Annotated in this window: 49 protein-coding genes and 1 tRNA gene (1 of these 50 running past the window's edge); 17 read left to right on the forward strand and 33 right to left on the reverse strand. The window is 35.3% G+C overall.

The window, feature by feature from the left end:
• Window position 1: 1 nt before the first annotated feature.
• Together IC221_RS14170 and yihA are read right to left on the reverse strand one after the other, a co-directional pair.
• Window positions 2–75, reverse strand: a tRNA-Asn gene (locus IC221_RS14170).
• 155 nt (window positions 76–230) lie between these two features.
• The gene (gene yihA / locus IC221_RS14175) at window positions 231–833 is read right to left on the reverse strand and encodes a ribosome biogenesis GTP-binding protein YihA/YsxC (protein ID WP_188169595.1); all 603 of its coding nucleotides are present in this window, start codon (window positions 831–833) and stop codon (window positions 231–233) included.
• A gap of 210 nt (window positions 834–1,043) precedes the next feature.
• Between yihA and IC221_RS14180 the strand changes: the two genes are divergently transcribed.
• Together IC221_RS14180 and IC221_RS14185 are read left to right on the forward strand one after the other, a co-directional pair.
• Window positions 1,044–2,408 (forward strand): saccharopine dehydrogenase family protein, encoded by a 1,365-nt coding sequence (locus tag IC221_RS14180; protein ID WP_188169596.1) that lies wholly within the window; start codon window positions 1,044–1,046, stop codon window positions 2,406–2,408.
• Window positions 2,409–2,555: 147 nt separating this feature from the next.
• Window positions 2,556–3,194: a MarC family protein gene (locus IC221_RS14185; RefSeq protein ID WP_188169597.1), complete on the forward strand. Its 639-nt coding sequence runs from the start codon at window positions 2,556–2,558 to the stop codon at window positions 3,192–3,194.
• 51 nt (window positions 3,195–3,245) lie between these two features.
• On the opposite strand, the gene IC221_RS14190 is transcribed toward IC221_RS14185, so the two are convergent.
• From IC221_RS14190 to IC221_RS14210, 5 genes are all read right to left on the reverse strand, one after another.
• Entirely contained in the window at window positions 3,246–5,603 is a 2,358-nt protein-coding gene (locus IC221_RS14190; protein ID WP_188169598.1) for an outer membrane beta-barrel protein, read from the reverse strand.
• A 74-nt stretch (window positions 5,604–5,677) separates the two neighbouring features.
• Complete coding sequence (locus IC221_RS14195) at window positions 5,678–7,906, reverse strand: peptidase domain-containing ABC transporter (RefSeq protein ID WP_188169599.1); 2,229 nt, start codon at window positions 7,904–7,906, stop codon at window positions 5,678–5,680.
• A 141-nt stretch (window positions 7,907–8,047) separates the two neighbouring features.
• Window positions 8,048–8,248 carry a hypothetical protein gene (locus tag IC221_RS14200; RefSeq protein WP_188169600.1) on the reverse strand — a complete coding sequence of 67 codons (201 nt, stop codon included), beginning with the start codon at window positions 8,246–8,248 and terminating at the stop codon, window positions 8,048–8,050.
• A gap of 103 nt (window positions 8,249–8,351) precedes the next feature.
• On the reverse strand, window positions 8,352–9,683 hold the full coding sequence (locus tag IC221_RS14205; RefSeq protein ID WP_188169601.1) for a radical SAM protein: 1,332 nt from the start codon (window positions 9,681–9,683) through the stop codon (window positions 8,352–8,354).
• A 26-nt stretch (window positions 9,684–9,709) separates the two neighbouring features.
• Window positions 9,710–9,913 (reverse strand): hypothetical protein, encoded by a 204-nt coding sequence (locus tag IC221_RS14210; RefSeq protein WP_188169602.1) that lies wholly within the window; start codon window positions 9,911–9,913, stop codon window positions 9,710–9,712.
• Between the two features lie 72 nt (window positions 9,914–9,985).
• Here IC221_RS14210 and IC221_RS14215 point away from each other — a divergent pair, with 72 nt between their 5' ends.
• From IC221_RS14215 to IC221_RS14225, 3 genes are all read left to right on the forward strand, one after another.
• Window positions 9,986–12,505, forward strand: a complete 2,520-nt coding sequence (locus IC221_RS14215) for a CHAT domain-containing protein (protein WP_188169603.1) — start codon at window positions 9,986–9,988, stop codon at window positions 12,503–12,505.
• A 4-nt stretch (window positions 12,506–12,509) separates the two neighbouring features.
• The gene (locus tag IC221_RS14220; RefSeq protein WP_223241384.1) at window positions 12,510–13,136 is read left to right on the forward strand and encodes an RNA polymerase sigma factor; all 627 of its coding nucleotides are present in this window, start codon (window positions 12,510–12,512) and stop codon (window positions 13,134–13,136) included.
• Between the two features lie 73 nt (window positions 13,137–13,209).
• A complete protein-coding gene (locus IC221_RS14225; protein ID WP_188169605.1) occupies window positions 13,210–13,701 on the forward strand; it encodes a hypothetical protein in 492 nt (163 codons plus the stop codon).
• Between the two features lie 66 nt (window positions 13,702–13,767).
• On the opposite strand, the gene IC221_RS14230 is transcribed toward IC221_RS14225, so the two are convergent.
• Together IC221_RS14230 and IC221_RS14235 are read right to left on the reverse strand one after the other, a co-directional pair.
• The gene (locus IC221_RS14230; RefSeq protein ID WP_188169606.1) at window positions 13,768–14,421 is read right to left on the reverse strand and encodes a DUF1349 domain-containing protein; all 654 of its coding nucleotides are present in this window, start codon (window positions 14,419–14,421) and stop codon (window positions 13,768–13,770) included.
• Window positions 14,422–14,568: 147 nt separating this feature from the next.
• On the reverse strand, window positions 14,569–15,165 hold the full coding sequence (locus IC221_RS14235; protein ID WP_188169607.1) for a hypothetical protein: 597 nt from the start codon (window positions 15,163–15,165) through the stop codon (window positions 14,569–14,571).
• Window positions 15,166–15,401: 236 nt separating this feature from the next.
• On the opposite strand from IC221_RS14235, the gene IC221_RS14240 reads away from it, so the two are divergent.
• The gene (locus tag IC221_RS14240) at window positions 15,402–15,773 is read left to right on the forward strand and encodes a hypothetical protein (RefSeq protein WP_188169608.1); all 372 of its coding nucleotides are present in this window, start codon (window positions 15,402–15,404) and stop codon (window positions 15,771–15,773) included.
• A gap of 434 nt (window positions 15,774–16,207) precedes the next feature.
• Entirely contained in the window at window positions 16,208–18,055 is a 1,848-nt protein-coding gene (locus tag IC221_RS14245) for a PAS domain-containing sensor histidine kinase (protein WP_188169609.1), read from the forward strand.
• Window positions 18,056–18,186: 131 nt separating this feature from the next.
• Here the strand turns inward: IC221_RS14245 and IC221_RS14250 are convergent, their stop codons facing one another.
• The gene (locus IC221_RS14250) at window positions 18,187–18,969 is read right to left on the reverse strand and encodes an outer membrane beta-barrel protein (RefSeq protein ID WP_188169610.1); all 783 of its coding nucleotides are present in this window, start codon (window positions 18,967–18,969) and stop codon (window positions 18,187–18,189) included.
• Between the two features lie 376 nt (window positions 18,970–19,345).
• Between IC221_RS14250 and rpsL the strand changes: the two genes are divergently transcribed.
• The 4 genes from rpsL to rpsJ all read left to right on the forward strand — a co-directional run bounded on the left by rpsL (window position 19,346) and on the right by rpsJ (window position 22,859).
• Window positions 19,346–19,720, forward strand: a complete 375-nt coding sequence (gene rpsL, locus IC221_RS14255) for a 30S ribosomal protein S12 (protein WP_044202330.1) — start codon at window positions 19,346–19,348, stop codon at window positions 19,718–19,720.
• A gap of 101 nt (window positions 19,721–19,821) precedes the next feature.
• A complete protein-coding gene (rpsG, locus tag IC221_RS14260) occupies window positions 19,822–20,304 on the forward strand; it encodes a 30S ribosomal protein S7 (RefSeq protein ID WP_062618625.1) in 483 nt (160 codons plus the stop codon).
• Window positions 20,305–20,310: 6 nt separating this feature from the next.
• Window positions 20,311–22,449: an elongation factor G gene (gene fusA / locus IC221_RS14265; RefSeq protein ID WP_188169611.1), complete on the forward strand. Its 2,139-nt coding sequence runs from the start codon at window positions 20,311–20,313 to the stop codon at window positions 22,447–22,449.
• Window positions 22,450–22,553: 104 nt separating this feature from the next.
• Window positions 22,554–22,859 (forward strand): 30S ribosomal protein S10, encoded by a 306-nt coding sequence (rpsJ, locus tag IC221_RS14270; protein ID WP_044202335.1) that lies wholly within the window; start codon window positions 22,554–22,556, stop codon window positions 22,857–22,859.
• 78 nt (window positions 22,860–22,937) lie between these two features.
• Here rpsJ and IC221_RS14275 read toward each other — a convergent pair whose 3' ends face one another.
• Window positions 22,938–23,897 (reverse strand): DUF4974 domain-containing protein, encoded by a 960-nt coding sequence (locus tag IC221_RS14275; protein ID WP_188169612.1) that lies wholly within the window; start codon window positions 23,895–23,897, stop codon window positions 22,938–22,940.
• Between the two features lie 363 nt (window positions 23,898–24,260).
• Between IC221_RS14275 and IC221_RS14280 the strand changes: the two genes are divergently transcribed.
• Window positions 24,261–24,713, forward strand: coding sequence for a hypothetical protein (locus IC221_RS14280; RefSeq protein ID WP_044202338.1), 453 nt, complete (start codon window positions 24,261–24,263; stop codon window positions 24,711–24,713).
• A gap of 211 nt (window positions 24,714–24,924) precedes the next feature.
• Window positions 24,925–27,114 carry a bifunctional alpha,alpha-trehalose-phosphate synthase (UDP-forming)/trehalose-phosphatase gene (locus IC221_RS14285; protein ID WP_188169613.1) on the forward strand — a complete coding sequence of 730 codons (2,190 nt, stop codon included), beginning with the start codon at window positions 24,925–24,927 and terminating at the stop codon, window positions 27,112–27,114.
• A 550-nt stretch (window positions 27,115–27,664) separates the two neighbouring features.
• Here the strand turns inward: IC221_RS14285 and IC221_RS14290 are convergent.
• Window positions 27,665–28,696: a ferredoxin--NADP reductase gene (locus tag IC221_RS14290; protein ID WP_188169614.1), complete on the reverse strand. Its 1,032-nt coding sequence runs from the start codon at window positions 28,694–28,696 to the stop codon at window positions 27,665–27,667.
• A gap of 311 nt (window positions 28,697–29,007) precedes the next feature.
• On the opposite strand from IC221_RS14290, the gene IC221_RS14295 reads away from it, so the two are divergent.
• Window positions 29,008–29,616 carry a YceI family protein gene (locus IC221_RS14295; protein WP_188169615.1) on the forward strand — a complete coding sequence of 203 codons (609 nt, stop codon included), beginning with the start codon at window positions 29,008–29,010 and terminating at the stop codon, window positions 29,614–29,616.
• Here the strand turns inward: IC221_RS14295 and IC221_RS14300 are convergent.
• Window positions 29,613–30,404 carry a hypothetical protein gene (locus IC221_RS14300; RefSeq protein ID WP_188169616.1) on the reverse strand — a complete coding sequence of 264 codons (792 nt, stop codon included), beginning with the start codon at window positions 30,402–30,404 and terminating at the stop codon, window positions 29,613–29,615. The genes IC221_RS14295 and IC221_RS14300 overlap by 4 nt on opposite strands.
• 62 nt (window positions 30,405–30,466) lie before the next feature.
• Here IC221_RS14300 and IC221_RS14305 point away from each other — a divergent pair, with 62 nt between their 5' ends.
• From IC221_RS14305 to IC221_RS14315, 3 genes are all read left to right on the forward strand, one after another.
• Window positions 30,467–32,308: a ComEC/Rec2 family competence protein gene (locus IC221_RS14305; protein ID WP_188169617.1), complete on the forward strand. Its 1,842-nt coding sequence runs from the start codon at window positions 30,467–30,469 to the stop codon at window positions 32,306–32,308.
• An 83-nt stretch (window positions 32,309–32,391) separates the two neighbouring features.
• Complete coding sequence (glmM, locus tag IC221_RS14310) at window positions 32,392–33,801, forward strand: phosphoglucosamine mutase (protein ID WP_188169618.1); 1,410 nt, start codon at window positions 32,392–32,394, stop codon at window positions 33,799–33,801.
• Between the two features lie 174 nt (window positions 33,802–33,975).
• Window positions 33,976–35,121, forward strand: a complete 1,146-nt coding sequence (locus IC221_RS14315) for a cysteine desulfurase family protein (RefSeq protein ID WP_188169619.1) — start codon at window positions 33,976–33,978, stop codon at window positions 35,119–35,121.
• Window positions 35,122–35,242: 121 nt separating this feature from the next.
• Here the strand turns inward: IC221_RS14315 and IC221_RS14320 are convergent, their stop codons facing one another.
• The 20 genes from IC221_RS14320 to IC221_RS14415 form a co-directional block, all read right to left on the reverse strand.
• On the reverse strand, window positions 35,243–35,782 hold the full coding sequence (locus IC221_RS14320; protein ID WP_223241385.1) for a YceI family protein: 540 nt from the start codon (window positions 35,780–35,782) through the stop codon (window positions 35,243–35,245).
• Window positions 35,783–35,787: 5 nt separating this feature from the next.
• Entirely contained in the window at window positions 35,788–36,468 is a 681-nt protein-coding gene (locus IC221_RS14325) for a hypothetical protein (protein ID WP_188169620.1), read from the reverse strand.
• A gap of 203 nt (window positions 36,469–36,671) precedes the next feature.
• Window positions 36,672–37,943: a phosphopyruvate hydratase gene (eno, locus tag IC221_RS14330; protein ID WP_188169621.1), complete on the reverse strand. Its 1,272-nt coding sequence runs from the start codon at window positions 37,941–37,943 to the stop codon at window positions 36,672–36,674.
• A gap of 292 nt (window positions 37,944–38,235) precedes the next feature.
• Entirely contained in the window at window positions 38,236–41,976 is a 3,741-nt protein-coding gene (gene cobN, locus IC221_RS14335) for a cobaltochelatase subunit CobN (RefSeq protein ID WP_188169622.1), read from the reverse strand.
• Between the two features lie 18 nt (window positions 41,977–41,994).
• Entirely contained in the window at window positions 41,995–42,573 is a 579-nt protein-coding gene (locus IC221_RS14340; protein ID WP_188169623.1) for an MFS transporter, read from the reverse strand.
• Entirely contained in the window at window positions 42,566–43,648 is a 1,083-nt protein-coding gene (gene cobW, locus IC221_RS14345; protein ID WP_188169624.1) for a cobalamin biosynthesis protein CobW, read from the reverse strand. Before cobW ends, IC221_RS14340 begins: the two co-directional genes overlap by 8 nt.
• Window positions 43,645–44,232: a cob(I)yrinic acid a,c-diamide adenosyltransferase gene (locus tag IC221_RS14350; RefSeq protein ID WP_188169625.1), complete on the reverse strand. Its 588-nt coding sequence runs from the start codon at window positions 44,230–44,232 to the stop codon at window positions 43,645–43,647. The genes cobW and IC221_RS14350 overlap by 4 nt, the downstream gene beginning before the upstream one ends.
• A gap of 219 nt (window positions 44,233–44,451) precedes the next feature.
• On the reverse strand, window positions 44,452–45,786 hold the full coding sequence (locus IC221_RS14355; protein WP_188169626.1) for a cobyrinate a,c-diamide synthase: 1,335 nt from the start codon (window positions 45,784–45,786) through the stop codon (window positions 44,452–44,454).
• A gap of 5 nt (window positions 45,787–45,791) precedes the next feature.
• Window positions 45,792–46,307, reverse strand: a complete 516-nt coding sequence (cobU, locus tag IC221_RS14360) for a bifunctional adenosylcobinamide kinase/adenosylcobinamide-phosphate guanylyltransferase (protein ID WP_188169627.1) — start codon at window positions 46,305–46,307, stop codon at window positions 45,792–45,794.
• Between the two features lie 3 nt (window positions 46,308–46,310).
• Window positions 46,311–47,909: a VWA domain-containing protein gene (locus tag IC221_RS14365; protein WP_188169628.1), complete on the reverse strand. Its 1,599-nt coding sequence runs from the start codon at window positions 47,907–47,909 to the stop codon at window positions 46,311–46,313.
• Window positions 47,909–48,622, reverse strand: a complete 714-nt coding sequence (locus IC221_RS14370) for a cytochrome c biogenesis protein CcdA (RefSeq protein ID WP_188169629.1) — start codon at window positions 48,620–48,622, stop codon at window positions 47,909–47,911. Before IC221_RS14370 ends, IC221_RS14365 begins: the two co-directional genes overlap by 1 nt.
• Window positions 48,619–49,710: a cobalt-precorrin-5B (C(1))-methyltransferase CbiD gene (cbiD, locus tag IC221_RS14375; protein ID WP_188169630.1), complete on the reverse strand. Its 1,092-nt coding sequence runs from the start codon at window positions 49,708–49,710 to the stop codon at window positions 48,619–48,621. Before cbiD ends, IC221_RS14370 begins: the two co-directional genes overlap by 4 nt.
• Before the next feature lie 261 nt (window positions 49,711–49,971).
• Window positions 49,972–50,736 (reverse strand): precorrin-6A reductase, encoded by a 765-nt coding sequence (cobK, locus tag IC221_RS14380; RefSeq protein WP_188169631.1) that lies wholly within the window; start codon window positions 50,734–50,736, stop codon window positions 49,972–49,974.
• 2 nt (window positions 50,737–50,738) lie between these two features.
• On the reverse strand, window positions 50,739–52,583 hold the full coding sequence (gene cobM, locus IC221_RS14385; RefSeq protein ID WP_188169632.1) for a precorrin-4 C(11)-methyltransferase: 1,845 nt from the start codon (window positions 52,581–52,583) through the stop codon (window positions 50,739–50,741).
• Window positions 52,580–53,797: a precorrin-6y C5,15-methyltransferase (decarboxylating) subunit CbiE gene (cbiE, locus tag IC221_RS14390; protein ID WP_188169633.1), complete on the reverse strand. Its 1,218-nt coding sequence runs from the start codon at window positions 53,795–53,797 to the stop codon at window positions 52,580–52,582. Before cbiE ends, cobM begins: the two co-directional genes overlap by 4 nt.
• 3 nt (window positions 53,798–53,800) lie before the next feature.
• The gene (gene cobJ, locus IC221_RS14395) at window positions 53,801–55,171 is read right to left on the reverse strand and encodes a precorrin-3B C(17)-methyltransferase (protein WP_188169634.1); all 1,371 of its coding nucleotides are present in this window, start codon (window positions 55,169–55,171) and stop codon (window positions 53,801–53,803) included.
• A complete protein-coding gene (gene cobI / locus IC221_RS14400; RefSeq protein ID WP_188169635.1) occupies window positions 55,168–55,881 on the reverse strand; it encodes a precorrin-2 C(20)-methyltransferase in 714 nt (237 codons plus the stop codon). The genes cobJ and cobI overlap by 4 nt, the downstream gene beginning before the upstream one ends.
• Window positions 55,882–56,817, reverse strand: a complete 936-nt coding sequence (locus IC221_RS14405) for a sirohydrochlorin chelatase (protein WP_188169636.1) — start codon at window positions 56,815–56,817, stop codon at window positions 55,882–55,884.
• Window positions 56,814–57,650 (reverse strand): NAD(P)H-binding protein, encoded by an 837-nt coding sequence (locus IC221_RS14410; RefSeq protein ID WP_188169637.1) that lies wholly within the window; start codon window positions 57,648–57,650, stop codon window positions 56,814–56,816. Before IC221_RS14410 ends, IC221_RS14405 begins: the two co-directional genes overlap by 4 nt.
• On the reverse strand, window positions 57,647–57,671 hold the final stretch of the coding sequence (locus IC221_RS14415; RefSeq protein WP_188169638.1) for a ferredoxin. It continues 764 nt past the right edge of the window; the window shows 25 of its 789 coding nt (coding positions 765–789); its start codon lies off the right edge, out of view — the gene reads right to left on this strand; its stop codon occupies window positions 57,647–57,649. Before IC221_RS14415 ends, IC221_RS14410 begins: the two co-directional genes overlap by 4 nt.

Raw genomic sequence — 57,671 nt, forward strand, 5'->3', positions numbered from 1 at the left:
GCTCTCCTTCTTGGACTCGAACCAAGGACCCTCTGATTAACAGTCAGATGCTCTAACCAACTGAGCTAAAGGAGAAATTATTTCAAATTCTGCTTTATTTGTGGAACGTTTTTCCTTTAAAGCGAGGCAAAAGTAGTAGCATTTTTTGAATTTGCAAAATCATTAAATAAAAAAAATGCTAATTAATTTAAATTACACTGATTTTCAGCCTTAAAAAGATCAATCCTTTTTTAAGATTCCCAATATTCATTGATTTCACCAATATAACTTCTCAAATCATTGACTCCAGTTTTGTCTTCTGAAGAGGTAATAAACATAGGAGGAAACTCTTCCCACTGCTTTTTTAACTCTCTTTTATAAGTGGCCACTGCTTTGCTAATTTTTCCTTGACCCAATTTATCAGCTTTTGTAAAAATAATAGCAAACGGCAATTCCTTCTCTCCCATCCAAGCCATAAAATCCAAATCGTTTTTCAACGGCTCGTGACGAATATCTACCAAAACAAAAGTACACATCAAGTTTTCTCTTGAAGCAAGGTACTTCTTCACCATACGCATAAACTTCTCTCTCTCCGTTTTACTCACTTGTGCGTATCCATACCCTGGAAGGTCACATAAATACCATTCATTATTAATAATAAAATGATTGATCAATTGTGTCTTACCTGGTGTAGATGATGTTTTTGCTAATTTCGTTTTTCCAGTAAATGCATTAATTAATGAAGATTTACCCACATTGGATCTTCCAATAAATGCATATTCAGGAATTTTAGGTTCAGGACATTTTTCAACATCCGTATTACTTGTCACAAATTCAGCTTCTTTGATTTTCATGCTTCTTTTACTTTGTTTTGAAATGCAAAGGTAAGAGTAATGATTTAAGAATTAATAATTCTTATTTGTTCATTATTAATTCTTTAGAATTAAATAAAATGTATTTATTACACTAATTTAAATTTTCCTTTCAACCAAAACTTAAATCCTCTATTTTTACCCTACCATATAAACACTATCAGTGTACTTCGATACACCAAATAAACACTTATGAAAACAATTATCATTTTAGGTGCAGGACGTTCTGCATCCTCATTAATCCATTATTTATGTGGCCACGCAGCTGCCAATGAGTGGCAGGTAAAGGTAGGAGACTACCAAAAAGAGCTAGCAGACGACAAGATCAAAGGTTTCGAAAAAGTAGCTTCTGCTTTTCAATTTGATATCAACAACGAAGAACACCGTGAAACCTATATTTCACAAGCCGATATAGTCGTATCTCTACTCCCTGCTCGTTTCCATATAGAAGCAGCAAAAGTTGCTGTAAAACATGGAGTACCTTTAACTACTGCTTCTTATATCACAGAAGAGATGCAAGCTTTAAGCGATGAAGCCAAAAAGAAAGGTATTATTCTCTTAAATGAAATAGGGTTAGATCCTGGAATCGATCACATGTCTGCCATGAAAATGATTGAGGAGGTAAAAGATAAAGGTCATTCTATCGAAGGATTTGAATCTTTTACAGGAGGTCTTGTTGCTCCTGAGTCTGATAATAACCCTTGGAATTACAAATTCACTTGGAACCCACGTAATGTAGTTTTAGCAGGTCAAGGTGGTGCTGTACGTTTTCTTCATAATGGAAAACATAAATACATTCCTTATAATAAGGTATTCCGTAGAACTGAGCGAATTGAGATTGAAGGCTATGGAAAATTTGAAGGTTACGCCAATAGAGACTCTTTAAAGTATGTTGAAAAATACGGCTTGGAGGGTGTTCCCACCGTTTATAGAGGCACTTTAAGGAGACCGGGGTTCTGTAGAGCATGGAACTGCTTTGTCACATTGGGTGTCACCGATGATAGCTATGAAATGGAAAATACTCAGGATATGACTTATCGTGAGTTCATCAATTCCTTTTTAAGATATAATCCCAATGATTCTGTTGAATTAAAATTGATGCAATACCTAAAGCTTTCCCAAGACGATCTTGAAATGGAAAAATTGGAATGGCTGGATATTTTTAGTGATAAAAAAGTTGGACTTCCTAAGGCTACACCTGCTCAGATTCTTCAGAAAATATTAGAAGAGAAATGGCAGCTTGATCCAGAAGATAAAGACATGATTGTAATGTATCATAAGTTATTTTATAAGAAAGGAAATGAAAATATCTTAAGAACATCACATATGGTTGTAAAAGGAAAAGACCAAACGTACACTGCCATGTCAGATACGGTGGGTATTCCTTTGGCCATTGCCACCAAACTGATCTTACAAGGCAAAATCACCAAAACAGGAACTTGCATCCCTATTCATAAAAACATCTATGAACCAGTGTTAGAAGAACTGGAAAGTATGGGGATTACTTTTACAGAACAAGAAGTGGTCATGAGTCCTCAGGAGATGGCTAGTTTGTAACTTCTAAATCAATATCAACCCAATCATAAAGACTTAATCGTAAACTTTCGGTTAGGTCTTTATTTTTTAAGGAAAGTAAGTTATGTTTCTTCCTTCATTCTCCTTTACTTTGCACCCAACACACATACAACTCCATAGAATACAAAAATGAACGAAGTTTTTACTTATGCCCTTTTGGCATTTACGTCTTTCTTTACGTTGATTAACCCCGTGGGGATTATGCCGGTCTTTATGACCATGACCAATCAACTTTCAAAAGAAGAAAGAAAAAATACGGCATTAAGAGCCTCATTTATTGCATTTTGCTTCCTACTTTTTTTCGCATTGACGGGGCAATCACTTTTCCGCTTTTTTGGAATTTCAATTGACAGCTTAAGAGTTGTTGGAGGTATGATTTTCTTCTTAGTAGGTTTTGACATGCTTCAAGCACGTTTGGGAAGTGTGAAGGTTACTAAAGATGAAATTCATGAATACGCTAGAGACGTTGCAATTACCCCTTTAGCCATTCCAATTATTTGTGGCCCTGGATCCATTGCCAACTCCATTATTTTAATGGACAATGCCGGAGACGACCCCATGAAAATTGGAGGACTAATATTGGCAATTTTCGCCGTATTACTAATTACTTGTTTGAGTTTACTTTCTGCCAGCTCTATCATGAAAGTGATTGGTGACACTGGCAATAAATTGATGCTTCGATTAATGGGCTTGATCGTAATGGTCATGGCCGTAGAATTCTTCTTTGCAGGAATTGGTCCATTGATTGAGCGTTTTATTATGAAATAGATGAAAAAAGTCCTTCACCAAGATTTTTTTTGATGAAGGACTTTTCAATAATTAATTAATTCTTCTTAATGCTTCTTGATTACCCATACTTTTACTTCGGTCAGATATTTTATTATTACCAAATTTATATTTTACCGAAAACCTAAAGTATCTATTATCATAATATCCTGATGCCACCTGCTTGTTTCCATTATTGATGGAAGTAAAATAACGTAGGTTGGAATTAAAAATATCGTTGATAGAAGCAGTTAGTTGTAGTTTTTTATCCATGAGATACTTCTTAACACCAAAGTTTATATAATACCCTGAAGTTGAAGTAATCAAACCATTATGTATAGGGAGTGCTCCGCCTATAGTAACGTCAGCCATAAAAGTCTTTTCTTCATTAATATTGAAAGTATTGATGATAGAATACCACCCATTAGTTCCATTGAACACTTCAGATCCTATATCCTTAAACAACATCGTTTTGCTATAATTTATACCTGCGTTTAGAACCATTTGAAGCCGTTGATATTCTAATTGATAATTGACATTTAGGCTAGTCGTATAATTATTGGAAATATTATCTCTGGTTACAATTTGCTCCTCTGTTTCTGCATCTAGAATATTGATGACATTATACTGATCTTGAGCGTATACAAAATCAATATTGGCTGTTAGTTTATTTCTAAAAGAATAGGTTAAATTATATGAGTCATAATAAACAGGTCGTAAAAATGGGTTACCTTCTGAATAAAAATTAGGGTTTATATACCACCTAAAAGGTTTCAATTCCCAAAAACTAGGTCTTCCGATTCTTTTGTTATAACTCAAACTCATAAAGTTTTCTTTATTAATAGCATAGGATAAGTAGAGCACCGGAAAAAGTTTTAGGTAATCATTATGTATTGTTTCAGTCGCTTTACTTTCTGTTAATGTGTTTTCTAACCTAAAGCCTAACTTAAAATTAACCTTCTCAGTCAATGACTTTGTCGCATCGATATATAAAGCTTGGATATGTTCTGAATAACTATACCTTTGGTCTTGCTCAATATCCAATCTTCTATTTGTTCTTATCTGTTCATCAAAAAAAGTATTCGCTATACTAAAACTCGCTTTAGCACCGTAAGAAATTTTAGCCCATGAAGTAGGATGAACCATATCAACCTTCACATGATAATTGTCAATTTGTTGATCTCCATAACTATTCGTTTCATTCGTCGATAAAGTATCATCATCAGAACCTATAGTATAGCTACCCAAGTATCTATTTTGATATTGATCGTAGTTTAAATAATCGAGATCTACTGATAATTGCTTTTGCGGATCTTTAAATTTGTGTACATAAGAAAAATTGAATGAATGATTCTGACGTACCTCTTCATTATTTCCATTTGAATACATCATATATTTTTCCTGAGGATAGAAAATCTCTCCAACATCTTGCCCGTTTATATCTGGAGTTCTATAACTTCCCAAATACTGTATTTGAACACTATTTCTATCTGAAATTTCATACCCTAATTGCACTCTACCAGAATATGCATTCCGGTCCATTGCAGTAGTAGCTTCATAAGCTCTCTCACTATCAGGAAAATAAATATCAGATGTTTCAATCATTCCTAATAACCCTGCAACTTTTGAAAAGTTAACACTAGCATTAAATTTATTTTTTGAGTAATTAAATGAGTTTGAAAACACTTGTCTACTGTGAATACCTTGTAAATAATACAGTCCTACACTATTACTCCAAGCATTACGTCTTCCTTCTTTATAAATAATATTGATCAACCCTCCTGCTCCACCTGCTTCATACTTAGAAGGAGGTGTTGTAATCACTTCAATACTTTTGATATCATCAGCATTAATAGTTTCTAGAAACTGAATTAACTCCTCTCCCGATAAATTGATAGGTTTTCCATTAATCAAAGCGTTTACCTGACCTTTACCAAAAATCTCAATACTATTAGGCGAAACATTTAAACGTGGCGCTTGCCTTAATGCCTCTACTAAATTACCAGTGCTTGCAGACACTGAATTTTCAACATTAAAAACCAAACGATCTATTTTACTTTCAATAATTGGCTTATTCGCTGAAATTGTGACACCTTCTAATTCTTGGTCTTTCATTTTTAGTAACAAGGCACCCAAATGAATATTTTCTTCTTCTAACGTCAACTGGTCTACATAACTTTCGTAACCAATAAAACTAACATGCAGTAAATACACTCCTCTTGCTAACAATAATTCAAAACTTCCAGTGTTGTCTGTTATTGTTCCATTTACAATACTACTGTCTTGATCATAGATCGTAATATTGACAAATTCCATTTTTCCACCATCCTGGTTATTAACCTCACCAGTAACTGTGATTTGGGAATAGCTTATTAGAGGAAGTAAGGTGAATAAAATTAGATATTTATACATATTTGATTGTAATTTTTAAGTCAAAAAATAAAAAGAGATTTTTCCTTAGAGAATAATTTAATTTTGAAAACAAACTACATCCCTAACTCTAACTGATTTTTAATTAATTCGTAATACTCTGATTTATTAGCTACTAAGGTTGAGTGGTTTCCTTGTTCAATGATTTCTCCTTTTTTTAATACAATGATATTATCTGAGTTTTTAACAGTAGAGAGTCGATGAGCAATAATTACTACTGTCTTTCCTTTAAAAAAGCTTTGCAAATTATCATGTATTTTCTTCTCGTTTTCAGCATCTAAAGCAGAAGTTGCTTCATCTAGGATAATAAATTCAGGATCTTTATAAACTGCTCTTGCTATTAGTAAGCGTTGTTGTTGACCACCCGATAACTGCATACCTGATTCTCCTATCTTTGTATGGTATCCCATTGGCAAAGTCATAATAAAATCATGAATACATGCAATCTGTGTAGACTTCAAGAGAGATTTATCATCAATATTGCTATCAGAGAGTGAAATATTATCTAAAATAGTTCCACTAAATATTTTCCCCCCTTGTAATACAGTACCACACTTTTTTCTCCATTCATTGGGTACAATTTCTAATAAATCCTTGTCATTCAAGATTACATTCCCTTCAGAAGGAGGATAATAAGAAAGTAATAATTTCAATAAAGTGGTTTTTCCACTTCCACTTGCCCCTACTATTGCAGTAATTGAATTCTCTGGAAAACATAAATTTATATCTTTCAATACATAGGGATTAAATTTACCTGGGTATTTAAATGACACTTTTTGAAAGATGACATTTTGTATTTTTTTATCCCCAATACATAATTTTGTATTTTCGGATTCATCAACTTTATTATAAATTTCGCTCACTTTTTCATTGGCAATAGTAGCATCTTGAGCATCTAAAATAAAATAGGTGATATTCTTTAAAGGCGTATTAAGTTGTCCAATAACATAAGAAATACTTAGTAATGTACCGATAGTTAGCTCATCATTAATAATTAAAACAGCACAAATACCTATTGCGATTAGTTCCTTGAGTTTTGTGATAAAATCAGCTCCAATATTTTGATACAGGTTTAGGTATAAGGATTTTAGGGAAATATCATTTATTTTTTGTTGGATTGAGAGTAGTTTTGAAATAAGCTTAGATTCAGCATTATTGATTTTAATCTCAGACATATTCATGATAAATTCATAAATACTATTATTGTTTTCAGATTCTCTAAGAAACTTAGCGTACTGTAAAGTCTTCCTCTTATTAAGAAAAAATACTACCCAAATTATTGATAAAGCCGACAATAAAGCATAGACAGCAAAAACTTCAATATTAAAGTATAACAAGATAACTCCAAAGACAATTACATTTAAAACACTAAAAGTTAAGTCTATACCTTTCCAAGTCAAAAATGTCTGTATTTTTTCCTGATCAGTTAATCTTTGCAATAATTCCGCATTAATTCTCGTATCGTAATACGAAATAGGTAATTTGATGAGTTTATGCAAAAGAAAATTTTTCATTTTTACGCTCAATGAAAAATTCAACTTTGTTAGTAAAATATTACTAAGTAAATCAAAGATATGATACGATATAAATAGTATTAATTGAACAAAAAGTAAAAGGTAAACTATATGAATATCTTTCTGTAAAATACCTTCATCTATTGTTTTCTGAAAAAGAAAAGGGATTGAAAAATTAGATAATAGCCCCAAGAAAATAAAAGTTAAAGCAAAAATGTACTTTACCTTTTTTGACTTTATAAAATCTAAAGAGGTCTGAAGGTATAAATTCTTGCTTAACCTATTTTTTTTTTTTGATGATGGATGAAAATCTTTAAAATTATCTAATGCCTCAAGGTAAATCAACGCTCCTTTTACATCATTCCCTAACCAACCATTTTTTAAGTCATCTTCAGTAATTTTTATTTGACCGTGGCCAGGATCTGCTATATGAAATACTTTTTTACTATTTTTTATTGATACTTTCTCAAGTACAACAAAATGAGATTGGTTCCAATATAATATGACAGGTAAAGGTATTTCATCTAATTCTTGTACACTTAATTTTAATGCATGTCCCTCTAATCCTACTTTTTTTGTAACATCTAATAAATCCTGTATCGAAACTCCCTGTCTTGTAAATTCAAAAAAACTTTTTATTTCATCCAGATCATAACTCTTACCCATATGTCTTAATACCATAGTAAGACATGCTGCTGCACAATCACTGCTTTCTAATTGATGTTGAAAATAGTATTCTTGTTTTCTTAAATAAGAGATAATTGGTTTCATCTAATATTACTTTAAATTATATATAATCCGTTTCCTTCAATTCTATCGGACTACTACTGGAGTTATGAACCTGTACAATAATTCGTTTTAAAAAAACATGGAGAAGTGATTAAACCTTCCATCACTTCTCCAAGATTTCTGTTACTGTGCTGGCAGTTCTTTATCACTTGAACCACAACCTGCTACAGTATTAGTAACATTACAGGTACCTCCATGACAATTGTTACCTCCTAAAGAAGATTTAGTTGTAGTTGTTAATGCCATTGAAAAACCTCCTTTCATTGTATTATTTGAATCTGATAAAGTTTCAAATTTCTTAATGTTGAACTTAGTTTTAGTCATTTTTAAAAAGATTGAATTTAAAAAACGAATACCTTTTAAAGCCATAAATTCTTTATTGGGCTACTTTTGCAAAAATATTTTCTCTTATGGTTGAAATTCATTTCTAGTTTTCAACCATCGGTGTATTATTGATTAAAATTTCACGTATTTTTTCTTCAACAACTTTATTTTTTTCTTGCTCATCTCCATGATAGACACAATACTCTTTTTCCATACTCAAAAATTCTAGAGCATGTTGAGAACAACCTCCATTACAAATAGGAATTAATCGACAACTTAGACATGGCTTATTTTTAAACTTTGAAGCCATCCTCCTCTCTAAAAAATCGTTTTCCCATATTAAATCCCCATGTCCATTTAAAAAGCCTTCTCGATTCTCCTTTTTATAATCTTTGGCTGTACACTTATATATATCGCCATTATAATTAATTACAACACTATTTCTTTTATCAGCATAACATGAATCTAATACATTGTTTGGAGCATAAGAGGTATGAGCCATAAATCCTTTTTCTACTATTTTATCTTTCTCCTCCTTTGCTATTTCAGCAATTCCATCCATTGCATCATCTTGCCAAACTCTATGATAATCAAAGGTTAATTGATTCATAAATGAGTATTCTGAAATATCTTCAAAATCAGTAGCAACCATTGAAATATTAGAGATATTATCTTTAGTATAGTTTAATCTAGCTTTGACTTTGAAATTTTCATATTTCAATAGTGACTTTATATTCTGAACTATTGTGAAATAACTACCCTTTTCTTTCGACACATAACGAACATTATCATGATCATCTCTAAACCCATCAAAACTGATTTGCAAATGACACATGATATTTCTAGACACAAAATAATTTATAAAATTGTCATCAACTAAATAACCATTCGTTGTAAAGGTTATAATGAACTCTTTATCATATTTCTTGCATTCTAATAATAAGTGATCTATAATCGGTACGACATCTCTTTTAAAATAAAGTAGTGGTTCTCCTCCAAAAAGAGCTAATGTAAAGGTCTTTAGTTTTTCATGCTGTATTTTTTTTGTCATGAATAATTTAATGGAGTTCATCATAGAAGTCTGTAACTTAGAATTCTTCACATGAGTTTCGTAACAATACCAACATTTAAAGTTACAATTCATTGTAGGGTTAATCGTAAGAACAAATATTTCGTCGTTTTCATCAACCTCTTTTACCCTTTGTTCTACTTTATTTAGTTCATCAATAGATTCCTCAATCAGAAAATTATTCCCCCTCAAATGATAATAAAAGTCTGGATGATATTCTTCTAGGTTATCAATACCTTCATGAATCGCAGCTTCCAAAAGATCTTTTAAATCTCTTTCAATAAATATGACTTTATTTTCATAGGCGTTATATATAGCATACTGATCCTCGTAAGGAACAACACTATTGAATTGACTGTATTTCATTATTATACTTTGAAAAGGATTAGTTATCAATTAGCTTTTTTCTGATCATCTTCCTCTAACCCTGTATCATTTGAAGTATTTAGAGGTTCTACTATTGGTACATACAACGAATCGTAAAGGTTTTGATCTACATTTATTTGAATTGGCTTAATTGTTTCATCTTTTTGAGAATCACAACCTATAATAAATGTCAACAAACAAAGAATAATGAATGGAAAAAAGTTTTTCATATTTTAGTTTTAGTTAATTTTCAATCATTAGTACTTAAGCAACAAAAAATGTAATCAGCCAATTATCAAAAAATGTCATTTTTTTTATTCATAACCATCATATTATCTATTAACCCACTAAATGACAAAGAGTTAAAAGAAAAAGGAATTCAAGAATTTTCACAAAGAAAGTTTGAAAAATCGATTCTAACTTTTAAACAATTAGAGCAAAGAGCTATTGACCCTAGCTATAGGTCATACGCTCAATTTGCATTAGGTCATATTTACGGGAAAGAACTATTGGATTTTAGGACAGGTATTTTACATCTAAAAAAAGCTCTACCTTATATTCATGATACTGAAACCAAACAAGAATATCATCACCTAAAAATCTATAATTTATTAGGGGACTTTTATTATTCAATAGGTAAAATTGATTCCGCAGAGTTTTATCTAAAAGAAGGTCTTCATTTATATTTTAATAACAAAAAGGAATTAAAATTCCCTAGAATGGTACTAACAAATTTAGATAATATCTTTTACAGAAAACATGAGTATGAGATGTCTAAGAGTATATTATCTTTCCATTCGTACCATGATTCTACCTCACAGTTCAGTAATTACATTTATCTAAATAATTCACTTTCAAACTATGCTATCCAAGGAGATAGTATTGGGTTACGAAAAATTGTAAATCAAATTGAAAACTTAAACATTCAACATTCACATAAACACCTTTTTCACATTGGGAAATACTACTCCAATAAAAATAGGTATGATAAAGCAATTAACTATTACCTCTCATTTTTAGAGAAATATAGAAATTATCTAAAAAATGATAAAGACTATTTTTACAGTCAAGATGAGCTATTATTGACTCACTTTTTCTTAGGAAGAACGTATTTAGAACTTTCTGATTGTTACAAACAGAAGAAAGAACCAAAGCAACAAATTAAATACTTAGAGTTAGCATTAAGTGAATATTGTAATGGTCATTTAATTCAAGACCCTGGAATGAAAACTTTGGGAATTCAAATCTATAATGAGTTGGAAAAATTCCATCAAAAGCAAATTCAAACAGATCAATTCCCTTATCTTGATAATGCAAAGGAAATCATTGAACAACAAATCGTAATACAAAAAGACACCAATGAGATCATTCGTTATGAGCTAATTTTTCAAAATCACTTAAGGGCTAATTTTTCTAAAAAAATAAAAGTCAAAGAAGAATATTACTGGAAAGCCTACCTGCAATTTAAAAAGTTTATAAATCATCAACACAAGGATGAAGATCAATTATTCCATTTCAAAGATTTAGTCCAGGTCCAAGAAGAATGGGTTGAATTCTTCAGCAATCGATATCTTCTTACAAAAAAGGTTCATTACTTAATTCAAACATTAGAAATCATTGAAAACTCTAAAGCGAATATCCTTAAAAAAAGAGATTCTAAGAGAAGCAATCCCAATTTTAGAGACTATTTGAACAGTGATTATTTGGTTACTACACCACATCAAAATAATGAAACTGAATTTCTATTATCAGAAAAGCTATTAAAGAACTATTTTAAAAATAATTATACGGACAAGGCTTTTATATCATATTTCAATACTGATGATATAATTTATATCGTTAGTTACCACGATGAAAAGTTCTACCTTGAAAAAAACATAAAGTCCGAAAGTTGGAAAAACAGTTATAGTACAATCAAAAACAGACTTGATAATAATGATTATTTTATTGATCATTTATTTCATCTTCACCTTAATGAAATAAGTGATTTATTATTGCCTCAGTGGACAAAAACTCCTGAAACAAAACGAATAGTAGTTTCTAACTCTAAAACTATCTCATCTATTCCTTTAGAAATTCTGAAAACAAACCATCAGTACTTAATAGAAAACTTTGCTGTTTCATATACTTATTCATTGCATCATGAATATAAAAGATCACTTGAATGCAAAAATCATAAATTTGACATCATAAATACTTTGGCAGTAGCCCCTTATGCTCATTCAAACCTTATCTTTTCTGAAAAAGAAGTCAAATGGATCAATGCAGACTATTTACTTGACGACGAAGCTACTTTTACAAACTTGACAACTAGCTTAAAAGAAAACCAATATAATGTGCTTCATTTTGCAACTCATTCAACATTTGATAAAAATCCATTAAACTCCTTCATTTCACTATTTCCTAACCCAAAAGATACTTCAAAGTTATATTTCAATGACATCAACAATATAGAACTCATCAACCTTGACCTAGTTGTATTAAGCTCCTGCAAAAGTGCAAACGGTATTTATCTCGAAGGCGAAGGAAACATGAGTTTACAAAGAGCATTTATTCAAGCAAGTGTCCCTTCTGTAATCGCAGGGGTCTGGAATGTAAATGATCAATTTTCCTCCCAAATGATGGCTGAATTCTACAAAAACCTCAAAAAAGGATGGGAAAAGGACATTGCATTACAAAATGCAAAAATTCATATCATGGAGAAAAACTGTTATGTAAAAAATAACCCTTTGATATGGGGGAGCTTAGTTCTTCATGGTAATATAGATAATATAGTAACTCCTACAATAGAAACTAAACTAATTAAATTTTTAATGTATTAGCCATATGAAATCCCCTTTTATAAAATCTAAATTCTCTTCAGAAAAGATAATCAACAATATAAAAAATAGAGAAGATTATGAAAAAACCATTGAATATTTATACTCTAAGTACAATGATAGTATTATGAAATACATCACCCATAGAGGTGGAACGAAAGAAGATGCAGAAGATATATTTCAAGATGCTATTACTAAAGTTATTTGGAGTATTGATAATAACACGTTTTTAGGTAAAGCACATATCTCTACTTATTTATTCTCAATATCAAAAAATATGTGGTTAAAAACACTCGAGAAAAGAGGTAAAAACACCCCTATGAATCTTGATATTTTAACTGTAGACAATGAATTTTTGGGTGAGATTCCTTTTAGTGATGATGATCTCAACACTATTAGAACTTTTGAGAACTTACTTTCAAAGATTGGGGAAAAATGTACTCAATTATTGAAAGCCGTCTACTTTAAAAAACTATCCTATAAAAAGATTTTAGAACAGAATAAAGAAACTTACTCTTCAGAACAAGCTATCAGAAATAAGACAAGTAGATGCATTAGATATCTCAAAGAAGGAATGAATGGAAAAGTGAAGAATAAAGAAAATCTAAAAAAAATAATTACAAAGTGTTTATAAAAACACTTTAACTCTGATTACATTTTTGCCCTAGAAAGTACTAATTAACAAAACATTAAAGACACATTGTGTAATGGACAATCAAATCATAGAAAAACGAATTGACTTAGGTTTTAGAAAAAAAGAAGTAAAAAGTATACTCAACAATTTGCATAAAAAACAAAAAAATCAAAAGTATATACAACTTTCCTCTATTGCCTCAATACTCATCATATTTTCTTTTTGTACTTTGTATACAATCCAATTAACAAATACAAAAATTGTAGATGAGATGGATATCTCATTTGCAACAAGAAGATTGAATCATGAAAAAGTGAATCGGTTAGAATATATATCAATTTCTATTCAAAAGAGTAATTATGCACAAGCTAAAATTTTGCTTCAAGATCTAGAGTCATCTGATTATAAGGATTGGTTTCAACTCGAGATTGCTATTGGGGTGAATGACTTATTGGAAGCACAAAATATTATTACAAAAATTGAAAGTCATCCCAATCATTTATTCAAAGAAAATATTACTATAAAATTGAAACTTGATATTTTCTTATTGTCTCTCAAAGAGTAGTTATTATCCAAACCTTCATACAACAACTCCTTCTCTCATATTTTTGAAAGAAGGAGTTTTTTACTGTTACTCTTTATTTCTCTCCAACCACTCCAATCTTCTCTCATCTGCAAGATGTTTGATCTTAAAGTCATCGAAAGTTGCTTCAAAACCGTCACCATCGGGGCTGGCCGCCATCATCCCTACCATGACTGGCTTATGATCTGGAAGGTAGGCTAGATTACTCAAAGTGTATTTCTCCCCATCTAAAGAGTAGAATATTTCTACTGCATCTTGTCTTCTAACTGCTTTAATCCAAATTGATTTTGGCTTCCCTTCTAATGCAACATAATTCCATGAACTATGTTCGTTAGTGACTACAGCACTGAAGTTATAATCGCCATCTACATACTCGATTCCTGTTTTAATCCAATGTTTTTCATCAATTCGAAGCATTAAACCCATCTGATCAAAACGTGTTTTGTATGCTCCAGTGATTTTTACTGAGACCTCAAACTCGCCACCTCTTAATTCATACATAAAAGGGCCGTCATCAACCGTAAAACCGTAATGAGTTTTTCTCCAATAATCGGTTTGTGGAGTCACATCCATTTTTAGGGTATTTCCGTTAACACTCCACTTTTCAGGAGCATTAAACCACTGCATTTTATTTAAATCCTGTCCCATAGTGAGTTGAATTGTACCTAAAAGAAGGCTTAGGCTTAGTAATAACTTTTTCATTTTAATGGCGTTAATAATTTCTTTCAATTTAGTAAAGAAACGATTTGTATAAATGCAGTTTAAAAACATTAGGACAAAAAAACAGGTGTACATTGTTGCACACCTATTAATTCTTTATAAATCCATATTCTCACGATATGAAATCTTTTAGTTTACCAAAGATTGTAATTCTTGGCTTCTCTCATTTAATTCTTCTTCAGACAATAACTGCCCTTTGAAACGAGGGGCAATCTGGATTTGTGTATGCCATCCACTTCCTACTTTATCAGCATGAATACCATAAGTATAAATTGTAATCTGATTCATGTTATCCACAGTTTCGTCAAGATCCTTCTCAAATAACCACTGCTCATCAGATGCTTTATTTTCCTTCCAACCTTCCGTGGCAGCAATTGTATTCTCAAGGTTTTTCAAATTACTTATCACATCATCAGAATATTGACCTCTAAGTATAATTTCTACTTTTTCTAACTTTCCTTCATCATAAATAGGTCGCATGAAAGCATCTTGGTCAAAAAACTTTACAGCATAGTCACCGTTTGTTTCAGGCTTTCCATTTAGTTCGTTGACAATGTAATTTTCAACTGCTTCATCCTCCATTGACAAATAGAGTCCCTTGAAAATTTTCACATGGCTTTCTGTTTTTACATCAGCCGTTTTCTTTTCACCATCTTCTGGGCTATTCGACGCATAGGAGAATAGAGCCACTAGGGCCAACAAGATTGATAATAGCTGTTTTTTCATTTTCTTATTTTTAAAATTAGGTAAACAATCATTTTGTACATTGTTATATACCTTACGGGAAAATGACATATTCTCCTCTAAATTAAAGTTGATAAATAATATATTTTGAGTAATTTTAAGACACATTAAAGAACAAAATTTAATGACCGGCTTTTTATTCGTGTGTGACTTCTATGCTGACCATTAAAACAATGGCAATGAGCATAGTATATTTTAAAACATAATTTTTTACTGAAATGAAAAAGTATTTATTTATTCTTGTAGCACTACTTGTAACAGTATCATCTTTTGCACAAAATGGTAAACCCAACAAAAAACAACAGAGAGCAAAACAGTTTTCAGAAGCAGTTGCTGAAAAGTTCGTGCTAGATGAAGCCAAAACAAAAGAGGTGTATGAGTTAAAACTAACTCAAATGAATACATCAGGTAAAGTCTCGAAAAAGAAGAAAAACGGTGAAATCACTGTTGAAGAAGCAAAAGCTCAAATGAAAAAAATCAATAAAGAAACAGTGAACGCAATGATGAAGGTTTGCGGAGAAACGGATAAAAAAGCTTTCTCTGCTGAATTAAAGGCGATTAATCAATCACTGAAAAAAGGAGCTCACTAAATAGCATTAGCTTCTGATAAAAACACCTCCTCTACTTTTTATAGTATAGGAGGTGTTTTTTTATGGGCAATGAAATCATTTACAAATACAATTCAAAGTATCAAGTATTTACGAAAGATAAAGTAGTACTTTTAAAACTATTCATTGAATGTATTTCCTCTTTATTTTTAATTGTTCTTGAAACTAATTATTTTGAATATAAAACTAAGGCAAAATATTTTCTATGATTTGTGTTTTTAAAATTAGTTCACCCAAGGCACTATCTAAATTTATTTAGCGTTATACCAAAAAGAAACTGAAGGATTAAAGATAAACTATTTCTGATTGGATACTCATAACTTTAATAATGGACAACACTATTAATTATTAGTATACTCATGTCATTTACAAGGTTTGCTTAATCGAGAGATGTTAACCTATAAACTATTTCAATTGTGGATTCTCAACTTGCTATTCTCAAAAACCTCTCTGAAGCATTAATCATGGTCAATCAAGAAGGTGTAATCGAATTTGCAAACGATGCTATTACTGGAACATTAGGCTATAAACCAGAAAACCTAATCGGAAGACCAATGTCTATATTAATGCCTGAAAGTACTATTCCTGGGCATAAACAGAAGTTCGACTCCTTTTTCCATAAACCAAAAACAAGGAAAATGGGAAATACAGACCCAATCCGTATAAAACATCAAAATGGGAGTATCATCAATGTGGAAATTTCTTTAAGCAGCGTTAAAATTGACGGTGAAAGAAAAGCCATTGCTTTAATTGTTGACTTTAGTCGATTCTTCAAATACAAAAATCCTTTACGAGAAAAGCTTGACCTCTATTATTCTTTGATTGAACACAATACAGATCATCTATTTCAAATTGATCGAGAATTTAAAATTAATTATATCAATCATGTTTCTCCAGGTTTATCAAGAGACAAAGTAATGGGAGCCTATCTTTTGGATTTACTCCCAAATGATTACACCAAAGACATGGTCAAAAACATACTCAATTCTGTCTTTGAGACAGGTATTACACAATCCTATGAGATTGATTTCCCTTCACCGCTTGGAGCTTTACATTATGCCACAACTGTTACTCCAGTCATTAAAAATGGAGAGATCTTTCGTTTAAACTTAATTACTAGAAATGTAACGAACGATTACAACATCAAGAAACAGTTACTCGAAAGGAAAAAATTTATTGAAAAGGTAGACAGAAACTCCTTAAATGGCATCTATATCTATAATTTCGAAACCTCAACCACTGAATATGTCAATGCAAAATATAGCGAGATCTTTGGCTATACAAAGGAAGATATCAACAAAATGACTAAAGACGACTTCATTTCTTTGTTTCACACCAACGATAGGGAGAATATTATACAGCATCTGAAAAATGTCAGACATTCTAAAGAAGGACAGTTTTTCACAATTGAATACCGAATAAAATCTAAGAAAGGCGATTGGGTGTGGTGTGTTTCTCGTGATAGTGGATTTGAATATGATGAAAATGGAAAACCCACCTCCTTCATAGGTGCTTTTATTGATATTACAGAAACTAAAGAAATTGAAATCGAGCTTCTACAAAAGAATAAAGAAATTGAAAACTTTGTTTACCATGCTTGTCATGATATCAGGTCTCCTATCAATAGCATTTCACAATTGATTGATTTATCTCTTGAAGACAGTAAAAACAAAGAAGAACTGGAGTTGATTGACAAATCGATTAAAAGGCTAAAGAACCTTGTAATGTCATTATTGGACTTTGGCAATGAGAGCGTATTCAAAAAAGCAGAACTTGTTTCTCTTGATGACATGATTGACAATGTTATGGATGACCTGAAAATTGATATTGACGCATCTTCAAGCCAAATAATCAGAGAGGAAGTACTCCCCGAAATCAACTGTTACAAACTAGGTATCTATCAAGTATTTCTCAACCTGATTTCCAATGCGATCAAGTTTAGAAATGGAGCTACATCCCCTGTCATTACTATCAAAGCCATTTCTCAAGTTCAACACTGGAAATTTACAGTAACTGATAATGGCATTGGTATTCGTGAAGATAAAAAAGACGCCATATTTGATGCTTTTACTCGTTTGCACTCTGAATATGATGGAAGCGGATTAGGATTAGCAAACTGTAAAAAAGTGATTGACAGACATGGTGGAGATATTTGGGTAGAAAGTAACAAAGAAGAGGGAAGCACATTTATATTCACTATTTCCAAAGACCTTGATCATTCTCAAAAAAATCTTGAAATATCAAGTTCACTGAACGATGAATAGATAAATACTCAGAATAGTAGGGCTTAAGGATGATAAGTTCAAAAAATAAGGTTTGCTCATTTTAATGTGAGCAAACCTTATTTTTTACCGTTTATTTGAAACCTAGCCTCTTATAATATTTTTTTCACGGCCTAACTTTCAGGGAAAGTATGTTTCTTTTCATACTCCGAATAATAAAACTTAGTATTTCTGAATAAGCTGAAGTTCAATGAAACATAAAACACATTTCCTGTCATTTGGTTGTAACTCATTCTTCTTCCTGGCTCATTTGGATCTACAGTTCCATACATTCCACCTTTGTCTTTATCCCAAGATGAACTAAAGTAATTATTAAGATAGTATTTCATTTTCAGGTTTGTACCGTAAGGAAACTGAATACCTAACATTAAACTATGCTGCACATCTACACGGTCTGAAAACCACACCGAAAACTTATCAACCTTTCTCTCAGAAACAAACGTTTTTTCTTTGTATTGGATAGGAAGCTCGAACTCGTATCCACCATATACAAACATTCCATGAAGGTTACCTACTTTGAAACCAACAGGAATACCTAAATTATAAGTACGCACTTTTTTACGAACTGGCCCCGCAAGTTCAGGGTCTCTATATTCAGTGGGCACATCAAAAATCATCCCCACGTTTCTAATTCCTAAACCAGTATAAAGTCCAAAATGAGGACTAAAATCAAAGTTTACTAAAGATTGCCAGTTAAAAACAGGAGCAAAACGAACAACCCCATTATTTAACTCTTGACCATCTATTTTAAGTCCTGTATTACCAGATAAAATAACTTCTAAACCACCTGTAACATATATATCTGTCTTTCTATTTTTTTCATCTTGAGCAAAAATGCTAATGGTGGTAAGCAAGAAGACAGAAGACAGTAGTAAGATTTTACGTAAATCGAGCATAAAAATTCTAAGTAAATATTGTTGACACTAATAGCATGTTGTAAGCATACTCAAAAAATGTGTAAAACTATCCTTTGCACATTGTAGAGTAAAGTTAGGATAAATAATAGTATTACATACAATAAGTGACAACAAAAAAAATGAAAGGTTGCAGATCTATTCTTATTGGTTCATTTTTCTATTAAAACTCTACAAAAGAGATGTTTAGCTTTTATTAACAGCATTATTAATCAATGATAACACTCTCATAACAAATTGTTTATAATAAGATGTGGATTTCACGTAAATAATTGATACCTTTGCCCACTGTAAAATTTTTGCATTCGAGAATTAATAGTATCGAACGTTAGACGCATTTAAATTAAAATTTAAGTAAATGCCTACTATTCAACAACTTGTTAGAAAAGGAAGAAAGAAGATTGTTTTAAAATCTAAATCTCCTGCATTAGATTCATGCCCTCAACGTAGAGGAGTATGTACAAGAGTTTATACTACTACGCCTAAGAAGCCTAACTCGGCGATGCGTAAAGTAGCAAGGGTTCGTTTGACTAACGGTAAGGAAGTCAATGCTTATATCCCAGGTGAAGGACACAACTTGCAAGAGCACTCAATCGTTTTGATTCGTGGTGGTCGTATTAAAGATCTTCCTGGTGTGAGATATCACATCGTTCGTGGAGCACTTGATACTGCAGGTGTTGAAGGACGTGGTCAACGTCGTTCTAAGTACGGTACTAAGAAACCTAAGAAGTAATAGATACCTACTTACTTAAAAAATTAATTAAAGTCCAAGTCCTGAAGTCAAGACAATTTTGTCAGTAAGGGCATCTCTTAAATTATTTATTCTTTAGAGAAATGAGAAAGGCAAAACCTAAAAAGCGCTACGTATTACCAGATCCTAAATTTGGTGATACTATGGTAACAAAATTCGTTAACAACTTAATGGTTGACGGAAAGAAAAGTATTGCATACAGCATTTTCTACAACGCGTTAGAAATCGTTGAGCAAAAACTTTCAAAAGAAGGCGAAACTGTTGACGCATTAGACGTATGGAAGAAAGGTCTTTCTAACGTAATGCCTGCAGTGGAAGTTAAAGCTCGCCGTGTAGGTGGTGCTACTTTCCAAGTGCCAGTAGAAGTACGTCCAGATCGTAAGCAATCTTTAGGCATGAAGTGGATGATCACTATGTCAAGAAAGCGTAACGAGCGTACTATGAAAGAACGTTTAGCTGCCGAAATCATTGCTGCATCTCGTGGAGAGGGCGCTGCAGTGAAGAAAAAAGATGATACTCATCGTATGGCAGAAGCAAATAAAGCATTTTCACACTTTAGATTCTAATAATCCGTGGCTAAGAAGATCCATCTTTCGCACCAAAGGAACATCGGTATCATGGCTCACATTGATGCTGGTAAAACTACGACTACAGAGCGTATCCTTTATTACACAGGTAAATCTCACAAAATCGGTGAGGTACACGACGGAGCTGCTACTATGGACTGGATGGAGCAAGAGCAAGAGCGTGGTATCACTATTACGTCTGCTGCTACAACCACTACATGGAACTACCCTACTGAACAGGGTAAGGCTACTCCTGCTTCAGAAGAGTACAAAGTAAACATCATTGACACTCCTGGTCACGTTGACTTCACAGTAGAAGTAGCGCGTTCATTACGTGTACTTGATGGTGCTGTAGCACTTTTCTGTGCCGTATCTGGTGTAGAACCTCAATCTGAAACTGTATGGCGTCAAGCTGATGACTACAAGGTACCTCGTATCTGTTTCATCAACAAAATGGACCGTGCTGGTGCAGATTTCTTGAAAGCAGTGAAAACAATTGAAGAGAAATTGGGTGCAACTCCAGTTCCTTTACAATTACCAATCGGTGCTGAAGAAGGTTTCAGAGGTGTTGTTGACTTGATTACAAACGAAGCTATCGTTTGGAATGAGGCTGACCAAGGATTTACTTATGAAGTAATCGACATCCCTGCTGACATGGTAGACGACGTTGCTGAGTGGAGAGAAAACCTTATCGAGGCGGTTTCTACTCACAATGAGGAGTTGATGGAGAAATTCTTCGAAGACCCAGATTCAATTACTGCTGATGAAGTTCGTGCTGCAGTTCGTAAGGCTGTTATGAACATGGAATTCTCTCCAGTAATGTGTGGTTCTGCATTCAAAAACAAAGGTGTTCAAGCACTTCTTGACGCTGTTTGTTCTTACTTACCATCTCCACTTGACTTACCTGATACAAAAGGTACTAACCCTGAAACAGGTGAAGAGGAGACTCGTAAGGCAGATGCTTCAGATAAATTCTCAGCGTTAGCATTTAAGATCGCTACTGACCCATTCGTAGGTCGTTTATGTTTCTTAAGAGCTTACTCTGGTACTTTAGAAGCTGGTTCGTATGTATTGAACATGCGTACTGGTAAAAAAGAGCGTATCTCTCGTTTGATGCAAATGCACTCTAACAAGCAAAACCCAATCCCTCAAGTGGAAGCAGGTGATATTTGTGCAGGTGTAGGTTTCAAAGACATCAAAACTGGTGATACTCTTGTTGAGCTTGGTGCTCCAATCGTATTAGAAGAGATGGTATTCCCTGAGCCGGTAATCGGTATTGCTATTGAGCCTAAAACAAAAGGTGACGTAGACAAATTAGGTATGGCTATCGCTAAACTAGTAGAAGAGGATCCAACGCTTACAGTTGAAACTGACCACGAAACTGGTCAAACTATCTTAAGAGGTATGGGTGAGCTTCACTTAGAGATCATCATCGACCGTCTTAAGAGAGAATTCAACGTTGAAATCAACGAAGGTGCTCCTCAAGTTGCTTACCGTGAGGCTATCAAAGGTTCTACTGAACACAGAGAGACTTACAAGAAGCAAACAGGTGGTAAAGGTAAATTCGCCGATATCCAATTCGAACTTGGTCCAGCTGAGCCAGATGAGGATGGTGTTGTTAAGCCAGGTCTTCAGTTTGTTGACGAAATCAAAGGTGGTGTAATTCCAAAAGAATTTATCCCAGCTGTACAAAAAGGTTTCGAAGCAGCTATGGGCAGCGGTTCTTTAGCAGGTTACCCAATCGACGCAATGCGCGTTCGTTTATTCTACGGTTCTTACCATGATGTCGATTCAGATGCTTTATCATTCGAATTAGCAGCTAAATTAGGTTTCAAAGCTGCTTCAAAATCTTGTCAGCCAATCATCCTTGAGCCTATCATGGACGTTTCTGTAGTTACTCCAGACGAATACACTGGTGCGGTAATCGGTGATATCAACAAGCGTCGTGGTCTTCCGAAAGGACAAGAGATCTCAAACGGTGCAGTTGTAATCAAGGCTGATGTACCTTTATCAGAATTGTTCGGTTACGTAACTGACCTTCGTACTATTACTTCAGGTCGTGCATCGGCTTCATTAACTTTCTCTGAGTACAAAGAAGTACCAAGAAACGTTGCTGAAGACGTAATTGCTGAATCTAAGAAGTAATTATAAATTGTCAATAATCATAAACTTCTGAATCTACAACGGTAGATTCAAAGTTTATGAAATATATAATCCGCTAGTGGACGGCTAGCATCATAACAAAAGATATGACACAAAAAATCAGAATCAAGCTTAAGTCATACGATCACAACTTAGTAGACAAGTCTGCTGGTAAAATCGTTGAGGCTGTAAAGAAAACAGACGCTGTAGTTGCAGGTCCTGTACCTCTTCCAACAAAGAAAGAAAAATTCACTGTTCTTCGTTCACCACACGTTAACAAGAAATCACGTGAGCAATTCCAACTTTGTACTTACAAGCGTTTGATCGACATCTTCTCGTCTTCTCCAAAGACTGTTGATGCTTTGATGAAGCTTGACCTACCTTCAGGTGTTGACGTAGAGATCAAAGTCTAAGTTCAATAACTGATAATACAAATAACCCCCATGCACTTTTTGTACATGGGGGTTGTTTTTTTTTTACTGGGCTTTTTTTTATTTTCTATGTTGAAGAAAAATCTTATCCTCAACAAAATAGTAGTCCAATGGTACTTGAGTACACAACTGAGTGAGTGCTTTTTCAATGCTATTCTCTTTAAATTTACCTGTGAATAATAAATCTAAGGAATGTAATTCATGCTCTATAATTACATCAAAGTGTTTCTCCATATCTTCAATTACCATCAATAGTGGTGCTTCATTATAAGAAAAACTTCCTTCGACCCATTGTGTATGAGATATATCTCTTTGCAGTGGCAATGAAAGTTGGGAAGTAAATGATTCTAACATTTCTCCACTTTTTAATGCTAAAGCTTTTTTTGCTGCATTATGTTCTTCTATATAGGAAATTGAAGATTTGCCTAAGTTTGTCAATTGAAAAATGTGCTGATCATCTCTCAGATCAAATTGCCCGCCGTCAGGTGCAATCACTACAACTCTATTTGTTTTTACTTCAAAGTTATGATCTCCATCTCCGTCATCATTTACATTAAACTGAGCATGACCATTAAGATAAATATGCCCATCAAATCCTGTCTTCAAAAATTGCATTGAAGAACCCTTCTTTAACAAAGCAATAGATCCGTCAGGAAAAGTATATTTCAAAACGCCTTCATCAGATGTTACTCGTTCTATATCATTAGAGAAAAACCACAAAGTATAAATCCCTACCAAAACACCTACTACCGCTGCAACTCTTGTGATTACCTTTGAATGAATAAACCTTTCAAAAGTATTCGAACGCTCTACCTTAAACTTATTTTTATGAATATCATTTTGTATGTTTTCCCAAGCTTTATCACGAGGTGTTTTTGATGTTGGAAGAGAAATAGAGTTGGTGTAGTCTGAAATTTTTTCCAATAGCTTACCGTCTTTATCGTTCGACAGTTCCAAAGATGTTTTCTTGCCATCTTTAAAGGCTTCATTGCCTTTGCTTATGAAATCATTTTCTGACATAATTAAAATTAAGAGTAGTTAAAATCATCGTTAACATATATTTACTTATACAAGTATACTCAAAAATACCCTACCAAAAAGCACTAATTTATTAGTTATCAATATAAAATAAGAGTATTGGGTACTTTCAAACAGCAATGCATCATCAACTCAATCAATCTATTATAAACACGACAACACTATAAATAGAGAAATAAAAAAACAGTGTCGTAAATTTTAAAGAGGAGCAGAATGAAAAAGCAATTTTAATACATCCTAGAACTTTTGCCCTAGTACTTATACACTTTAAAATTAATAATTGTAAATTGTAGTGTTGCATTTTTTAATGCTAATAGGTATTAATACCAACAAAATTTTTTATATATGAATGATGTATGGTTTCAACTAATTCATAATTTTCAACAGTATCTCTGGTGGTGGATTGGTGGTCTTTCACTTTTTACCATTTTACTATGGGTTTATATCTATTTTCCATTTGAGAAGAAAAAGCCAATCAACGAAAATGAATTAGATGATCTATTTAAGGAACTCAAGCAATCTAAAGACAGCGTATTAAGTGTACTGGAAAATTATCAAGAGATTTTAGATGCCAAGGATAAAGAGCTTAAGGATTATGACACAAGAATTGAGGAGCGGGAAAATCATCTTTTATTAATTTCTGATTTACCAGAAGAAATTGAGCTTGAAATAAAATTAAAAGAAAGAAAGCATAACCAAAAAATGCTCTTACTAGGATCAAGTATTGGAATTGTTCTTGGAGGAATAGGAGTATGGGTTTTCCTTAATTGGGAAAGTGTGTTTCAGTTTATATTATAAATACCTTACCAAATAAATAATTACCGGAACAAATATTATCGAGGTCTTTTCAGTGTCTATATTCTATATCATAACTAATGGCTATGCTTTATAAATTTGAGTTCAATAGGATTAGAAAAATAACTGATACTACCTCAATTACTTTTGATCTAGTATATCTCTTAATTTTGAGCAGGTATCTCATCACCAAATTATTTAACTAACAAATAACATGTCTAAAAAAACAATTATTGTCTCTAATAGACTTCCGGTTACTGTAAGTAAAAATACAGAAGACGGAACGCTTAGCTTTCACCCAAGTTCAGGAGGATTAGCAACAGGTTTAAGCACTACTTATAAGCAAGGGGGTAATTTATGGATTGGTTGGCCAGGTACGTATGGTCATGATGACAAAGAAAAAATACACATTGAAAAAGAGCTTAAAGAAGACAATATGGCTCCCGTGTATTTAACAAAGGAAGATGTCAATAAATTTTATGAAGGTTATAGTAATAAAACCTTGTGGCCTCTTTTTCATTATTTCACTGAATATGCCACTTATGATAAAGATCTGTGGGATTCATATATTCATGTAAATGAACTTTTCTTAAAAGCGATTCTTGAACATGCTGAACCTGAAGATACAATTTGGGTGCATGATTACCAGCTATTGTTATTACCTGGAATGCTGAGAGAGGCACTACCAGATGCGACAATTGGTTTCTTCAATCATATTCCTTTCCCTTCTTATGAGATTTTCCGTTTACTCCCTTGGAGAGAGGAAACTTTAGAAGGTGTATTAGGAGCTGATTTGATTGGTTTCCATACCTATGACGATATGCGACACTTTTTAAGTTCAGTAAACCGTCTATTAGGTTATGACAGTTCATTAGGTCTTGTCAAAGTAAAAAACAGATTAGTTGCTGTCGACGCATTCCCAATGGGAATTGATTATGATAAGTTTGAACAAGCTGCTAATTCGGATAAAACAAAACAAAAAGTAATCGCTTACGGCGACTTATTAAGTAAAAATAAATCGATCCTCTCTATCGATAGATTGGATTATAGTAAAGGAATTAAACACCGTTTACTAGGCTTTGATAAATTCTTATCAAAATACCCTGAATACCAAGGTGAGGTATCGTTAATTCTACTTGTTGTGCCTTCAAGAGACAAAGTAGACCAATACCAACACTTAAAAGAGGAAATTGATACCCTAGTAGGTAAGATCAATGGTAAATATAGCCGTATGAATTGGTCTCCGATTCACTATTTCTATAGATCATTTAGTTTTGATGGTTTATCAGCACTTTACAAAGCTTCTGATGTAGGTCTTGTGACACCACTTCGTGACGGTATGAACTTAGTGTGTAAGGAATATGTGGCTAGTAAAACCAATCAGCAAGGTGTATTAATTTTGAGTGAAATGGCAGGTGCTGCCAAGGAGCTTTCAGAAGCAATACTTATTAATCCAAATGATGAAAACCAAATCGTTGAGGCTTTATACAATGCACTCACTATGCCTGAAGATGAGCAGCGCAGTAGAATGAAAGAGATGCAGAAAAAAGTAAGACGATACAATGTACACCGTTGGGTAGAAATATTTATGAACCAACTCGATAATATTAAAGAAAAACAAACGGCGATGAACTCTCGCCTATTGCCTAAAAAATCTCAAGAAAGAATGCTTGAAAAATATGAAGCAGCATCTAAACGTATCATTTTCCTTGATTATGACGGTACGTTAAAAGGTTTTGCTGCAGACCCACAATCAGTATCACCAGATCAAGAGTTAAAAGAAATCATGGCGAGTATCACCGCTGACCCTAAAAACAGGGTAGTCATTATCAGTGGTAGAGATAAAGAAACGTTGGAAGCTTGGTTTGCTGACTTTAAAGTAGACATCATCGCTGAACACGGTATCTGGTTAAGAAGAGGTGATCAAGACTTTGAAATGATTGATAATCTTAATTCTGATTGGAAATCTAAGATCAGTAGAATGCTTGATCGCTATGTAGATAGAACACCAGGTTCTTTTGTTGAAGAAAAAGCCTTTTCAATCGCTTGGCACTACCGTAAAGCCGATGCAGACTTTGGTGATTTAAGAGCAAATGAACTAGTAGGCAACTTAAACTACCTAGTATCTAACATGAACCTTCAAGTAATGCATGGTAACAAAGTAGTGGAAGTAAAAAGTCAAGATGTCAATAAAGGAAAAGCTGCGGTTAAATTCCTTAATGACGACAAATACGACTTTATTTTTGCTGCTGGCGATGACGTTACAGATGAAGATACATTCTTAGCAATGCCTAAAAAATCATATACGATCAAAGTAGGTATTGGTGCTTCTGCTGCAAGGTACAACCTTAAAACAGTTGCTGATGTAAGACAGTTGTTAACTACTTTCGGTAATATCAAATAAGTAGTAAAAACACAATAAAAAATAAAGGCTAGTACAAAAATGCACTAGCCTTTATTATTGTACTTTACCAAGAAATCAATCGTAATATAAATATCTACTACGAGTTCCTAAAAAAAGGAAAAATACGTTAATATTCTACTATAACCATAACCTTAACCGGGTAAGCCCGTTAAGTCATTATGTAAGTAAATAATAAATGTCAGATGAATAGAAGAAGAAAGGAAAGAGGAGTTGTATTTACTTGCTTTATTATACAGTCGATAATTAATGTCAGAGGAATAGACTGAAAAGAGACTGTTTACAAATAGATACGAAAAAATATTTTACTAAAAATTTCTATTAATCAAAAAAGTCGATAGTAATTGATAGTCGAATATTCAAAAATATAAGTTTAGCGAAATGAACAGATTGAAGAGGAGTTGAAGTAACCCTTTACCTTATAGGTAAAGGGTTCTTTTTTTCTTCAATCTTGATGTTTCAAAGTAACGACTAAAATTTCAATATTCCAAGATTCATTAACAAAAAAAGTAAATGAAGATCAATATTGTTATTAATCATAAGTGATTTTAACATTTCCGCTTAATGGGTGACTAATACATGTTAAGATATCCCCATTATCAATCTCCGATTGAGATAAAACCATAGTATCTCCCATTTCTACCTTTCCTGAAGAACAATTAGCTCTACATGCTGTACATACTCCATTTTGACAAGAGTAAGGCACATCAAGACCTTCTTCTAAAGCCGCCTCTAAAATTGTTTGGTTAGGCGATACAAACACGCTATGTTCTTCTCCATCTACAACGAGTGTGATATTTTCAGGTGACACATCATCACTATGATCACTTCCTGATACAGGAGTAAAACTTTCTTTGAATATTTTAGATGTAGGAATTTTATTTCTTTTCAGTGCACTTGTCACTGCATCCATCATACCATCAGGTCCGCATAAGTAATGTTCGGAGTCTGCTAATGCCAACCTATTCATAATGTTAATTGCCACTACATCATCTATTCTTCCAGAGAAACCGCCCCATTGTACTGAAGGCTGGCTCAACACATGTACTACATCTAATCGTTCTTGGAATTTTTCTTTCAACTCTTCCAATGCTTCTTTGAAAATGATAGAGTCTTCATTTCTATTGCCAAATACCAAAGTTACTTTTGATTTCGGTTCAAAAAACAAGCAACTTTTCAACATAGAAAACAATGGAGTGATCCCCGAACCTGCTCCCCAAAGCACCATGTGTCTCTCTGCTTCCTTGCTGGGATCATATAAAAATTGTCCCATCGGTTCTACGACTTCCAACATATCACCTACTTTGACATTGTCATTTAAATGATTGGAAACTTTTCCTTCCAGAATTCTTTTGACCGTAATATCAATCGTAGCATCAAGATGCGGAGCAGAAGACATCGAATAAGATCTTCTTAACTTTTGTCCTTCCACTTCAGTGATTACTGTTAGGAATTGTCCCGCTTGATATTGTACTTTCTTAAAAAGTGGTTGTTTTAGCTTTATAGTGACTGTATCAGAAGTTTCCTGTACTACTTCTTTTACTTTGAGTGTAATTTGATTCATTGTATAAATTTTTATTGCCTTCTACAATTACAATAGTGCATTCAATTAAGTATAGGAACAAAATTAACAGTGTATAAACACCTATTTCAATTCAAAATACAGTGTTACAAACCTACTCTAAATGCTCGTATAGTTAATTTAAAATATAATAATTATAAAAGTAAGGCATTTTTAAATTGTATTAAGAAGTTCCTGTTTAAGTCTTCCTATTTTTCTATTAATTTTAATCTTAACTACTGAGAGTGGATAATTGTTACTAACATTTTCCACACTAAAGCTGAATTATCTAACACCTGATTTTTAATACATCGATGCGTCACTTACTTCATATAATTGTACTTTCCATTATTTCATTTAATGCTTTTAGTCAAAAAGCAGATTATATACCTACTGAATATATTTTAGAAGTGGTTCCCAATACAAGTATGCATATTGATGGGAAAACCAATATCAATACTTTCGATTGTGTTTTTCAAAATGGAATACAAAGTCAATTGACACTGACTCAAAATATCTTTAATGAATTGACCGAAGTTCAGCATTCTGGATTAGAATTCTGCGTGACCTGCTTTGATTGTGGAGTCGCCCTTATGAATAAAGAATTTACTGAATTATTGAATGCTAAAGAGTTTCCAATCATTACCATGAAATTGGTTTCTATGCATATTTTTCAAGGGGAAGATAAATCCATCAAGGGGATCGGTAAAGTAAGTATGGCCATTGCGGGAGTAGAACGTATTGAAGATATTACCTATACGGTTCCTCATTTAGAGGGCAAAAACTTCCAAATTGTAGGCGAAAAGCAAATCGATATTTTAGACTATGGTCTCACACCTCCTAAAAAAATGATGGGAATGGTAAAAGTGGATCAACACATTGATGTTAATTTCAATTTTAAATTTACGGTTGATGACCACTAATAAGCTTCCATAGTTTGTGAGGTCAACTCTGCATGTTGGTTTCCTATTTGGTAAATGTATCGATAACCATAGTTTCCTTTTCCAAAAAAGACGACCACAGCATCTACCTTATGGTCATTATGAACTTCATGATCTGACTTCAGTTTTTTGATGTTGGAATAGTTTAGGTCTTGTGCAAAAGAGATTTTGGTATGAAACATAAATGCCTTCCTTTTTGCAAAGTTGACATACTTTCCGCTGTAGACTTCTTTTGATCTCTCATAAAACCCTTGTCCAAACTCTGCAAAATCACCTGCTCCACTCCAATTGATGGCCTTATCTATATCATATATATCAAAGTAACTTTGCTGAGTTTTGTACCTTTTCAATAGGCCTTTATTTTTCAACTTTTCCTCAAAATCAATCTCATTTACATCAAAAGTCTCTGTCGTTTTAAAACGAACCCTAAACTCTTGATAATCCACAATGATGAGTTTGTCTTCTCTGACAACTTCTTCTTCGATTTCCTCCACAATTTCTTCTACCTCCTCAAGAACCAGCTCTTCTTTATTTTCTATTACTTGTTCTTCTTCTTGATCCACTTCAATTGTTGGAGTTTCTAGTTTTGGTTTCTCGCTGCTCGGTTTTGGTATCACTTCTTCCTCAATAACTTCTTCATCCTCTTCTTCAGTATCATCAAAAAAGTCGAAATCAAAAAACGTATCTTCACTCTCGTTTTCTGTATCTTCCCTTTGAGAACAAGAAAAACAAACTACGCTCAAAATCAGGAATAGGTATAGCTTTTTCATTGGTGTAAATCTTCTTTATATTAGTGGTGCATAATTTTCTAAAACTAACTCAACTGCTAAAAATGATTCATAATGCTCCTTTCTTCAAAATTAATATATTTCTGATTCTAGGAATACTCTTTTCTGCATTATTTGATACACTGATTATCAACATTGAATACCTCATTTTGTTCTGTATTTTATTATTTATGGTTTCAGTTGTACTCTATAGAAAAAATACAGCTTCAATCTTTCCTACTTTTAGTATTTGCAGCACGATTTTTATGATAGGGTTCACTCTATTTCAATCTCAAAAAACATATACACCATTTCCCAAACATAAAGGTGTATACCTTGAAGTCACATCGATAATTTCGGAAAAAGAAAAAGTCAAACGCTATCTTTCAAAGGTCCGAAATATTGATAATCAAAACCTCGACAAACTTGACCATAAAGTAGTACTCACTTATTTCGGTAGTAAAAAACTCTTTCCTCAAAGTGTCTTATATGTACCGGATTCACTCCAACTTATTTCTAAAAATAAATTCCCTTTCGTGTATGATTACACTGACTATTTGATAGGCAAAAACATACACTACCAGATCACCACCGATACCATTGATATTGTCGAACTTCATTCCTATTCCCCTACTTTTAGAGATCAGCTTCAACAAAAAATTAAAACTATTTTTCCAATAGCGTTACACGGTATCAGTTCATCTCTATTAATAGGTAGTAAAAAGTATCTGCAACAAAATGAATACGAACTTTTCCAACAGACAGGAAATATGCACCTGTTAGCATTATCTGGAATGCATGTGGGAATTATAGTTTTAATATTGGATTTGGTTTTCTTCTGGAGGAAATACTTAAATATCAGAACGGCTCAAAGGCTTCAACTTCTTTACTTACCTCTTCTTTGGTTTTATGCCTCAATAGCTGGTTTTACTCCATCTATTTTGAGGGCAGTGAGTATGTTTTCTATTTTGATTTTAGGAAAAGCATTTCACCAAAAGGTAAACCTTTTAAACTTACTTTGCTTTGTCTCTTTCTGCTTTCTAATTTATGATCCGTTTCTACTCTTCGACATCGGTTTTATTCTTTCCTTTTCAGCAGTCCTATTTATTAGTGTCTTTCAACATTGGGATAAAATAGGACAATACTCCTACATAATAAGAACACTATTTTCTATCATTATAGTTTCAATTTTAGCACAATTAGGTACTATTAGTTTTACTTCTTATTTCTTTCAATATATACCTGCTTACAGCCTGTTTTCTAGTGTTCTAAGTGGATTTTTCACATTGCTATTGATGTACAATGGATTATTGATTCTTCTTTTAGATGCTTTGCATATTCCCATCAGTATATTGATTGATTTTTATGAATGGACCTACTTCTTATTCCAAAAATGGTTATTGCTGTTTAAAGACTTACCGCAGCTTCCATGGGTGAACATCTCTGCCCTGACAGCTATTGTACTTTGCATTACAATTTATATCAATCTAGCATTCAGAAGAATTAATTGGCTTTCTTTAAGTTTAATGTTCTTGACGTTGATTATTCAGTATAACACAACTTATCTTCAACATCAAAAAGCGGTTTATTTCTATGCTTCGAAAACACCCATGTTTAGTTTCATAGATCACAATCAAATCCATTCTTTTGTATTAAGAGATAGTTCTAAAACCATGTTTGAATATGAAACCATTATTAAAAAGCATCAATCTTTATTTTCTAATCCAAGCACGCATTTCATCAACATGAATCAAAAGAAAGAAAGTATTGAAATTCAATTAAACGATGGTTTAATTTATCAATATTCAAACCCTTATTCAACTCTCCACAAAAACGACTCAACACTACTTAAAATCAATCACTTAACCTTAAGAAATACACAAACAAGGATATACAGTCTTTATTAAATAATAATTAACAAGAATGTTAATTCTCTTTACAGTGTCACTTAAAGCGTTATTTTTGTAGCCTAATCAAATAATTTGAGACATTGACATTAATTAAGTCTATTTCTGGTATTAGGGGAACTATTGGCGGATCTACAGAAGATTCTTTAAACCCTATCGATGCAGCTAAATTTATTTCCACTTATGCAAAGTGGATCCTTGAAAACTCTGACAACAACAATAAAGTAGTATTGGGTAGAGATGCCCGTGTTTCTGGTGGCTGGTTAGCAGACATCGTTTCTGGTACTCTTCAAGCCATGGGTGTTCATGTGATCAACTTAGGTCTTTCGACTACTCCTACTGTAGAAATGGCAGTAGAAATGGAGGAAGCTGCTGGTGGTATCATTTTGACTGCAAGCCACAACCCTGCTAATTGGAATGCCCTAAAACTATTGGATTCAAAAGGTGAATTTATTTCTGCTGAAGCAATGGGAGAAATCCTTCAAAATGCTGAAGAAGGAAACTTTGAATTCGTAGATTACAAAAAAACTGGCAAAGTTACTCACGACGACACTTACATTGACAAACACATTGAGAAAATCTTAGCACTACCAATGGTAGACGTTGAAGCTATTCGTGCAAAAGATTTCAAAGTTGTAATTGATTGTGTCAACTCAACAGGAGGTATTGCTGTACCTAAAATTTTAAATGCTTTAGGTGTAACTCAAATTGAAGAGTTATACTGTGAACCTAATGGTAAATTCCCTCACAACCCAGAACCACTTCCTGAACATATCACGGAATTAAGTTCAACATTACAAAACGGAAACTATCACTTAGGTATTATTGTCGACCCCGATGTGGATCGTTTGGCATTTACTACTGAAGACGGTACTCCTTTCGGTGAAGAATATACATTAGTAGCTGTTGCGGATTATGTTTTAGAGCATAAAAAAGGCAATACAGTTTCTAACATGTCATCAACAAGAGCATTACGTGACGTTACTGAAAAGCATGGTGGTACTTATACTGCTTCTGCTGTAGGTGAGGTAAACGTAGTGAAAATGATGAAAGATACTGATGCTGTCATCGGTGGTGAAGGTAACGGAGGTGTCATTCTTCCAGAACTTCATTACGGTAGAGACGCGTTAGTAGGAATCGCATTATTCCTTTCTAAGTTGGCAAAATTCAATGGTTCTGCCAGCATGTTACGTCAGTCTTACCCTGACTATCATATTTCTAAAAATAAGATCGAATTGACACCTGAGATTGATGTTGATCTTATTCTTCAAAAAATGGAGGAGAAATATGCCAATCAACCTGTAAATACATTGGATGGTGTAAAAATCGAATTTGACAAAGAGTGGGTTCACCTTAGAAAATCGAATACAGAACCAATCATTCGTATTTACTCTGAATCTGCATCAGAACAAACTGCTGAGCACTTAGCTCAAAAAATCATTTCTGATATCAAAGAAATTATTCAGTTCAAAGCTGAAGATTCAGATGCTTAATAAGAAAGAATAAAACAGTTAAACACTTCATAGTCTGACTGTTGACTCTTAATATATTATAATCAAGCGGGCGATCTTCTCAGATTGCCCGTTTTTTGTCTTAACTTTACACTTTGGAGTGTAAACGATATAACTTTCACACATACACACAACCAATTCAAAATTAAACACGGCATGAGCATTTACTTAGATAGCGCAGCAAGTACTCAACTTGATCCACAGGTAAAAGAAGCAATGATCGCTTCAATGGATACCGTATTTGGTAATCCATCTTCTACACACGCACATGGTAGAGCCTCTAAGGCTGAGATTGAAAAAGCGCGTAAAATGATTGCTCAAAGTATTAATGCTTTACCTTCTGAAATCATTTTTACATCTGGCGGTACTGAAACAGATAATGCAGCTATTAAAGGTCTTGTACAAGCTTATGGTTTGAAAAGAATCATCACTTCTCAGTTAGAGCACCACGCAGTACTTCATATCACAGAACACTTAGCAAAAGAAAACGGTATTGAATTAGTTTTCTTGAATGTAGATAAAAAAGGCAATCTTGATCTTGATCAGTTAGAAGCTCTTTTAGCAGAAAATGGTGAAAAGACATTGGTGACATTGATGCACTGTAACAATGAGATTGGAAACATCCTTGATATTCAACGTGTTGGTGAACTTTGCAAAACTTCAGGTGCATACTTCCATTCTGATACCGTACAAAGTGTGGGACACTTCCCCGTGGATGTAAAAGCATTGCATATTCATACGTTAGCAGGTGCCGCACATAAATTCCATGGACCAAAAGGTGCCGGTTTTATGTACATTAAAAAAGGAACTAAAATGCCTGCCTTGATCGAAGGTGGTGGTCAAGAAAGAGAAGTGCGTTCGGGTACTGAAAATGTATGGGGAATTGTAGGTTTGGCGAAAGCTTTAGAAATTGCCAATGCTGAAATGGATACTCATACTGCACATATCAAAGAAGTGAAAGACTATATGAGAACTCAATTAGTGGAACATATCCCTGGTGTTGAGTTTAATGGAATGAGTGATGACCTTGACAATAGTTTATATACTGTTTTGAATGTAAGCTTTCCTCCATCTCCTAAAAACGGGATGCTTTTATTCGCTTTAGACCTTCAAAAAATCTCTGTATCTGGAGGTAGTGCATGTAGCAGTGGCGCCACTCAAGGCTCTCATGTTATAGCAGGTATCGGCGGGGATGCTGATAGAACTTCAGTTCGTTTCTCTTTCTCAAAATACAATACAAAAGAAGAAATCGATACTGTAGTCGTAAAATTGAAAGAAATCTTAGATCTAGTAGAGGCTTAATAGCCTATTAGTTCGAGTCAAAATATTGAAACACTCTGCTGAAAAGTAGAGTGTTTTTTTATAAAAAAAATCATCATCTGTAAAAGTTTTAATTATTTACAGATGATAATTAATAAGTATCTTAATTCGAGGAATGTAAGGCGCAAATAATTTTAATTTCGACCTCGTCTCCCACTGTAAATGTGCCCGTACCTTTACCTAAGTCATAATCTAAACGATTAATCTCAAACTTACCCACTAAAGTTGAACCATTAGCTGTAAATGGAATAGACACTTCTTTGGTTATGCCATGTAAAGTGAGGTTTCCTTTGGTCATATATTGATCTCCATTTTTAATGATTTCACTTGACTCAAAGCATATTTTGGGATATTTTTCAACATCAAAAAAGTCCTCATTTTTTAAATGTTTGTCTCTTTTCTCATTGTCTGTATTAACGGTAGATGCATCAATACAAACATCAAATTTTGCAGAGGATAAATCATTTTCATCAAATTGAATACTACCACTCATTCCATTGAAAAATCCCTCAACAGTGTTTACTTTGAAATTACTGATCGTAAAATCAATTTTTGAGGCTGAAATATTTATTTCTTGGGCATGTCCTGTCAGGACGAAAAAGAAGAATGAGGTTAATAAGATTAGGGTTTTGTTATTCATCATAATATCTATTTAATGTTGTATCTAGCGCCAATTACCAAACCATCACTGACACCTCTAAACCTGTCATTGCCAGGTTGTAATTCAGTTGGAGTCATAAATTCAGTGAAGGTATGAGCAAAACCTAACTTCGCTGACCACTTTTTATTGAAGTGATACTGTACATAGAACTCAGAGCTTAACATACCAATATCATTCGCTCCAATCAGTAAAGCTGAAACGTTGTTAGAAGAAGCTGTTGTAGCTTGAGAGCTTCCATTTCCTGTGTAAACTGCATCTTTGTCAGATCCAAAAGTATAACCTACAGCATCGATGTTCATACCCACTTCAAACTTGCTCTTAATACGGTAACTCAAAGAAATATAAAGGACAATATTCGACTGACTAGGAGAGGCTATAGTTAAAGTATCTTGCTTATCAGATTTTCCGAAATATTCTGGAGGAGCTGAGTAAAATTCCTTATTATCTTTACCTTGGAAGAAGGAATAGCGAAGTCCTGTTCCAAGAACGAATCTTTTCTTTTGTCCTAAGCCCCAAGAGTGACCTAGCGATAAAGATCCTACAAAGTCAGAACTGATTTGAACAGTCGCATCTGCATATAAATATTTTGAGGGTAATGTTTCAGCATCTTGTGCGTAAACACTCAAACAAAAAAAGGAAATGAATAGAGTTAATAACTTCTTTTTCATAGTAAAAGTAAAAGTTTGGTTTTAAAAAATGTTTTGTGGCTACTGTTTTCCAATATTTTGAACAGTATCACAAGTAAGTCGTAGTTTTAGCATTTTACTGACAAAATATATTTAAAAATTTATGATCCAGTGGTTTGAGTGTAATTGCTATTCAAAGAATACCACCTAAGAAAGATGGTACTCTTTGTTAATCGAAGTATTATTTACTTCCATCTGTATTCAGATCTTCCGTATAATTCATGCTCAATTTCTAATAGTCGATTGTACTTCGCTATACGTTCACCTCTACAAGCAGAACCTGTTTTAAGATGCCCTCCATCCATTGCAACAGCAAAATCAGCTAAGAAAGTATCTTCTGTTTCTCCTGATCGATGAGATAAGAAATAACGCCACCCCGCTTCTCTACACATTCTCACCGCTTCAATAGTTTCGGTAACTGTCCCGATTTGATTGAGCTTGATAAGGCAAGAATTAGCAGCTTTTTTCTCAATGCCTTCTTTAATGTATTTGGTATTTGTAACGAAAATATCATCACCAACTACTTCAATCTTATCTCCATATTTTGCAGTGAACTTAGCAAAACCATCCCAATCTTTTTCCGCTAAAGGATCTTCCCATAAAATGATCGGATACTTTTCTAACCACTCTCCTGCTAAGTCGATTAAATCATCTGAAGTCATTTTACCTCTTCCTGACCAAACTAGATCATAGTTGTCCTTCAAATTAGAACAGAATGAATTAGCGGCATTATCAACGGCAATAGATAAATCCTCACCAGGCTTATACCCTGCCTTTTCTATGGCTTCAATAATTAGCTCGATTGCTGCTTCGTTACTTTCACAATCTGGAGCAAAACCTCCTTCATCACCTACACTTGTTGCTAATTTTCTTTCCTTCAAAATTCCTTTTAGAATATGAAATGTTTCTGCCACATAACGAAGTCCCTCTTTGAACGAAGGTGCACCATGAGGCACGAGCATAAACTCTTGGAAGTCTACACTGTTATCTGCATGTTCTCCGCCATTTAAAATGTTCATACAAGGTACCGGAATACGAACGGCGTTGGTTCCACCTAAATATTGATACAATGGTAAATCCAACGATCTTGCAGCCGCTTTTGCTACTGCCATCGATACCCCCAAAATTGCATTAGCACCTAGCTTCGACTTATTGTCTGTGCCGTCTAATTCAATCATAGTGTAATCGATTTCTTTTTGCTGAGTTGCATCCATTCCTTCCAAGGCATCCGCAATAGCGGTTATCACATTATCTACTGCTTTTTGAACACCCTTCCCTCCATACCTCTCATCACCATCTCTGAGTTCAAGTGCTTCATTTAGACCTGTAGATGCTCCCGATGGAACAGAGGCATACTCTCTTGTACCATCAAACAATTCTACATATACACGTACTGTGGGATTACCTCTTGAATCTAGAATTTCAAGGGCATAGATTGATTCAATTAATGTGTCCATAAATAGTTTTCGGATTAAGTAATTATGAGTACCAAGACAAAATTATTTAATACTAATTCTATTTATTTTTTTGCGATTACTTCCTTCAAAAAACTTTTAATAGAACCACTATTCATACGTTTTTTAGCGTTGTACTCACAAAAAATAAATTAGAATTAAATATGACCTATTTTTGACTTAGTACTTAAGTCTTTGTGCTCTATAAGTTAATTATAATTCGAAAACCTCCCATTATAAAATGAAATAAATTAACGATTTCATATCACTGATAATCAATTCAATTCATATAATCCTATTCCAACTCCCCTTCCGCTTTCATATACAGTGATTTCAACTGATCTAATGTTTCTTGAGTTGGGTTTTCCCACAATCCTCTTTGGATAGCTTCCAGCATTCTCTCCGACATATCTTTTAATGCCCACGGATTATGTTGACGGATAAATTTTTGATTTTTTTGATTGAAAAGGTATTCTTCTGTGATCCCTTCATACATGAAATCTTCAATCAAATTAGTGGTTGCATCATAAGCGAAAAGATAATCCATAGTAGCGGCCATTTCGAAAGCACCTTTGTAACCGTGATCTCTCATGCCTTCCATCCATTTTGGATTAACTACTCTTGAGCGATATACTTTTAATAATTCTTCTTTAAGCGATTTGATTCTAGGTTGATCAGGACGGGAGTGATCCCCAAAGTAAGTGGTCGGCATTTCCCCTTTCTCCAAATTGACTGCAGCTGTCATACCTCCTTGGAATTGGTAGTAATCATCAGAATCTAAAAGGTCATGCTCTCGGTTATCTTGATTTTGAACCACAACTTCCACCATAGACAATCGCTTTCTGAAGGTCTCATGGGCTGACTTCCCTTCATTTCTTCTTCCTGTATACGCATAACCACCCCAATTGATATACACATTGGCTAAGTCTTCTTGTGTGTTCCAATTTTTCTCATCAATCAATCCCTGCAATCCTGCTCCATACGCTCCTGGCTTGGAACCGAAAACTCTGTACAATGAACGTTCATAAGCCGTTTTCTCATCCAATCCTTCTTTCTTCCAATCTTCTCTTTCTTTTTCAAAACGAGCTTTAATCGGGTTCATATCATACGGTTCTTCCAATTGAGCTACTTTCTCAATAGCTGAATTGAATAAAGAAATCACATCAGGAAAAGCATCTCTGAAGAAACCAGAAATACGTAATAGAACATCGACTCTTGGACGCTTTAACTCCAAGGTTGAAATAACTTCAAAATCTTTTACCCTTCGGTTCGCTCCCTGCCAAATTGGTCTGACACCCAATAATGCAAAAGCTTGTGCTATATCATCTCCACCTGTTCTCATGGTTGAGGTTCCCCAAACGGAAATCGCTACTGAACTTGGGAACTCTCCCTCTTCCTGCAGGTATCTGTCAATGATATTCTGAGCACTTTTCACTCCCAAATCATAAACGGATGGAGAAGGAATTGTTCTTGTATCTACGGAATAGAAATTTCTACCTGTCGGTAAAATATCCAATCGTCCTCTTGTTGGGGCACCTGATCCGCCGGCAGGAATGTATTGTGCATTTAAGCCTTTGAGAAGGTGGTCTATTTCATTCCTTGTTTTTAGTAAAGTCGGGATCGTTTTTCCTTTGATAAATGAGACGACTTTTTGTGTTTCCTCACCATTATTTCCTTCTTGATTATGGATGATTCCCTCAATGATCGTCTTCGCTCTATTCTCCAAAACCTCTACTGCCTGACCTATCGTTCTGCATTCCACTCCCATGATCGTTTGCTGTAATGCCGTTTCATAAACGGTATCCAATGGATCAAATGTTAATTCCAAATCAATGGCTAAGGCTTGTAAAATACTCTTGGTTTCTCCTTGAGGTAAGCGGTGCAATGCCACCAACATATCCAAGAACTTTTCTTCTTGTGGGAGTAAACCGAAAATATGCAATCCACCTCTGATTTGAGCTTCTTTTAATTCACATAAATAGCCGTCAATTACTTCTAATAAAGCGTCAATATCTTTCCCATCTTCATTCAAATCCACTCTTAAATGAGTAGAGTTGACAAGGTTTTCAATTTTTGCTTTGATTAAGTTCGCTCTTTTGGGATCTAGTAAAGCCGATTCATAAAATTCATCAATCAACAATTCCAATTGAAGCAACTCACCATAATTTTCAGCCCTTGTCATCGGCGGAATTAAGTGATCTAAAATGATGGCATGATTACGTCTTTTGGCTTGTGTTCCTTCTCCTGGATCATTAATAATAAAGGGATAGAAATGTGGTATAGCTCCCAATATTGCCGCTGGAAAACATGATTCCTTCGACAACGCCACACCTTTTCCCGGCAACCACTCCAAGTTGCCATGTTTCCCTACATGGATGATCGCATCGGCTGAAAAGTAATACTGTACCCAAATATAATACGCCAAATAAGCGTAAGTCGGTAGTAAGTCAGGGGAGTGATATGTGGCTTGTAGATCGATATTATATCCTCTGTTGGGCTGAATACTTAAGAAGATATTCCCTAGTTTTTTTCCAGGGATAAGAAAATAGCCTTCTCTGTAATTGGGGGATTTTGAAGGATGTCCCCATTGCTGTTCTATTTTCTCTCTTAAAGTTCTTGATAGTTGATTGTAGTGAGTATAAAAGTCTTCTTCTTTGATTTTAATTTCAGCCGATTTATAAGAAAGAGATTCTAATTCGTTGGTGACATTTTCAGTCAACAACTCCATCAATTCTTCGGTCCCTTCAGGAACATTTTCGCCTAAATCATACCCTGAGTTTTTTAAAGCATTTAATATTTCTACAGTACTCGCAGGTGTATCCAATCCTACTCCATTTGCCAAACGGCTATTTTTACTCGGATAGTTCGGAAGAATAACCGCCACATTTTTCTGCTTGTTTTCTTTTTCTCCTAGTTGAATCCACGCCTTTGCATGTTCGGCCACAAACTGACAACCTTCTAAATGAGGCTCGAAATATACAATTTCAGAATCTGTCAACTCGTCCTTTTCCTTCGCTTCTTTGAAGGCAATTACTGAGGTAATGATCTTTCCATCCACTTCCGGCAAAGCGATATTCATGGCAATATCTGTTGGCGGTAAACCAAAAGTCCCTTCTTCCCACACTTGCTTATTACAACTCGCCAATATTGCTTGGATGACGGGAACATTGAGTGTATCAAAAATTCCTTTGGTTTCATTGTCTTGAAAACCTTGTAATGAAAAGCCGGTCGTATTGATCAGTACATTAGGCGAAGCAATTTTACAATTTTCTAAAAGAGAAAAAATACGTTGCTGAATATCTTCATCACGATACGACAAGGCCATGCAAGTAATGGCTGTCACGCCTCTTCGTTCCAACTCTTCAGTCACTGCAATAAATGGATCAAGGTTATCAGCTAAGAAGTAACTTCTATAGCCTAATATCAATACCGTTGCCTTTTCTGTATGTGCTAAAGGTTGATTGAGAATTCCCTTAGAAGGATGATAAAGGAATAAATCAGGAATACTTTCTTGGGCCTTGATTGGAAAATCGTACTCCAATGTTTCATTCATGATCAGCTTCAACACCTCTTTGGTATTTTCCTTTCCTCCCATCACAAAATACTGCCATATTTCGCTGACTTTTGAAAGTGGCAAAGTGGACATCTGCATCAATTCCAAATCAGGTTTATTATCACCCGGTAGGAAAATCACATCGATATCATTGTCCTCGGCATATTCAGCAATCGCTTCACACAAATAAGAAAAGTAAGCGGTTCCTCCCAATAATTTCAACACTACAACTTTGGCTTCTGACACTACTTCTTCGATATAGGTATCAATCGTCAATTCCTGCTTGAAATACGTCAAATTGGCTAAACGTATACTGGGTAATTCGGCTTCTTTTTGATGTAATTCTTGATAGGCTTTGTTGACTGTGAATAATTCGGTGTCAGCTGCCGATAAGAAAAGAAGGTCTCCGGTAGATTGTTGGATATGGAAAACGCCTTCGTCATTAGGATTCCATCCTCCAGGAAGTGTTGAAATTAAATGCATGTTGAGAGAATAATTAAACTAAGCAACCTTTACTTTTTCTGGTTCTGATATCACATATTCTTCCACCAATAAGGATAGAACACTTGATGCTAAAGAGAAAAATGCCATTAGTGAAAAGACTAATGCAAAACCAAATTGCATGGCGAATAAGGCTCCGATGATAGCGGCGATGCCTTCTGATAGGGAACGGTAGCCGTAAAAGTGAGAATAGATACTTTTCTCTTTTCCTTTCTTCAATGACATGGCAATAATGGCACTCCATGAAGGATTAATGACAGTCTCACCTAGTGAGATGATAATCTGAATTAAGAAAACGTGAATAGGGCTACTGGCAAAAACATACAATCCATAACCTACACCCATTAGAGCATAGCCTATACACATCATAGCTCTTTTGCTCAGTTTGGTCTCATCTATTTTATCAAAAAGGAAATAGAAAATCCCTTTGAAAATGGCATATACACCTACGGCAATGCCGGCATCAATTAATGTACCTCCAATATTTTCTATAAAAATGGCATAAATGGGAGCTAATAAGTTGGCTCCCATATGAGTGAAAATTGATGCTAGTAATAATAGTTTTATATTCTTATGCATGAGCTGTTGAAGCTAATTTTAAGTTTTTTCCTATTACTACTAAATGCGTTTTTCTTGTCTCTCCTTCTTTCCAAGGTCGATCAAAATAATAATCAAAACGATCACCTACCCCTTGTAAAATCATACGCATTGGTTTATTGGGAATATTGACAAAACCTTTGATTCTGTAGATCTCATTCTCCTTCACCAATTGCGTTAATTCTTTTACTAACTGCTTGATGTCTGCTGTTTCTGAATATTGCAGTAATTCCGTAGAAAGTGAATCGTCGTGATCATGATCATGGTGGTGATGGTGATCGTGACTATGGTCATGATGATGATGTTCATGGTCGTGCCCGTGATCATGATCGTGGTGATGATGCTCTTCGTGAATAGAATGACGGTTTTCTACATCATCTTCAGCAGAAGCATCAAGACCAAGTAAAAGATCATTGCTTACCTCACCGTTTACTACAGGAATAATCTTCGTATTGGCTCTGATTTTTTGCTGAACGAAAGAAGAAATCTCTTCAAATTTAGCATCATCAACCAAGTCTCTCTTACTCACCAATACCAAATCAGCACAAGTCAATTGGTCTAGGAACAACTCTTCAATTGATGTCTCATGATCCAATGATTCGTCAGCTAATCGTTGCTCTTGCACTCTTTGTCTATCGCAGAACTCACCAGTTGCCACACCCACTGCATCTACTACTGTAATTACAGAATCGATAGTAATATGAGGTTTTAAGTCAGGCCAATTTACTGCTCTTAATAAAGGCTTTGGCATTGCCAATCCTGATGTCTCAATCACAATATGGTCGATATCCTCTTTACGTTCTATCAACTCCAACATTGCTGGTAAGAATTCTTCTTGTACTGTACAGCAGATACAACCGTCTGATAACTCGATCAAATTACACTCTTCATCACCGCAACCTGCTTTGATGATCTCTCCGTCTACACCAACTTCTCCAAATTCATTGACGATCAATGCAATTCTCTTTCCGTTGGCATTATTCAACATTTGGTGTACTAAGGTCGTTTTTCCAACGCCTAGGAAACCTGTAACAATCGTTATTGGGATTTTTCTCATGCTTGTGGTTTTTTCTTTCGTTTATATAAAAATAAATTCCATTTTTCTTCGGCTACTCCGTGCTTGTCCATCTCCGATCTTGCCATAGTAAAAAACAAATCAGACAGACGGTTGATGTACGAAGAGATATAGTCTAATACACTTTCCGGATCTTCATGACGTAAAGTCACCAAGGTGCGCTCGCCTCTTCTCACTTGTGTTCTGCACACATGGCACAAAGCTGAAATCTCATTTCCTCCCGGTAGTAAGAAATAATCCGAAGGACTACTCATTTTCCCTTCCATTTCATCGATCCATGCTTCGCAAAATTCTGCTCCGTCAGTGGGGTGAGGATTTTGGTTTTCTTTTTTAGAATCTGATGGTCGAGCCAAATGTGACATCATATTCATCATGTCTTTTTGAACTCTATGTAAATTCGGTTGCCACTCGTGATCATTGCCTAATTTTGATCTTAATAGACCGATGGTCGAATTCACTTCGTCCAGTGTACCTATGCATTCTAAACGGGGAGCATCTTTGAACTCTCTTTTTCCGCCGAATACGCCTGTTTTTCCTGAATCACCTTTTCTAGTGTAGATTTTCATAGCGTAAGAGTTTATTTGTTATGTATTTGGACTATTCTGATTCCATCATCAGCCCATGATTTAAATCATGGGTTGGTGATGGAGTAGATTCAATATCGCAAGTGTTAAGCCGGCAGGCGTCACTTGTGATTTATAATTGGCGAAGTCTCCCGACTTCGAAAGACAATATTATTCACCTAGAAGTCAGGAGACTTCGCCAATAGACAGTTCCAAGTGACGCTATCGCTTAACACTTGAAACATGGTTATTTTGTATATGATGAAGCAACTGCTGAAGGTCTCCTACTTCACCAAAATAAAAGTGGATGTAAGAGGCCAATACGTTTTTATATTGATAGATTTTTGTTGGAACTTCTTGCTCTCTTGCACTCCAAACGGTTCCAACGGTGGTTACATTTTCGTCTTGATGGACTTTTGAATAATGGAATTCGTGTCCTTTGATGATAAAATCATCGATGTCAATTTTTCGATAACCCAATGTGAGTTTCATGGCTTCCATTGAACTTGTAAAAGGGAATACTCCCACCATTGATAATTCATTTCCTTTTTGATCCACCATACTTTTCCCGAGGTACATCATCCCTCCGCATTCGGCGATGATTTGTCCTCCGTTTTCAGCGTAACTTTTGATGCTTTCTCTCATTTTCACATTTGCAGAAAGCTCTTGTGTATAACATTCCGGATAGCCTCCTGGGAAATAAACCAAATCGGCATTGGGGAGTTCTTGGTCGTGAATTGGGCTGAAAAACTGCACGGTTCCTAATTGCTTTAAGGCTTCAATATTTTGATAATAACTGAAGTTGAAACCTTCGTCTTGTGCCACTGCTATTTTGTAGTCAGGATTTGAAGTTTCCGCCTTTTTATCAAGGATTGTTTTTTCTCTTTGAGTAATAGAAAGTAGCTGATCAATAGCAATAGTTTCATTCATCTGATCCGCCATTTTGCCGATCATCTGATCATATTTTGAGAGGTTATCAATCGACAATCCTAAATGTCTTGAAGGAATTTTACATTCTTCAATATAGGGCACATGACCTAATGCTTTTATCCCAACATCTTCGCATGCTTCTTCTAAAAATTTGTAGTGGCTTTTTGTATTGACACGATTGAAAATCACTCCTGCAATATTCAAATCGGGATCAAAGTTTTTGAAGCCGAATAATAAGGGTGCAACGGAATAGGCTACGGATTTAGCATCGACTACAAAAATGACAGGAATATTAAGTTTCTTTGCCAACTCAGCGGTACTTCCTTCTGACTTTCTCGCACCATCAAACAAACCCATTACGCCTTCGATACAAGCCACATCGACCTCATTGGCCAACTCATGATATGTAGCACGCATGTGTTCTTCCCTCATCATAAAAAGATCAAGGTTGATACCCGTTTTTCCACAAGCTATTTTATGGAATTTAGGGTCGATATAATCCGGACCACTTTTGAAAGGCTGTACGCTATATCCTTTGTTTTTCAACAATCGAAGTAATCCCAATGTAACAGTGGTTTTGCCCGAATTACTTGTTGGTGCAGCGATGATGAAGCTTGCTGTTTTCATTCAATTTATTCTTTTACGACCATCGGAAGGCCGGATACTACAAATGTTACTTTTTGTGCTTGCTTGGCGATAAACTGATTGATCAGTCCATGAATATCGGTAAACTGACGACTCGCTTTGTTCATGGATATTCCACCCAATCCAATTTCATTACTGACCACAATCAGAGTACAATTCTGAGCAATTAATGCGGTCCAAATTTCTTGTGCTTTGCGTAAGGCTTTTTCTTTGTCGTAAGCTACCTCATCAAAAATATTGGTCAGCCAAAGCGTAATACAATCCAATAAAACTACTTTTCCAGCAAAAATATGATGATGAATATCAATGGGTTCTTCCACGGTAGTCCAACACTCCTCCCTTCTTTCTTGATGCAATGCAATTCGCTCATTGTGCTCCTCATCCCATTTCTTAGAAGTCGCCAAGTAAATAGGCGAATCAGATAACTCTAACGTTATTTTTTCAGCAAAAGCACTCTTTCCTGAACGTTGGCCTCCTGTAACAAAATGAATTTTTGCTTTCATGATTTAAAGGGATAGTTTTTGATAATTGCCTCTTAAACGATCGGCTAAATCTTGCATAATGCCTAATTTCACTACGCCCGTTTCCGCATCGACTAAAGTCAAGTGATCTACTTTTTTACAATGGAATTGGTAGCTTGAAATAATGTCTTCGATGGCAGTTTCAGCACAAAAACGTCCATCGGAAATAATCACTAACTCCGTTTCTAATAAATCAAAGCCCACCAACATGCTTTTTATTTTCTTCAAAGCGGCAATGATGTTCGTCTTTCCTCCCGTCTGCAATTGCTGTATTTTTTCTGTCACAAAACCGACGTTAGAGGTTTCCTGTACTAATACTTCCGCTTCATTTTGAAAAAGAGAAATCAGTGAAAAATGTACATCCGATAATTCGTTCTTTTCTATCATCTTTTGAACCGCTCCTTTGGCATAGGCAATCACTTGATCTTTGATCATGGAACCACTTGAATCCAAAATAAAGATGACCTGCTTTTTTGTTGGTTCTACTTTTGATTTTTTGATGACTTCGAAAGTATCAGTGGCTAAATATTGGCTCACTGTTTTTCGAGTATCTGTGGAAGATTTTATTCCATTTTGATGGATGATTTGCTTATTGCTTTCCTTAAAAGACTGTTGTAGTACGACCTCTTTCTCTGGAATTACGGATTCAAATTGATTGGGAGGTGTTTCTTCTTTTGACGTTTCCGGTTGCTCCTTTTGCTCTTCTTGAGGTGGAGGATTTTGAGGCGGTTCCTGATTCGGAGGAGTTTGATTTTTACGATGCAAAAGCACAAATTCTTGAATCGCTTTTACCTCCTCTTTGGTAACTTTCTTTCTATTTTGAAATGCCACATAAGCCCTTACCGTTTTAACTAATAAAATATCTGCTCTTAATCCTTCTACCGCATGATCAATGGCGAGTTGAGAACAATATTCTAAAACATCACTTTCTAATTCAATACTTGAAAGTCTTTCCTGTGCTGAAATTATTTGATTAAAAAGTTGTTTCTGCTCTTTATCAAAACCTTCAAAAAATGCTTTCGGATCGTCATCAAAAGCCAAGCGGTGTTGTACTATTTTTGTCCTTTCCTCTAATGAAGTTGACGTTTTCACCTCTACCGAAAGACCAAAACGATCTTTTAATTGAGGACGTAAATCTCCTTCTTCCGGATTCATGGAGCCGATTAAACAGAAACGACTCTTCAACTTTCTTGAAATTCCCTCCCTTTCCAAATGATAACTTCCCGTTGCGGAAGCATCCAATAGCACATCCATCAAATAATCATTCAGCAAATTGATTTCATCGATATATAAAAAACCCTGATGGGCTTGTGATAGCAAACCATGTTGGACTTCTTCTTTTTTATCATTGATGAGCTTTTCCAAATTGATATGTCCCAAAACTCTGTCTTCAGAAGCACCAATCGGCAAGTTGACAAATGGCTTTTCCATCAAATCAGACAGTGAACGGATCAAAGTAGTCTTGCCCGTTCCTTTATCGCCAACGGCTAAAACTCCTCCTAAAGTAGGATCGATGATATTAAGAATAAGTGCCAACTTAAACGATTCCTGACCGATGATGGCTGTAAAAGGGAAGTTGTTCATTAAGCAAAAATTGAATTGTAAATCCAGTATGATCCGATGACGATAGAAGCTACTCCTGCGAGTCCATTCATCCACTTAAAAATGGCGATGTTCTTTTCTATAAATCGACTTAAAACCGTCAATAAAGTATAGCTGTAAATGCCCATCGCTAAGATGATTCCAACAGATTCTACCAATAGAATTAATACGGCATCCCACATTGTAGCGGAACTTAAAATCAAAGCGGAAGTCAAGGCTCCACCTGTCCCTGCCAATCCATGAAGCATTCCGACCCAAAATGAGCGGTTCATGGGATTCATAGCAATTTCTTCCCCTTGCTTTCCATGAAGGTGAATCGGGTTGGTATCTAAATGATCATGCTCTTCGATCCTTTTATGATCCTGCATCATGTCATTGATCTTGTGATTTCTTTTGATGGCCACAATACCCAACCAAATCATGATCGGACCTACTGACATTTCTGCCCAATGTGATAAATCATGAACAAAAATCTCCGCTGTACTTTTGAACAGCAAGGCAATTCCGCCTAATAAAATCAGGGTCACTGAATGTCCTAAAGCCCATTGTGATGCTTTGAATACATTTTTAAAAGAGGCTCTTTCTTTTTTAATCGCATTTTCTGTAGCCAATACAGAAACCGCAGTAATATGATCTGGCTCAAAGGAGTGTAATACTCCTGCCATTAATGGTCGAATTAAACCTGCTCCTGTCATATCTTATTTAGTTTTATAAAATCACCCTCTTTTCCGATAAGGTAGATGGTGAGTTCTGTTTGTTTTATTATTTCTTTTGTTGTTTGATAGCATTTTTGGAGTAGTAACTGATAGAATAATTCCTCTTCTGTAAAAGGAAAAATCTCTACGAGTCTACTCGCCATATTTAATTGAAGAATTGCTTCTTGGTTCTCTTTTGAATAGCCTCCTTCTTGAGCGATGGATTGAATAAATTCTTTGTTCCAACTGGAAACGCAACTGTGCGTATCGGTTTGTCCTTCTGCCAACTTTACTGCTTTACCCAACATGATTCCGATGGTCACTTTTCTGATGGGTGAAGTTTGAATTTTGCGAAGCGTATCACCAATCCAGTTTCCATAATGGATATAGGCTTGTTCTGAAAAATCAGGAAATAGTGCTCGAAGGTATTTCTCACTTCTTGCTCCTGAATTGATCACGAGTTCATCAATGCCATTGGCAACTGCAACGTCAACGCCTTGCTCAATACTTGCGATGTAGGAAGAAGCCGAATAAGGTTTTACAATGCCTGAAGTACCCAAAATGGAAAGGCCGTTCATGATGCCCACTCGCTCATTTAAAGTCTTCTTGGCGAGCTTTTTTCCATTCACCACATAAACAGTGACTGCCACCCCCATTTCCAAATCATAATCATGCAAAAGCTTTTGTAAAGCATCGGTGATCATTTTCCTTGGAACAGGATTAATGGCCGGTTCTCCTACTCCCAATTGCAAACCAGGAAGTGTGACGGTTCCTACACCATCACCTGCTATAAACTGGATTTCCTGTGCTTCGATCAGCTGTAACTCACAACCTATTTCGGCACCGTTGGTCACATCGGGATCGTCGCCTGCATCTTTGATGACACTGCATTTTGCAGAGCTTAAAGAGTATTCGCAATAGTGAACAGGTATAGACAATATTTTCCCTATCGGTAAATGCACTTCTACCGCTTCCTGTTGTTGTTGAAAGATAATGGCCTTTAAGCCTGCTTTTGCAGCGGCCGTGGCTGAGGTTCCTGTTGTGAAACCTTCTTTCAACTCACCTTCTGGAACTTTCTTTAAACCCATGTTTATCTTTAAAATGTTACCCGGTTCCCCCTTCTCACTACTTTCAATTTTTCTTCTTCATTTTTTCCATTGATGACAAAACGAAGCAAAAAAATCTAGGCTGTGAAGTCAAAAGCTAAATTTCATTCCTTTCACCTCAATGATTTTAAACTCGCTGTGCTCGAACAACAAAATCATTTTTAACGGCTCATTTCATGAAATTCTTAACACTTTTCCCTTCAATGCCGTAAGAGAGGCAGACGTTCTGCGAACAAATAGAATTTATTCAAAACCATTTTGACCTAATTTATTTTCGAGTTCTTGAACTGTATAAACCACCTGAAAGGAAGCTGGTACTTTTGGCTCTCGAATAATAATGATCGGAATTCCACAAGTTTGTGAAGCATCAATTTTAGTTTGAAGAAAACCGCTTGCTCCACTTTCCTTGGTCATCACTACATCAATTCCTTTTTCTTTAATCAAAGACTCTTCTAACTCCTGTTCTTGATTAGGCATGGAGAGAATCAAATCTTCTTTAGGAAAACCTGCTTTTTCAGCAATCTTTTTGGAAGATTCCCTTGGTAGAATTCTAAAAATAGATGGATGCTGTTTCCACCACTTTTCAAACTTCTCAATGGTCTGTACCCCTGTTAGTGCCAATAGTTTCTTTCCTTGAAATTGATCAAAAAGCAAGGCTTCAGCATCTTTATAATCTTCCGCCCAAAGTATTCCGTTTTCTCCTTCTAGCTGTATTGGTTTTCTTCCAAACCGGATGACTGGAAGCTCATTTTTAAGGGCAACGGAAGCTATCGTTTGATGCAATATTTCTGCAAATGGATGAGCTGCATCAATGATCATTGAAATTTTATTTTCATGGATAAATGCATCCATGCAATCTTGATCCAATGCACCCGAATGATATTTCATGTACGCACTCTCCTCTACCTCCACTTTTGTTTTCGTAGAGTAGATAAATGGTTGTTGACGTCTTTCAAGACACTCCATCACTTTTTTGCCTTCCGTTGTTCCTCCAAAAACCAATACCATGCTTATGCTTCTTTTACGACGAACTTTTTGTTGGTTCTGAAGATATGTTGCCAATCAGGGCTGTATAATTGAGAGCGATTTTTTCTAGCTCCAATTGCCTTTCCGACTACGATCAATACCGTTCTTGTTTTCTTACTGTCTTTGACGATTTGAGCGAGATCTTTTAATTGACCTTGATAAACTTCCTCGTCCTTCCAAGTCAATCGGTACATCACGGCCACTGGCGTATTTTCATCAAAATGATTTAATAATTGAGATTGTACTTTCTTGGCGATTCCGGCACTGAGGAACAAGCACATTGTCGCATTGGTCTTGGCAAATGCTTCCACACTTTCTTTGGGTGGCATTGGCGTTTTCCCTTCTCCACGCGTCAACACAATCGACTGCACTACTTCTGGGATGGTAAATTCTGATTTTAAAACTGCCGCTGCCGCACTAAATGCAGAGATCCCCGGAACGATGAAATACTCCATTCCCAATTCATCAAAAACGGTCATCTGTTCTTGGATCGCTCCGTAAAGTGATGGGTCACCACTGTGCAATCTCACTACCGAATTTCCTTTCTTATATTCATCAAACATCAAAGTGATTTGCTCCTCCAATGTCATCATGGCTGAATTACGAACAATTGCTCCTTCCTTACACCAACTGATCATTTCCTCCGGCACCAAACTTCCGGCATACAATACGCAGTCTGCTTCTTCCAAATACTGCTTACCTTTTACCGTAATCAATTCCTCATCACCCGGACCTGCACCAATAATGGCTACGGCAGATCTTCTCTCAAAGTCCTTGATTAATGCGATCGAATAGGTAAACTTATCGTCGTTTTCTAGGTGTACTTTTGTTTTTTCCACCAATACTTTATCCTGCTTGGAAAGTAGCATCGCTGAAGATTCTGAAACGCCATCCACTCCAATTTTAGATTGTACCATCTCACTTGGATTCGGCACTGTTACTCCGTCTATTTCTTCTTTTGAGAAAGTGGAGAATGGTAAATAGTATTTATTGGAAAGGTCGAGGTAAGCACTTTGTTGGGCTTTGATATCAATAGAACCGAATGTTTTTAAGGCTGAGAAAGCAATTTTCTGCTCTTCTAATTCCGCTTTTAATCGTGCTTCGAAAAGAGGAAAATCTAAGGTCTTCGAACAACCCGAACCTAAGGCTAATACTTTAGGTCTGTAGTAAAGAGAAGGGATATTGAAATCGTAAATTTTATATGTCACCGCGATCAATAACGCAAACTGATCCGCATTGATTTCTTCCGCATCATAAAAAACCGTCACAAAATCAGGAAGGTTTTTCTCCAAATAAACCGTGCCTTTGTCTTTTACATCCAACAATAATGCTGTCGGCTGATTATTGACAAATAAGCTGATCAAATGATTTAAAGGCTGATCTGTCTCTACCGTCCAATCATAAGTTTGGCTCAGCGTATCCAACGCCCATATTTCCTGTAAATCACTCGATGTACTGATGATGGCTTTTCCTCCTACCACTTGTGCGATTTTCTCTGCAAATTGATTGGCTCCTCCTTGATGTCCTGAAAGCACTGACTGAATGTTTTTGCCGTGATCGTCAACGCAAACCACCGCAGGATCTGTTGCTTTTGTTTCGATAAATGGAGCAATCAAACGCACACAAATACCTAACGCACTCACAAAGCAAATGCCGTCTAATTTATGGTAATAGTTGTTCAGGTAATCACTTAAGGAAGCCACAACAGATACATTTTCGTTCTCTGTTGTTCGAGTAGTGACCACTAAAGATTTTGGGAATTCTTTCTGGAGAATAAGCGCCTGTGCTAATCCTCTATCAGTAGTGGCTATTATAGCTATTTTTTTCATTTTAAATTCTTTTTTGCGACCAATAGATGTATCGTATTGTGGTCATTGAGACTCATTTTAATCGGCACTGCTACGGTATAATTCAAGGCAAGACAAACTTTTTGGAAGGTCTCATAAGATTTCTCTAATACCGTATTCATCACCATCAAACCATTAGGAAGTAAAACAGAATCCAGTTTCTGAATCATCTCTTCCAATCGGTTGCCATGACCTCCAATAAACACGACATCTGGAGGCGTAATTTTTTGTATATCTTCTTCAAAGAAATCATCAATACTTACCACTATACCCGGGCAATGATGACGCTTTGCATTATTATCTATGATTTCTCCACATTCCGTTCTTTTCTCAAAAGCAAAAACTTGTAATGACGGATAGTTCAGCTGTGCTTCAATGGCAATAGAACCTGTGCAACTTCCTACATCCCAAAAGCACTTCTTATCCCACAATTCCAATGCTTGAAGTGTCAAGGAACGAATGGGCTGTTTGGTCATCATTCCCGGTCTTCCTTCCAAGGTTTGGAAAGTGCTATCTGCAATACTTCGAGGAGGAATAAAGTCAGATGTCTTGATCAGAATTACACAATTCAGCAATTGGTAATCGGCCGTTTCATTTGCTTCTTCCAAGGTGAATTGACGAACTCTTTCTTTCTCTCCATCCAATTCTTCACCGACATAAATGGTATAATTTGGATAACCATAAGTAAGCAATCGCTGTGCAATATGCTGTGGAGAATGCCCTTTGTCGGTCAAAATACCCATCATCTTTTCCCCTTGCATCAAGCAAATATCCAACGGCTTCCAAGTACGTCTGCCATGCAATGAAATGCTTTTGAGATCGCTGTAATTCAAAGAGGTTTTGTGTGCCAATCGTTGAATGGAATTGAAATAAGGGAGCACTTCAATGGATGCATTAGGCAACAATCTTTTCAGTGTATTACCAAAACCAAAAAATAATGGATCGCCCGAAGCGAAGATCACTACCTTTTGCTCTTTCGTTTGATACTGCTGAATGACGTCCTGCATTTTACCCGAAATCTCAATCCATTCATGATTTTCAGGTAGGTGCTTTTTCACCAATTGATAGTGCCTCTTTCCACCAGAAAAAACAGTATGATGCTGTATCAACTGCTTTACCTCAGCGTTCAGTTGCACTTCAGAATGATTGCCAATTCCGATGATGTAGAAATCAATATGTTTGTTTTCCTGTAGCAAGACTTAGAAATAGTTTTCAGATTCTTGAAGCGTGAAACAAGCATTGACCAAAGCGGCTGCGATATTACTTCCGCCTCTGTTGCCATTTAATACAATCCACTCGGCATTTTTCACTTGTACCAACTGTTCTTTGGATTCAATGACATTAACAAAACCTACCGGTACGCCAATAATTCCTGTGGGCTCGAAGTAAGGATTTTCTCTCAACTGATCTGTCAATTCAAACAAAGCTGTTGGTGCATTTCCTACCACAAACAAGGCATTCGGATACATGGCAATTGCTCTTTTAATACCCGCTTGAGAACGTGTCAGACCTTCTTCTTCTGCCAAAAGGAGTGTCTCTTCATCATTCAAAAGGCAAACAACTTGATTGCCGTATTCCTTTGTATATTTTTTTGTGATACCGGCTTGCACCATCGTTACATCCGTCACAATTGTCCCACCGTTTTGAAGGTATTTTGATAAAGACTTGACCGCTCTTGATGAGGCTTCATAATGCACATGATCATCGATCACTCCCGTGGTATGAATCAAGCGCGTAATCGCCCATTTATCTTCTACAGAATGCTCTAAATCTTGTAATTGTTCTGTGACAATACGGAAACTCTCTTGTTGGATTTCCTGTCCTGTATGTGGTTTTCTATTAAAATACCCACGAGGTGTCACTAAATGATTTTTGAATTGGAAAGTCTGCGAATTACCGATCATCACTAAAGAGAACATATCCACCATTTCTACATCAAAAGTCCCTAAGGTCTGAATCGTGATTTTCTCTTCAGGACGCGTCACTTGACGAATAATCGCTACAGGTGTGCTCGGATCTCGTTCTTCTAAAAAGATTTTTTTCAAACGCTCCAACTGCCAATATCTTTTCTTGCTTTTGGGGTTATATAAACTACAAACAAAATCACCTACAGCTGCTGCTCGGATACGCTTTTCAATCACTTGCCAAGGCGTCATTAAATCTGATAAGGAAATACAGCAGAAGTCGTGTCCTAATGGAGCACCCAACTTACTTCCTGCCGCTAAAAATGCAGAAACACCCGGCAAGGTTTCCAACTCTATTTCTGAATCTTTTTCTAAAGAAGCCACTTGATAAACGATGGCCGCCATGGAGTAAATACTAGCATCTCCCGACCCAATCACAAATACATGTTGGTTCTTTTTGGCTTCCTCAATTGCTACAATTGCTCGCTCCTCTTCTTTCCCCAAAGGCATGGCAATTTTTACTGCACCTTCTTTCAGATAGTCTTCACAAAATTGAAAGTAATAGTCATAACCAATCACTACATCTGCTTTTTGCAGTGCATTGACCACTACCGGTAATATATAGTCTTTGTGTCCAGGGCCTAAACCTGCTACTGTAATTTTCATGCTTGTTTGTTTTTCTTTATAATCAGTAAAGAGAAATAAGGGATCGTTCTCTCTTGAAGTTTGTCTAATGATGAAGTCATGAATTGCTCTGGCGTTCCGAGCTTTTCACAATACGTAAAATTGATTTCCTCTCTTTCCAAAATAGGTTGAATGTGTCGCATGACAGATCTGATTTTCATCAAAACCACCGTATCCGAAACTTTCAAAGCATCTTCTAAAACCTGTGTTGATTTTAGAATTGGAAGCACATGAATCGTCTCTCCTAAAAGGGCTAATGGCTGTTGAATTTCTGCCGCCCCTAAATGGAAAGAACTAATGCCCGGCACCAATGAAATTGGAATATCTGTCTGTTGAAATTTTTCTAAGAGATAAGAAAATGAACTGTAAGTGCTCAAGTCTCCTTCACATACTATGGCTACATCCAACCCTTCCGAAACATCTTTTTGAATATTCTGAAAAGCCTCTTCATATACAGGGTGAACGTGTACTCTGTCAATGGTCATTTCCATATAAAAGCCGACCAACTTCTCCTCCGGTAAATCATAACCTTCCATGATTTGAAGCGAGTAACTGCTCTTTCTTCCATCTTGAAAAATGGATCCGGGATAATAGATTTTATCAACAGATTGAAGTAGTTTATATCCTTTCAGCGTAATCAAATCGGGATCGCCTGGTCCTAATGAAATACCGTATACTTTTCCTTTTTCCATCTAAATTCCCAGTATATTTTTAACCGTTTTCATCACTCCTTTCTTCTCATCTACCTTTTCGTCCTCTTCGAAAAGAATTCCTTTTACATTCAAATGATGACCGATTTGCTCCTTACCTTCTTCTTCCTCAAAACCAATGATCTGCTTACGATACTTACACATCTGACAGTTCATATTGGCCATTCCGTTCTTGGCTTGATCGAGTCTTTCATCAAAAGCTTTCATAATCAATTCATCTGATCCAAAAGCTTCTGTATTGACGTATTCAGTAGTGGAATCCTTATTAAACTCCTCTACTGTTTCATAGATTCTTTCAAGTAAAACACCCGTAAAAAAGAAGAATGGAATCACATAAGTACGCTTCATGCCTAGTTTCTCAAACATCGGCAATGCTTCTGCAGTGGATGGATAAGCTGTACCACTATAGGCTACAGATGTAAAACCAAAACCCATTCCTTCCCAAAGCATCGCCGCTAATTTGTGTACATCAGAGTTGGCATCTGGATCCGTTGTTCCTCTGCCAATCACCATCAATCCACATTCTTTACGATCAATCGGCGGTAATAAAGCTTCCTGTTCCTCAATTCGCTTCTTCGATAAATCCAACAAATAAGAACTCACACCAATGTGTGTTCCCATCTTGATTTCAAGATCAGGGTAATACGATTGGATCGTGTTCATCTCATAAGGAATATCATTTTTGGCATGTGAACCAGCAAACAGTATGACAGGCAAAGCGTAAATTTTTCGTACTCCTTTTTCATACAATCGCTCCACCGCTGCTTCATACAAAGGGTGACTGAACTCTAAAAAGCCGTAGTCCACTTCGTATTCATTTTCGTACCTTTTTTTCAATAAAGCCACGAGTTTTTTAAATGCGTCTGTTCCTGTTTTTCTTCGGGAACCGTGTCCACACAATAGTATTCCTTGTTTCATTGTTCTTCTATTTTCACTTCTTCATTGAAGTAGGCTTGAGGATCATCGTATTTATATTCAAAGGATAGTAATCGCTTTGATTTAGTATTATCTATCAGTTTAAAAGCAAAACTTTTGCTGTCTCGAAAAACGGGAAGCGGAAGCCCTAACGTCACTGCTGCGTTGGTATATAAATCCCTTCGAATAGGATGAAGGTCTGCACAACCGTTGATGACTTCTCCAAAAACATCTTGCTCTATAACCGCCAAAATCAAATTGATCGCATCTGTTTGATGAATGACATTGACAGGCACATTCGGGTTTTTCAGCACCCTATTTTCTCTTAAAAGCTGAGAAGGATGACGCCCTCCGCCAATTAAACCTGCCATGCGAATAGCGGTCAATTGCTCTCCAAAATGTTGACGTAAAACTTGTTCTGCTTGATATATATTTTTTCCTCCTATGGTTTCAGGAGTGAATTGATCTGATTCTTTGATGGATTGATTGGTATTTGGATAGACTGAAGTGGAACTTACAAAGATGACTTTTTGATGGGGAGGCATTTGTTTTGTCAGTTGTTCGATCTGCTTGACATAAACGCCATGTTTATCTCTTCGATCAGCAGGTGGAAAACATACAATCAAAACGTCGGTTTCAGCAATCAAATTATCCCAATCTCCTTTGATATGATCTTCCTCTACTTTTACAAGAGTGATTTGATCTGTGAGTTCAAAAACGAGTAATTCTTCTTCTGAAGCCACACTTCCTTTTACCTCAAAACCTCTTTCTCTTAATCGTTCTGATAGCGGAATTCCTAACCAACCGACTCCTACAATAGTCACCTTCTTTTTCATACCGTTTCCAATTTTATTCCT

Source organism: Flammeovirga sp. EKP202 (genome assembly GCF_014534745.1).
Classification (GTDB): domain Bacteria; phylum Bacteroidota; class Bacteroidia; order Cytophagales; family Flammeovirgaceae; genus Flammeovirga.

Coding starts and splice junctions, on each gene's coding strand:
- cobM (WP_188169632.1), bottom strand. CDS start 52,583: ATGAAAAAAATAGCTATAATAGCCACTACTGATAGAGGATTAGCACAG.
- IC221_RS14210 (WP_188169602.1), bottom strand. CDS start 9,913: ATGAAAAACTTTTTTCCATTCATTATTCTTTGTTTGTTGACATTTATT.
- cobW (WP_188169624.1), bottom strand. CDS start 43,648: ATGAGAAAAATCCCAATAACGATTGTTACAGGTTTCCTAGGCGTTGGA.
- IC221_RS14185 (WP_188169597.1), top strand. CDS start 2,556: ATGAACGAAGTTTTTACTTATGCCCTTTTGGCATTTACGTCTTTCTTT.
- IC221_RS14300 (WP_188169616.1), bottom strand. CDS start 30,404: ATGAAAAAGCTATACCTATTCCTGATTTTGAGCGTAGTTTGTTTTTCT.
- IC221_RS14195 (WP_188169599.1), bottom strand. CDS start 7,906: ATGAAACCAATTATCTCTTATTTAAGAAAACAAGAATACTATTTTCAA.
- cobK (WP_188169631.1), bottom strand. CDS start 50,736: ATGGTATTGGTTTTTGGAGGAACAACGGAAGGCAAAAAAGTGATGGAG.
- rpsJ (WP_044202335.1), top strand. CDS start 22,554: ATGACACAAAAAATCAGAATCAAGCTTAAGTCATACGATCACAACTTA.
- IC221_RS14320 (WP_223241385.1), bottom strand. CDS start 35,782: ATGATGAATAACAAAACCCTAATCTTATTAACCTCATTCTTCTTTTTC.
- IC221_RS14200 (WP_188169600.1), bottom strand. CDS start 8,248: ATGACTAAAACTAAGTTCAACATTAAGAAATTTGAAACTTTATCAGAT.
- cobI (WP_188169635.1), bottom strand. CDS start 55,881: ATGGAAAAAGGAAAAGTATACGGTATTTCATTAGGACCAGGCGATCCC.
- IC221_RS14410 (WP_188169637.1), bottom strand. CDS start 57,650: ATGAAAAAGAAGGTGACTATTGTAGGAGTCGGTTGGTTAGGAATTCCG.
- IC221_RS14285 (WP_188169613.1), top strand. CDS start 24,925: ATGTCTAAAAAAACAATTATTGTCTCTAATAGACTTCCGGTTACTGTA.
- cobU (WP_188169627.1), bottom strand. CDS start 46,307: ATGAAAGCAAAAATTCATTTTGTTACAGGAGGCCAACGTTCAGGAAAG.
- IC221_RS14230 (WP_188169606.1), bottom strand. CDS start 14,421: ATGAAAAAGTTATTACTAAGCCTAAGCCTTCTTTTAGGTACAATTCAA.
- cobN (WP_188169622.1), bottom strand. CDS start 41,976: ATGCATTTAATTTCAACACTTCCTGGAGGATGGAATCCTAATGACGAA.
- yihA (WP_188169595.1), bottom strand. CDS start 833: ATGAAAATCAAAGAAGCTGAATTTGTGACAAGTAATACGGATGTTGAA.
- cbiD (WP_188169630.1), bottom strand. CDS start 49,710: ATGGGTTTAAAGAAAGTTCCAGAAGGTGAGTTGAAAGAAGGTTTCACA.
- IC221_RS14205 (WP_188169601.1), bottom strand. CDS start 9,683: ATGAAATACAGTCAATTCAATAGTGTTGTTCCTTACGAGGATCAGTAT.
- IC221_RS14190 (WP_188169598.1), bottom strand. CDS start 5,603: ATGTATAAATATCTAATTTTATTCACCTTACTTCCTCTAATAAGCTAT.
- IC221_RS14355 (WP_188169626.1), bottom strand. CDS start 45,786: ATGAAAACAGCAAGCTTCATCATCGCTGCACCAACAAGTAATTCGGGC.
- IC221_RS14280 (WP_044202338.1), top strand. CDS start 24,261: ATGAATGATGTATGGTTTCAACTAATTCATAATTTTCAACAGTATCTC.
- IC221_RS14240 (WP_188169608.1), top strand. CDS start 15,402: ATGAAAAAGTATTTATTTATTCTTGTAGCACTACTTGTAACAGTATCA.
- IC221_RS14250 (WP_188169610.1), bottom strand. CDS start 18,969: ATGCTCGATTTACGTAAAATCTTACTACTGTCTTCTGTCTTCTTGCTT.
- rpsG (WP_062618625.1), top strand. CDS start 19,822: ATGAGAAAGGCAAAACCTAAAAAGCGCTACGTATTACCAGATCCTAAA.
- eno (WP_188169621.1), bottom strand. CDS start 37,943: ATGGACACATTAATTGAATCAATCTATGCCCTTGAAATTCTAGATTCA.
- IC221_RS14370 (WP_188169629.1), bottom strand. CDS start 48,622: ATGACAGGAGCAGGTTTAATTCGACCATTAATGGCAGGAGTATTACAC.
- IC221_RS14275 (WP_188169612.1), bottom strand. CDS start 23,897: ATGTCAGAAAATGATTTCATAAGCAAAGGCAATGAAGCCTTTAAAGAT.
- cobJ (WP_188169634.1), bottom strand. CDS start 55,171: ATGAAAATTACAGTAGCAGGTTTAGGCCCTGGACACAAAGACTATATA.
- IC221_RS14350 (WP_188169625.1), bottom strand. CDS start 44,232: ATGAAAATCTACACTAGAAAAGGTGATTCAGGAAAAACAGGCGTATTC.
- IC221_RS14180 (WP_188169596.1), top strand. CDS start 1,044: ATGAAAACAATTATCATTTTAGGTGCAGGACGTTCTGCATCCTCATTA.
- IC221_RS14225 (WP_188169605.1), top strand. CDS start 13,210: ATGGACAATCAAATCATAGAAAAACGAATTGACTTAGGTTTTAGAAAA.
- IC221_RS14235 (WP_188169607.1), bottom strand. CDS start 15,165: ATGAAAAAACAGCTATTATCAATCTTGTTGGCCCTAGTGGCTCTATTC.
- IC221_RS14405 (WP_188169636.1), bottom strand. CDS start 56,817: ATGAAACAAGGAATACTATTGTGTGGACACGGTTCCCGAAGAAAAACA.
- IC221_RS14325 (WP_188169620.1), bottom strand. CDS start 36,468: ATGAAAAAGAAGTTATTAACTCTATTCATTTCCTTTTTTTGTTTGAGT.
- IC221_RS14340 (WP_188169623.1), bottom strand. CDS start 42,573: ATGCATAAGAATATAAAACTATTATTACTAGCATCAATTTTCACTCAT.
- IC221_RS14220 (WP_223241384.1), top strand. CDS start 12,510: ATGAAATCCCCTTTTATAAAATCTAAATTCTCTTCAGAAAAGATAATC.
- IC221_RS14295 (WP_188169615.1), top strand. CDS start 29,008: ATGCGTCACTTACTTCATATAATTGTACTTTCCATTATTTCATTTAAT.
- IC221_RS14365 (WP_188169628.1), bottom strand. CDS start 47,909: ATGAACAACTTCCCTTTTACAGCCATCATCGGTCAGGAATCGTTTAAG.
- IC221_RS14305 (WP_188169617.1), top strand. CDS start 30,467: ATGATTCATAATGCTCCTTTCTTCAAAATTAATATATTTCTGATTCTA.
- IC221_RS14290 (WP_188169614.1), bottom strand. CDS start 28,696: ATGAATCAAATTACACTCAAAGTAAAAGAAGTAGTACAGGAAACTTCT.
- rpsL (WP_044202330.1), top strand. CDS start 19,346: ATGCCTACTATTCAACAACTTGTTAGAAAAGGAAGAAAGAAGATTGTT.
- IC221_RS14215 (WP_188169603.1), top strand. CDS start 9,986: ATGTCATTTTTTTTATTCATAACCATCATATTATCTATTAACCCACTA.
- IC221_RS14315 (WP_188169619.1), top strand. CDS start 33,976: ATGAGCATTTACTTAGATAGCGCAGCAAGTACTCAACTTGATCCACAG.